The sequence below is a fragment of the Streptomyces sp. NPDC031426 genome (genome assembly GCF_055581585.1).
The window spans coordinates 55,183-102,407 of record NZ_JBVIJE010000022.1; the positions used below are offsets into that span (position 1 = coordinate 55,183).

Below are 47,225 nucleotides of genomic sequence, written 5' to 3' on the forward strand. Positions count from 1 at the left end.
GGTCCTCGCCCTTGGCCTCGCGCTGCTGCTTGATGAGGGTGGCCACGCGCGCCACGCCGACGGAGTTGCCCGCCTTGTCGGTGTAGGCGGCGTCCTTGTAGTAGTCCCAGTCGAAGACGTGACTGTGCAGGTCGGTCGTGCCGAGGATGGAGAACGACCAGGTGCGCGGCTTGCGTTCGGGCTTCTGCTCGGCCGCCTGGGCGGGGGCCGCCGCGACGGTACCGGCAGCGGCGACGGCCGCACCGGTGACGGCCGACTTCTTCACGAACTCCCGGCGGTTCATGGGACTGAGGGGCATTCAGGGCTCCTGGTTTGGCTGGAGTTGGCGACAAGCAGCGGCGGTGCAGTGCGGAGGCTACCCGCGTAGATGCTGCTCGCGCCCGCGGTTGCCGGAAAACCAGGGAAAGGTCATGTCCAGGTCAAAGATGGGTCAGTGCGCGCCCTGAGCGAACTCTGGGGAAACAGCCGGTGTCGGACAGGGCCGCGAGCGCCCGCCGATCACGCCCGGAGGCGGACCGGCGGACGCTCCGCCCGGTGCACGAAGTCGCCTACAGGAACGAGTTGATCTCGATCGTCTCGTCCCGGCCCGGGCCCACGCCGATCGCGGAGATCGGGGCGCCGGACATCTCCTCCAGCGCCTTGACGTAGTTCTGGGCGTTCTTCGGGAGGTCGGAGAAGGACTTGGCCTTGCTGATGTCCTCCGACCAGCCCGGGAGCATCTCGTAGACCGGCTTCGCGTGGTGGAAGTCGGTCTGCGAGTACGGCAGCTCCTCGACCCGCTGGCCGTCGATCTCGTACGCCACGCAGACCGGGATCTGCTCCCAGCCGGTGAGCACGTCCAGCTTGGTGAGGAAGAAGTCCGTGAGTCCGTTCACACGGGTCGCGTAGCGGGCGATGACGGCGTCGAACCAGCCACAGCGCCGGTCACGCCCCGTCGTCACACCCCGCTCGCCACCGATGCGGCGCAGCGCCTGGCCGTCCTCGTCGAACAGCTCGGTCGGGAAGGGGCCGGCGCCGACGCGGGTCGTGTAGGCCTTGAGGATGCCGATGACCCGGCTGATCTTCGTCGGGCCCACACCGGCGCCGGTGCAGGCACCGCCGGCGGTCGGGTTGCTGGAGGTCACGAAGGGGTACGTGCCGTGATCGATGTCCAGCAGCGTGCCCTGGCCGCCCTCGAAGAGCACGACCTTGTCCTGCTCCAGCGCCTGGTTGAGGACCAGGACCGTGTCGGCGACGTACGGCTTGATCTGCTCGGCGTAGCCCAGCAGCTCCTCGACCACCTGGTCGGCGGTGATGGCGCGCCGGTTGTACAGCTTGGTGAGGATCTGGTTCTTGACGTCGAGGGCCGCCTCGACCTTCTGGTGCAGGATCGACTCGTCGTAGAGGTCCTGGACCCGGATGCCCACGCGGTTGATCTTGTCCGCGTAGGTCGGCCCGATGCCGCGACCGGTGGTCCCGATCTTGCGCTTTCCGAGGAAGCGCTCCGTGACCTTGTCGACGGTCACGTTGTACGGCGTGATGATGTGCGCGTTACCGCTGATCAGGAGCTTGGACGTGTCGACGCCACGCTCGTTCAGACCGCTCAGCTCGGAGAGCAGGACCGACGGGTCGACGACGACGCCGTTTCCGATGACCGGCGTACAACCGGGAGACAGGATTCCGGAAGGGAGGAGGTGAAGCGCGTACTTCTGGTCACCGACGACGACCGTGTGGCCGGCGTTGTTGCCGCCCTGGTACCGCACTACATAGTCCACCGAGCCACCGAGCAGGTCGGTCGCCTTTCCCTTGCCTTCGTCACCCCACTGAGCACCGAGCAGCACAAGTGCGGGCACGCGCGTACACCCCTTCCGGGTGGGGCATGTCCAAGGTCGGGGGCTTGGGCGTAAGGTTCACCGCCGCGTACCACAGCGACCGTCATTGGTCGCCGACCGTCGGACCGGATGCCCCGGAATAGACGAAGCCCCTGGCGCAATAGCGCAAGGGGCTCTTGCACAAAGATGCTACCCGAGGAAGCGAGGCAGGACCGAGGTGGCGACCTTCGCGACGTCCGAACAGCTGCTGGTGATCATCGATCCGGCGGCACGGCAGACGGACGGGGAGTCCGTGAGGATCGCGAAAGACGTGCTCAGCGCGGGTGCGGCGGCCAAGGTGTGTCTGCCGGACGGGCCGGAGGAATTCGCCCGGGCGCTGGGCCGGCGGGGTTCGAGGCGGCCGGTCGTGGTGGGTGACGGTCACGCTCTGGTACGGGCCGTGACCCTGCTGCACCGGGCGCGGGAGCTGGCCGGATGTGCGCTGTCGGTGGTCCCGGTCGGTGACAGCGGGCTCGCGGAGGCGCTCGGGGTGCCGGGCGGGGCGGTGGCGGCGGCGCGGGCCGTGCTGGACGGGGCCGAGCGGCGGCTGGATCTGCTGGTCGACGACAGCGACGGGGTCGTGCTGAGCGGGCTGGGTATTCCGCCGGGGCCGGTGCGGTCGGCTGCCGCCGAGCCGGTCCCGGTCGGCTCCGGCCGCCCCTGGTACCGCTCGCTGGTCCGCACCATCGCCCCGCGCCCGCCCCGGCTCCCCGCCGTGCCTTCCCCCGGCCCCTCCCGGCTCCGGGTCGAGGTCGACGGCGAGACGGTGGTCGACCTGGGCCAGCCCGTGGAGGCGGTGTCGGTGACACCGGGCACGGGCGGGCTCGCGCGGGTGGAGGTCCGCCCGCTGTCGGTCGGCGCGGAGGCGACCCCGCTGCGGATGTCCGGGCGGACCGTGACGGTCGTCGGCGCGGATTTCCGCTATCGGGCCGACTCGGGGGTGACGGGTCCGGTACGGCGACGGACGTGGCGGGTGGCGGAGGGGGCTTGGGGGTTGGTACTGCCGTCAGCTTGAGGCGGGGGCTTCGAAGCCGGTGGTGTCGAGGGTGCAGTCGAAGGGGGCGGGGATGTGCAGCTTCTCGCCGAAGGGCCTCGTCTCACGCGACTCGTAGCCCTTGGGCGACGGGTCCCAGAACACAGTGGCCCGCTCCTCCTGCATGTCGAGGAGGAGGTACACCGGAACACCCGCCCTGCCGTAGACCACGGCCTTGTCCGTCAGGTCGTCGTCGCGCGTGGAGGAGGAGGTCAGCTCGGCAGCCAGGGTCAGGGACTCGCCGTCCAGGCGATTGCCGGTCGTCCTGGTAATGTGCCGCGGCGCCACGTGGATGTCGGGTCCGTAGGCGCGCTCCTCCGCGGGGAAGACGTAGAGGAACGGACTAGTGGTGATGCGGTGCCCGTCGGGGAGGTGCGGCCGGAGCCGATCACAGATCAGCTCCATGACGTCCTCGTAGTACCCCTTCGACCACGGCGACAAGACGATGCTCCCCCTGATGACCTCGGCTTTGAAGCCGAGAACGTCCAACTCGTCGAGGGCGTCGAGAAGCGCCCCGAAACTGCTGGGCTCGCTGCCGCTTATCGTCGGTCGCTCTGTCATCAGCGTCATGATGCGCCCTTACCCCCGGATGCAAACCAGTCACCACACAGAGCAGCCGAACGAACACGGGGCCGACACGGACTCTGCACCAATGGCCGCCCTAATGGTCTGGTGACAAATATTTAACCGCGTCGACCCCTTCCCGCGCCCCTCCCCCATGCACCATCCTGCTCCATCAGGACCCACCAGGACCCAGGGACCCGACACGGAAGGGGCCACCCGATGGCAGTGGACGAGGGCGTTGCCCCGGCGGCGGGCACGGCGGACGAGGAAACGGTTCATCGGCTGAAACCCAACGCAGTAGGGCTGCTCGGGGTGGTGTTCATGGCCGTCGCCACCGCCGCGCCGATCACCGCGATGACCGGCAACGTGCCCTTCATGGTGTCGTCCGGCAACGGCATCGGGGCACCCGCGAGCTATCTCGTGGCAATGGTCGTCCTGGCAATCTTTTCCGTGGGTTTCACGTCGATGGCGAAGCACATCACGTCGACCGGCGCCTTCTACGGGTTCATCTCCTACGGCCTCGGACGGACCGCCGGTCTCGCCTCCGGGCTGCTCGCGACCTTCGCGTACGTCGTCTTCGAACCGGCGCTGATCGGGATCTTCTCCACCTTCGCGACCACGACGTTGAAGGACCAGACGGGCGTGCACCTGCCCTGGTGGGCCTTCGCGATCCTGATGCTCGCGATCAACGCGACCGGCACCTGGTTCGGGGTCAGCGTCGCCGAGAAGCTCCTGGTGGTGCTGCTGGCGACCGAGGTGACCGTGCTGGCGGCGATGGCGGTGTCCGTGGCCTTCCACGGGGGCGGACCGCACGGGTTCAGCCTCGCGCCGGTCGACCCGGTCAACGCCTTCAAGGGCACGTCCGCCGGGCTCGGGCTGTTCTTCGCCTTCTGGTCCTGGGTCGGCTTCGAGTCCACCGCGATGTACGGCGAGGAGTCCCGCGACCCGAAGAAGATCATCCCGAAGGCCACGATGATCAGCGTCCTGGGCGTCGGGGTCTTCTACGTCCTCGTCTCCTGGATGGCCATCACGGGCAACGGCGAGGCCGAGGCCGTGAAGGCAGCCTCCTCCGCCAACCCGCTCGCCCTGTTCTTCAACCCCACCGAGCGCTACGTCGGCCACTGGGCCGTCGACGTCATGCAGTGGCTGATGATCACCGGCTCGCTGGCCTGCGGCATGGCCTTCCACAACTGCGCCGCCCGCTATCTGTACGCCCTCGGGCGGGAGGGCGTCCTGCCCTCACTGAAGAACACCGTCGGCCGCACCCACCCCCGGCACGGCTCCCCGCACATCGCGGGCCTGGTGCAGACGGTGGTGAGCGCCGTACTGATCGCCGCGTTCTGGATCGCCGGCAAGGACCCGTACAACGCGCTCTACGTCCTGCTGGCCATCCTCGGCACGATGGCCATCCTGGTGGTCCAGGCCGTGTGCTCCTTCGCGGTGCTCGTCTACTTCCGCAAGCACCACCCCGAGAGCCGCCACTGGTTCCGCACCTTCACCGCCCCGCTCATCGGCGGCATCGCGATGCTCGGCGTGGTCGTCCTGCTGGTGTCCAACATGGGGGTCGCGGCGGGCGCGGAGTCCGGCTCCCTGCTGCTGAAGGCGACGCCGTGGCTGGTGGCGCTGGTCGCGGCGACGGGGGTGGGCTATGCCCAGTACCTGAAGCGGCGGTCGCCCGAGCGGTACGCACTGCTGGGGCGGACGGTGCTGGAGGAGACCAAGGAGCGCTGAGAAGGCTCAGCGGCCGTACTTCCGCTCCCGGTACACCCGCCAGCGTTCCATCATCTCCGCCACGTCCCGCTCCACGAACTCGAAGAAGTCCAGCGTCTCGGCCAACCGGCGTCCCGCGGGGGTGTCGGCCCCGAGGCTCGACACCCCTTCCCGCAGGGCGTCCTCCCAGCGCTTGATGATCGCCTCGCGGTTGGTGAGCGCCTGGTACCACTGGTCGCTGTGCACCCGGTACCGCTCCCGGCGCGAGCCGGGCTCGCGTTCGCGGGAGACCAGGTGGACCTGGGCGAGATAGCGGACCGCGCCGGAGACGGCCGCCGGGCTGATCCGGAGCTGCTCGCCCAGCTCGGCGGAGGTCAGGGTGCCGTCGTCGGAGGCGAGCAGCGCGCCGAACACCCGCGACGGCATGCGCGGCATGCCCGCCTCGACCAGCTGTGCCGCGAAGTGCTCCACGAACCGCGAGACCGACTCCGGGTCCCGCTCCGGCGTTCCTGTCCTCGACTCCGTCATGCCCTCACCCTAACCGGTGTTCACGCGCTTCCTTAACTTCACAAATTTCTGAAAGAAGCGTACGTTCGGAAACCATGACGAAGGCAATCACGGTCTCCGGGCTCCACAAGTCCTTCGGCCGTACGCACGCGCTGGACGGCCTCGACCTGGACGTCGAGGCCGGTGAGGTGCACGGTTTCCTCGGCCCCAACGGCGCTGGCAAGTCGACCGCGATCCGGGTGCTGCTCGGGCTGCTGCGCGCCGACGCGGGCGCCGCACAGGTGCTGGGCCGCGACCCGTGGCGGGACGCGGTGGAGGTGCACCGCAGGATCGCCTATGTGCCCGGTGATGTGACCCTGTGGCGCAACCTCTCCGGCGGCGAGGTCATCGACCTCTACGGCCGCCTGCGCGGAGGGCTGGACCAGCGGCGGCGCGCCGAGCTGATCGACCGCTTCGAGCTGGACCCGACCAAGAAGGGCCGCACCTACTCCAAGGGCAACCGGCAGAAGGTCGCCCTGGTCGCCGCCTTCGCCTCGGACGTGGACCTGCTGATCCTGGACGAGCCGACCTCGGGCCTGGACCCGCTGATGGAGGAGGTCTTCCAGCGCTGTGTGGAGGAGGAGCGGGAGCGCGGCCGTACGGTCCTGCTGTCCTCGCACATCCTCAGCGAAGTCGAGGAGCTCTGCGACCGGGTCAGCATCATCCGCAAGGGGCGGACGGTGGAGAGCGGGTCGCTGGCCGACCTGCGGCATCTGACCCGGACGAGTGTGAGCGCCGAACTCGCCGGGCCGCCCAACGGGCTGGCCCACCTGCCCGGCGTCCACGACCTCGACGTCCAGGGCCACCGGGTCCGGCTCCAGGTCGACACCGACCGACTGGACGCCGTACTGCGCTCGTTGACCGCCTCCGGCGTGCGCTCGCTGACCTCGACGCCGCCGACCCTGGAGGAGCTGTTCCTGCGGCACTACCAGGACGAGCCGGACGAGGTGACGGCATGACGCGCCAACTGGCGGGGACGGGAATCCTGCTGAGGTTCGCCCTGCGCCGTGACCGCGTGCTGATCCCGGTCTGGGTCGCGGTGAACGCGCTGATGGTCCTGTCCATGCCGAACACCCTGAAGACCCTGTACGGCACCCCGGCCGCCCGCGCCGACCTGATGCACCAGATGGCGACCAACACCTCCCTGCGCGCCATGGTCGGACCCGTCTTCGACGACTCGTTCGGTGCGCTGACGGCCTGGCGGGTCGGGGTGTACGCGGGCGCCCTCGCCGCCGTGACGAGCCTGCTCGTCGTCGTACGGCACACCCGGGACGAGGAGGAGAGCGGGCGGCAGGAGCTGGTGTCCTCCGGGATGGTGGGGCGCCGGGCCCCGCTCACGTCGGCCCTGCTGACGGCGGCCGTCGCGAACGCGGCTCTGTGCGTCCTGCTCGTGGCGGGGCTGGCCGGGCAGGGCGCCTCGGGTGCGCTGGCCTTCGGGCTCGGGGTGGCGGGCGTGGGCATGGTGTTCGCCACGATGGCGGCGATCGTCGCCCAGCTGACGGAGAGCGCCCGGCTGGCCCGGGGGCTGACGGCGGCCGTGCTGGGCGGGGCGTTCGTGCTGCGCGCGGCGGGCGACTCGGCGTCGGATGGGGGTTCGTCGGTGCTGACCTGGCTGTCCCCGCTGGGCTGGCTGGAGGACCTGCGCGCCTTCGCGGCCGAACGCTGGTGGGTGCTGCTGCTGTTCGCGGCGGCCGTCGCCCTTCAGGGTTTGGTGGCCTACGAGTTGGCCGGGCGCCGGGACATCGGCATGAGCTTCCTGCCGACCCGCCCTGGACCGGCGGCCGGCCGCCTCGGCACGGCGGGCGCGCTCGCCTGGCGCTTGCAGCGCGGCAGCGTGCTCGGCTGGTCGACCGGCTTCTTCCTCGCCGGGGTCGTCTACGGCGGGATGACGGACGGCGCGGCCAGGCTCGTCGGCGACAACGCCAAGGCACGGGAGATCTTCCAGCGCATGGGCGGCCAGTCGGGGCTGACGGACGCGTTCCTCGCCGCGATGGTCGGCATGCTCGGTCTGGTCGCCGCGCTCTACGTCGTCTCCTCCGTGCTGCGGCTGAGCGGCGAGGAGACCTCCGGCCGGGCCGAACCGGTGCTGGCCGCGGCCGTGGGCCGGCTGCGCTGGGCCGCCGGCCATCTGATCATCGCCTTCGGCGGCTCGGCCCTGCTGATGCTCCTGGCCGGCCTGGGCTTCGCCGTCGGCTACGGCAAGCAGATCGGCCCGGTGCTGGGGGCGTGCCTGCTCCAGGTGGCCGCGGTATGGGTGATCGGCGGGGTCGCGGTCCTGCTGTTCGGCGTGCTGCCACGGGGCGCGGTCGCGGCGTGGGGTGTCGCCGGTGCGGTACTGCTGATCGGCTGGATCGGCCCCGCGCTGAACGCACCACGGGCGGTGCTGGACCTGTCCCCGTTCGGGCATCTGCCGAAGCTGCCGGGTGGGGGGATGGAGTGGGGGCCGGTGGGGGTGCTGCTGGGGGTGGCTGCGGTGCTGGTGGGGACGGGGCTGGCCGGATTGCGGCGGCGGGACATGGCCGCCTGAACGTCAGTCGACGTACTGCTTCAGCTTCTCGGTATCGAGCTCGATACCGAGGGGCTGAGGGACCAGCGGCTTGGCGCCGAAGGCCTCCTTGTGGGTGGTGCGATAGCCGACACCCCTGTCCGGATCGCTGAACAGAGTGACCGTGCAGTCGTCCCGGTCGACCAGGAGATAGAACGGGATACCCGCCGCACCATAGGCGACGGGCTTCTCCTGACGGTCACGCCGGTCGGTGTCCGAATCGTAGGAGGTGACCTCAAGGACGAGGAGCGCACCGCTGGGATCGGCCCACTCCCCGTGGCCGGCGAAATGCTCCTCGGGCACGAGGACGGCGTCCGGACGGACCCGGCCCTCGCGGTACTGCTCCACCCTCAGCCCCTGCCCCTGGTACAGATCCAGGTCGGGCCGGGCCTGCATGCACTGCCGCATCAGCCACAGCACGATGGTGTTGTGATCGCCGTCGGGGAACTTCTTGACCCCGATCCGTCCGTTGATGAACTCGAACCTGACGGCGTCGTCGGTCTCCTTGGCCGCGAATTCGGCGATCCTCTCGAACTCCTCCACGGACATCTGGGCCGTCTGCGACGTGCGCTCTGCCATAACCGTCATGGTGCACCCCCTGTCGGGTCAGGGCCAGTGTGGCGAGCCGTCGGCGAGCACGGACCAGGTCGCCTCTGCGATCAGCCGAACGGGTGATCATCTGATCTCGACGCTCAGCCCTTCCAGCCCCCGGATCACGAAGTTCGGCTTGCGCCGCGGCTCCGCCGCCAGAGTCAGCGTGGGGGCCTGCCGGAGGAGGGCCGTCATCGAGGCGGCCAGTTCGATGCGGGCCAGTGGGGCGCCGATGCAGTAGTGGATGCCGGCGCTGAAGGAGATGTGCGGGTTGTCGGTGCGGGTCAGGTCCAGGCGGTCGGGGTCGCTGAAGACGGCCGGGTCGTGGTTGGCGGAGCCGAAGAGCATGGCGATCTCCGAGCCCCTCGGGATCACCGTGCCGTCGATCTCGATGTCGTCCAGCACCCAGCGCTCGAAGAGCTGGAGCGGGGTGTCGTAGCGCATCAGCTCCTCGATCGCGGACGGGATCAGGGAGCGATCCGCGCGCAGGGCGGCCAGCTGGCCGGGGTTGCGGAACAGCGCCCACCAGCCGTTCACGGTGGCGTTGACCGTGGCCTCGTGACCGGCGTTGAGCAGCAGGACCGCCGTGGAGATCATCTCCTGCTCGGTCAGCCGGTCGTCGTCCTCGTCGTGGGCCGCGATCAGGCCGGAGACCAGATCCTCGCCCGGCTCCTTGCGGCGGGCCGCGATCAGCAACCGCAGATACTCCGAGAACTCCACCGAGGCCCGGACCGCCCTCGCCGCGGTCTCCTCCGACGGGTTCAGCTCGTACATCCCGCAGATGGCCGCCGACCAGGGGCGGAGCTGGGCGCGGTCCGCCTCGGGGATGCCCAGCATCTCCGCGATCACCGCCACCGGCAGCGGCTCGGCCACGTCGGTCAGCAGATCACCGCCGCCGTTGTGGACCAGCGCCGCCACCAGGTCGTTCGCCAGGCCGTGCACATACGGCTTCAGCCGCTCCACCGTGCGCGGTGTGAACGCCTTCGACACCAGGCGCCGGATCCGGGTGTGGTCCGGCGGCTCCAGGTCGAGCATGCCGTGGTCGTTGAGGGTGTGGAACGGCTCGTGCTCCGGCGCTGGCGGGGTCCGCCCGAACTCCTCGTGCGAGAACCGGTGCTGATACGTCCGCCCCAGCCGGCGGTCCCGCAGCAGCGCCGAGACATCCGCGTGGTGCGGGACCAGCCACTGGTCGGTCGGCTCGTACCGGATCACCCGGCCGCGTGCGCGCAGCTCGGCGTAGGCCGGATACGGGTCGGCGAGAAACGCCGGGTCCCAGGGATCGAAGCCGAGGTCGTCAGGGCCTGCCATGCGGGGACGCTAACCCGCCGGGCCGAGGTCTGACCAGGGGGCTCCCTGCACGGCCCCTCGCTGGGCCGTCACGTCCGCTCGCCGCGTACGCCCCGGTGCCTCTCCGTCAGCCCGGTGTCACCAGCCGCGCCTCGTAGGCGAACACCGCAGCCTGGGTGCGGTCTCTGAGGCCGAGTTTGACCAGGATGCGGCTCACATGGGTCTTGATCGTCGACTCCGCCACCACCAGGCGCTCGGCGATCTCCACGTTGGACAGGCCCTGGGCGATCAGGATCAGGACCTCCGTCTCGCGTTCGGTGAGGTCGCCGTAGGCCGCGTGGGCCGACGGGGCCAGGCGCGGGGAGTCCGAGAGGCGGGAGAACTCCGTGAGCAGTCGCTTGGTGACCGAGGGAGCCAGGAGGGCCTCGCCCGCAGCCACCACCCGCACTCCGTCGGCCAGTTGGCGGGCGGAGGCGTCCTTCAGGAGGAAGCCGGAGGCTCCCGCGCGCAGGGCCTGGTACACATACTCGTCCAGGTCGAAGGTCGTCAGGACCAGCACCTTCGCCGCCGCGTCCGCCGCCACGATCTCCCGGGTGGCCTCGATGCCGTTCAGCTCCGGCATGCGGATGTCCATCAGGACGACGTCCGGGGCGAGTTCGCGGACCCGGTCCACCGCCTCCCTTCCGTTGACGGCCTCGCCGACGACCTCGATGTCCGGCATCGCGTTCAGCAGGACGGAGAAGCCCTCGCGGACCATCATCTGGTCGTCCGCGATCAGTACGCGGATGGTCATGCGTCCCCTTCGCTCACGACGGCCGCCGGCACCGGCAGGAACACCGTCACCTCATAGCCCCCGTCCGGCGACGGGCCCGTCGTCATCTCGCCGTTCAGCATCGACACACGCTCCCGCATGCCCGTGATGCCGTGCCCCGCGCCCGGAGAGGGTTTCACGAGGTGTGGCACGGGCGGCGGGGCGTTGACTATGCGCAGGCCCAGGCCGCCGAGGACATAGCCGATCTCCACGCGGGCGCTCGCTCCCGGCGCGTGCCGCAGGGTGTTGCTGAGGGCCTCCTGGACGATCCGGTACGCCGACAGCTCCACGCCCTGCGGCAGTTCCCGCACCGCTCCGGTCACCGCCTTCTCCACCGTCAGGCCGGCCTCCCGCACATTGGCGAGCAGCCCGTCGAGGTCGGCCAGGGTGGGCTGGGGGGCGTCCGGCGCCTCGTAGTCCTCCGCGCGCACGACCCCGAGGACCCGGCGCAGCTCGGTCAGGGCCGCCACCGCGTTCTCCCGGATGGTGGCGAACGCCTTCTCCAGCTCCTCCGGCGGGTTCTCCACCCGGTAGGGCGCGGCCTCCGCCTGGATGGCGACCACCGACATGTGGTGGGCGACCACGTCGTGCAGCTCACGGGCGATCGTCGTGCGCTCCTCCAGCAGGGTGCGGCGGGAGCGCTCGTGCTCGGTCACCGTCTGCTGGGCGGTCACCTCCTGCTGGGCCTGGCGGCGGATGTGCCGGACCGAGACGGCCAGCAGGAGCAGGGCCGACACCAGCAGCATCGGGGTGACATTGGTGTCGTAGCGGTGCCAGCCGAAGAGGCCTCCTGTGACGAAGCCGTAGACCGCGGTCATCACCCACATCGAGGCCGCGGTGCGCGGGCGGGTGCGCAGCGCGACGACCGTGAGCACCACCAGGTGGGACAGGAAACTGCCCGGCAGCCAGGGCCAGTCGCTGAACTCACTCCGGCCGATCACGGCGGCGACCATGCTCGCGCCCAGCGAGAACCAGAACGCCCCCACCGGACGCGCCAGCGTCAGCAGCACCGGCCCCAGCGCCAGCAGCCCGCACAGCAGGGCGGCCGGCCCGGACTCGAAGGAGCCCGCCATGCTCAGGGTCATCGCCACCACGCCCAGCGCGGCCACCACCACATGCGGCAGCCAGCCCGCGCCGGACACACGGCGGCTGAGCGCGCCGTCGGCGCTCCGGCGAGGCAGCGGGTCGTAGGCGAAGGCGTCCTGGAACAGGTCCTGCCGCAGCCCTCGCAAAGCGTCCGCGGCCAGCCGGAACTCCGGGCTGCGCGGCCGGCCGGCCGGGCCCGGCGGTGTCGTCTGCGTGTGCGTCGTCTGGGTCACGTACGAAACGGTAGGCGGGCGGCGGGGCACGGTCGTCACCTTGGAGACTGGTTCTCGGGCGTCCGTCTCAGGTACTACGGGTCGCCCCTTGCGGGTGTCAGCGGCCGCCGGGGCGGACCACGCCCGACTCATAGGCGAAGACCGCCGCCTGGGTGCGGTCGCGCAGGCCCAGCTTCACCAGGATCCGGCTCACGTGCGTCTTCACGGTCTGCTCGGCGACGACCAGCCGCTCGGCGATCTCCGCGTTCGACAGGCCCTGCGCGATCAGGGCCAGCACCTCCGTCTCCCGCTCGGTGAGATCGCCGACGCGCTGCTTGAGCGGGGCCCGGGGGCTGCCGTCCAGACGGGAGAACTCGGCGATGAGACGGCGGGTGACAGCGGGCGCGAGGAGCGCGTCGCCCGCGGCCACCACCCGGACCGCCTCGGCCAGCTTGTCCGCGGAGGCGTCCTTGAGCAGAAAACCGGAGGCCCCGGCCCGCAGTGCCTCGTACACGTACTCGTCCAGGTCGAACGTGGTCAGCACCAGCACCTTGATGGCGGGATGCTCCGCGGTGATCCGGCGGGTCGCCTCGATGCCGCCGAGCTCGGGCATCCGGATGTCCATCAGCACCACGTCCGGGGCCAGTTCGGCGGTCCGCACGATCGCGTCCAGACCGTCCACCGCCTGCCCGACCACCTCGATGCCGGGCTGGGCGCTGAGCAGCACGCCGAAACCCTGCCGGACCATCTCCTGGTCGTCGGCGATGAGTACACGGATGGGACCGGCGCCGCTCGTCATGGGTGCTGTTCTCCTGTCGGGGGCTCGTGCGGGTACGGGTCAGAGGTGGAGCCGGGTGGCAGCTGCCGCCGGAACACGGCGGGCAGGGCGAGGCCGGTCGGCACCGGGGTGCCGTCACGCGGCAGGAACGCGGTCACCCGGAAGCCGCCCCCCTGCTCCCCCGTCGCGACGACGTGCCCGCCCAGCATGGCCGCCCGCTCCCGCATGCCGAGCAGACCGTGCCCGCTGCCCGGGGACGGCGGGGCCGGACGGCTGGGCCGGGAGTTGGTGATGTCCAGGCAGATCCCGTGGGCGTGGTGGACGACCACCACGTCGACCTTCGCGCCCGGGGCGTGCCGCAGGACGTTGCTCAGGGCCTCCTGGACGATCCGGTACGCCGACAGCTCCACGCCCGGCGGATAGCCGCGAGGCTCGCCCTCCACCGTCTTGACCACGTCCAGGCCGGCTGCCCTGGTGTTCTCCATCAGGGCGTCCAGGCGGGCGAGGTTCGGCTGCGGGGCGTCGGGGGCCGGGCCGGTGCCGGGGGCGGACAGCCGGTAGGTCTCCTCGACGGCCTCCGGGTCGTCCGGGCCCTCCGACCGCAGCACCCCGAGGACCCGGCGCAGCTCGGTCAGGGCCTCCAGGGCGTTGTTGCGGATGCCGGCGAGGTTCTCCTTGAGCTCCTCGGAGGGGTTCTCCACCAGGTGGGGGGCCACCTGGGCCTGGATCGAGATCACCGACATGTGGTGGGCGACCACGTCGTGCAGTTCGCGGGCTATACGGCTGCGCTCCTCCAGGAGTGTGCGCCGGGCCCGTTCCTCTGCGGTGATCGTCGTCTGCTCGACCAGTTCCTTACGGGCCTCGCTACGGCTGCGCAGGGCCGCGCCGATGACGGCGGCGATCGCGAACAGGCCGACGGCCACCGTGCCTGTCGGGGAGTAGCGCGTCGCTCCCAGGCCGCCCTCCACGACGGCGGTCACCAATGCGCTCGTCACGAGCGCGGCGACCGTCCCGCGGAACCGGACGCGCAGGGCGAGGAGCACCAGGACGGCCATGTGGGCCAGCAGGACGGGCGTGGCCCAGGGCCAGCCGGGGCTGGACAGCCGAAGCAGCGGCGCCGTCATCTGCTGGCGGGCCATCAGCGCGGTGGCGAGGGCGGCGGCCAGGGACAGGGCCCACGCGGGCACCGGCCGCCAGAGGGCCAGGACGACGGCGGCGGCCTGGAGGAACGTGCTGAAGAACGCCACGGCCGTGGTGAAGCCGTAGCTGTTGGTCAGCTCCTCGCCGCCGCCGAGGGCGATGCCCAGGGCGAGGTAGCCGACGAGCAGGTAGGTGAGCAGGCGGACCCAGCGGTGCCGGGAGAAGGGGGGTGAGTTCGGCGAGGGATTCTCGCCGAACCAGGTCCGAAGGCGGCGCGGAGTGGTCCTGGCGGTGGACGGGCTGTCGGTGGCGGGTCGGTTCTCGGGTGCGGGTGTCCCCTGGGGGTTGTCACCGTCGGCGGCCGCGGGCGTCACGAGGTCAACACTAGGCATTGCGTGGCTGCTTCGCTGGGGGCAGATGGCGGCGGACCACATGGGACCTGCGGTTCCGGGGTCGGCGGGGGCCCTGTTCGTGGTGGCGGAAGGCCGTCCAGCACAGGGCGAGGGTCAGGGCGAAGACCGGAAGCCAGGCGAGGCGGTACGGCACCCAGAGCACAGAGTCCGGCGAGGTGTGCAGGCCGGGCAGCCGGCCGGCCAGGAGGCCCGTGGCCGTCGTGGCCATCATGGCCGTCTGGTGCCACAGGTAGATCGTCATCGCGGAGAGGTTGACCAGGGCCACCGCCGCCCAGAGCAGCGGGCGGGTCATCGCGCGGCGCAGCCGGTCGCGCAGGAGGAGAGCGAGACCGCACTGGGCCAGGCCGAAGGTGACGGCCGCCAGGGTCGGGGGGTCGAGGTTGGAGATCCTCGCGCCGGGGACGCCGACCATGGACGCCGGGTAGCCGGCGCAGCCGACGAGGACGGCCGTGGCCGCAGTACCGCCGAGGAACAGGATCCGGGCCGCCCGGCGGCTGTCCAGCTCGCCCCGGGTCCAGGCCGCGCCCAGGGTGTAGGGGACCAGCCAGCCCGCCGGGAGGTTCAGCCAGCCGAGCCAGGACGGGCCGGTGTGCAGGCCGAAGCGGATCAGGTCCACGTGCAGGACGACAGCGAGGGGCCAGAGCGGGTTGAGGCGGGTGAGGAGCGGGGTGGCGGCCGTCAGGCCGGCGAAGACCAGCAGGAACCACAGCGGTGACAGGGCGAGCTTGAGCAGTGCCTCGATCGTGGCGAGCGGGGTGCCGGTGAGGAGGAGAGCCGTGGCGGCCACCGCCCACAGGCACAGGAGTGCGGCAACCGGGCGCAGGAGGCGGGTCAGGCGGGCGCGCAGCCAGGAGCCGTAGGTCTCGCCTCTGTCCCGGGCGGTGGCGAGGCTTCGGGTCGCCACATGGCCGCCGACCAGGAAGAACACGGCCAGGGTCTGGAACAGCCAGGAGATCGGGGCCAGCCAGGGCATGTGCTGCAGCGGGCTCGTGGTGTGCAGGCCGCCATCGCCGGCCACGAGTGCGGTCACCAGCCAGTGGCCGAGGACGACGCCGAGGATCGCGATGGCTCGCAGGGCGTCCACGGCACGGTCGCGGGAGGCGGGGGTGAGGGCTTCGAGGTTGCGGGCGGATCGGAGGAGGGTGAGGGGCGGCTTCGGCGGGATCGTGCGGAGGGCCGCAGTGAGCCGCGACGCGGGGGAAACCGTCCCGGAGGCCGTCGTGAGGTGGGGGATGCGGGACGTGTCTGCGTCAGGCATGGGGTGCCTCCGGGGGGTTGCCGAGGGTGATCCGGGCCAGGTTGGCGAGGGAGGCCGAGCCCGGGGTGAAGTAGCCGCTGTGGTCGGCGTCGCCCGCGTCGAAGACCCGGGCGCCGAAGGCGTGGGAGACCGGGTCGGTGCCGAAGCCGACGGTGGTGCCGAAGAAGGTGGCGCCGGCGTGCGGCACATCCGCGATCCAGTCCTCGCTGCCGCGGGCCGCCCAGACCCTTGCGCGGGTGTGCAGGGCCGCGACGGAGTCGGCGCCGGTGCCGGGGCTGCCGACCAGGACGATGTCGTCGGCGTCCAGGCCTCGGGCGACAAGGCCGCAGACGACCGTGCCGTAGGAGTGGCACAGCAGGGACAGGTGCGCCTGCGGTTCCGTCGCGGCGCGCAGCCGGCGTACGAAGGCGCGCAGGCGAGGGGCGGCTTCCTTGGCGCGGGTCGTCGTGGTCACCGTGGTGCTGACGGTGGCCGGTGTCTCGTAGCCGAGCCAGGCGACGACCGCGGTGCGGGTGCCTCGGGGCGTGCGGTGGGTGAGGTCGGCGTACAGGGCCGCGGCCGCCTTGTGGAAGCGGGCGTAGGTGTCCAGGGAGGTGTCCGAGCCGGGCACCAGAACGGCGATGTCGTCGGCGTGGGCCAGGTCGCCGAGCACCTCCGTGGCTTGGCCGGCGCCTCGGCCGTCGAAGCTGAGGAGGTGGCGGGACGGGGCGGCCAGGGTGCGGTCGGCGGCGGCGCGGTGGGTGTCGCCGTGCGCGGCGGCCATGTCGGCGGCGCGGGTGGCGTCGGCCCGGTTGGCGGCGTAGGTCGTCTGGAGGGTCGTCGCCGTGAGCGGGGGGAGGGTGGCGGGTGCCGGTGCGGGGACCTGGGGGCGGGCGGCGCCGGAGAGGGGGGCGGCTATGGCTGCGGTGAGGAGGGCGGTGAGGAGGGTGCGGCGCCACTTCCGGATGCAGGCGCGGGGCGCCTTCGGCGGGATTCGGGTTCCCACCGGCACCACCCGTGACAGTTTCGTCGTCGGGTGCGGGCGGCTCTCGTGGGGCGGAGGCGCCGTCGGCGGCTGCGGGGTCGTGGGCAGGGTGTCCGACCCCGTGGGCAGTTGCCAGTCCGCGGAGGGGGAGGCACCGTACGCCGGTTCCTGCGGGCGGCCCTCGTGGGGCGGAGGCGCCGTCGGCGGCTGTGGGTGTGTGGTCTCGTGGGTGTCCCCCATGGGCGGGCTTCCTTTCAGATTGCCCGGCCATCGGGCTTGTCTGACAAGGAAGTTATGGATCGGGGGGAGTCGTCGGCGTCCCGCCAGGGAGCTGTTCTGCGGGGTAGCTCTCAGGTACTACGGGTATGACCGGGGCCGACCCGCAGGGGTGGGCGGCGTACCGCCCCTGCTACCACGCCAGTTGCGCGATCTCCTCGGCCACCACCGCGCACGCGTCCGCCGCCGGGTCGATGAGCGGGAAGTGGCCGACGTCCTCCAGCAGGGTCAGGCCCACCACCTCGCCGGCCTTCGCCGCCGCGTCCGCGTACGACTCGGCCACCGCCTGCGGCACCACCAGGTCCGTACGGCCCTGGACGAGCGTCGTCGCGATACCCGTCGGGAGGAGCAGGACGGGGTCGGCGTAGGGGCGGCGCTCGCCGAAGGTGTCGTGTCCGCCGAGGAGTTGCAGGCTCGCGTTGCCGCAGACGTCCAGCTTCTCCGCCACCTCGAAGTCCGCGATCGGGGCGAGGGCCACGACACCCCGCAGGGAGGCCGGGCTGTCGGTGCGCCAACCGCTGTCCGGGGGCAGGAGGTGGCGGGCCGCCGCCCACAGGGCGAGGTGGCCGCCGGCCGAGTGGCCCGTCACCACCGTGCGGCGGAGGTCGGCCTGTGGGAGCGCCTCCCGGGCCAGAACGGGCAGCGCGTCCAGGGCGGCGGCGATGTCGTCGAAGGTGTCGGGCCAGCGGCCGGCCGGAGGAGCGGCGTCGCCGCCGTCACCCCTGTTCTGCCCGGGGATCAGCAGGTCACCGCCGCGCCGGTACTCGACGTTGGCCACGGCGAAGCCCCGGCGGGCCAGATAGTCCGCGAAGGGAGTTATGTGGCGGCGGTCGTAGCGGGCGCGCCAGGCGCCGCCGTGCAGGACCACGACCAGCGGGGCCGGGGAGTCCGCGGCGGTCCGGGGGGCGTAGAAGTCGATCACCTGGTCGGGATGGCTGCCGTACGCGGAGGTGACGTCGGGGTCGACCGGCGGGTGCGAGAAGGCCGACTCCTCTTCGGCGGCGGCGCGGGCTGCTGCGGCGTCGTCCGGCATGCTCCAACCTCTCAGCGATGGAACCTCTTTGGCGCCTGGTGGACCAGGTGGGGAATTTTCGTTCGCCGTTGGCGGGACCGTATCAGTCCGGTGACATGCGGGGACATGGGGATGTCACGCAGGGTGAGTAATAAACGGTTCTGTAGGGAAAGGCCTGGGAGGCCCGGGGGGCCTGGGGAGAAGGCGCCCCTCCCCGTACGCCCCCAGGCCCAGCCCGGCCCAGCCAAGCCCCAGGCCCCGCCCCTCTCCTACGCCAGTTCCTCGCCCAGGATCCGCGCCGCTCGCTCCGCCTCGCCGAAGCCGACGTACAGCGGGGTGAAGCCGAAGCGGAGGACGTCGGGGTGCCGGAAGTCGCCCACGACACCCCGGGCGATCAGGCGTTTCATCACCTCGCCCGCGTCACCGCAGCGCAGGGCGACCTGGCTGCCGCGTTCCTCGTGCCGTTCCGGGGTCACGGACTCCACCCGCCCCGGCTCGGTGTACGCCCGCACGCACCGCAGGAAGAAGTCCGTCAGCGCGAGGGACTTGGCGCGGACGGCGGAGACGGACACGTCGTCCCACACGTCCAAGGCCGCCTCCAGGGCCAGCATGGACAGGATGTCCGGGGTGCCCACACGGCCGCGCAGGGCACCTGGCGCCGCGGTGTACGACGGGCTCATGCCGAAGGGGTCCGTGTGCGAGTTCCAGCCGGGCAGCGGGGAGTCGAAGCGGGACTGGAGATCGCGACGGACGTACAGGTACGCCGGTGAACCCGGGCCGCCGTTCAGGTACTTGTAGGTGCAGCCGACCGCCAGGTCGACCCCGTGCGCGTCCAGGCCCACCTCCAGCGCGCCCGCGCTGTGGCACAGGTCCCAGACCGCGAGGGCGCCGGCGGCGTGGATCGCCGCCGTGAGGGACGGCAGGTCGTGCAGGCGGCCCGTGCGGTAGTCGACGTGGTTGAGCAGGACCGCCGCCGTACGGCCGCTCAACTCCCCCAGCACCTCGGCCGGCGTCACCGCCCGCAGGGTACGCCCGGTCAGGCGGGCCGCCGACTCGGCGATGTAACCGTCGGTGGGAAAGGTGGTGGCGTCCACCAGGATCTCGGTGCGGTCCTCGCCCGCCATCCGTACGGCGGCCACAAGTGCCTTGAATACATTGACACTTGTGGAGTCACCCACGACGATCTGCCCGGCCGCCGCGCCGACCAGCGGGGCGATCCGGTCGCCGATCCGCTCCGGCGCGGTCCACCAGCCGCTCTCCTCCCAGGAGCGGATGCGCAGTTCGCCCCACTGGCGGCGGACCACGTCGGCCACCCGGTCCGGGACGTTCGCGGGGAGCGCGCCGAGCGAGTTGCCGTCCAGGTAGATCACATCGTCCAGGACGAAACGGGAACGCAGCGGGGCGAGCTCGTCCGCCGCGTCCAGCTTCTCTGCCTCCAGAGCCAGTTCAGACATGGGACCTCGCCGTCCACAGCTCCGGGAACACGTTCTTGCGGGCGCGCTTCTCCAGCCAGGCCACGCCGGCCGAGCCGCCCGTGCCGGGCTTGGCGCCCATCGCGCGGCGGGTGGCCACCAGGTGGTCGTTGCGCCAGCGCCAGACCAGTTCGGCCACGTCGGTCAACGCCTCGCCCAGCCGGGCCAGTTCGGCGTCCTCGTCGCCGGAGTAGATCGCCGTCCAGGCCTGCTCGACCGCGTCGGAGGGCTCGTAGCGCTGCGAGACGTCCCGGTGCAGGACGGACCCGGGGACCGGATGCCCGCGCCGGGCCAGCAGCCGCAGCACCTCGTCGTACAGGCTCGGCTCGTGCAGCGCCTTCTCCAGCTCCGCGTGCGCGCGGGGGGCGCCACGGTGCGGTACGAGCATGGACGCGGACTTCTCGCCGAGCAGGAACTCCAGGCGCCGGTACATCGCCGACTGGAAGCCGGAGCCCTCGCCGAGGGCGGAGCGGTACGAGTTGAACTGCGCCGGGGTGAGCTGGCCGAGGGGCTTCCAGGAGGCGTTGAGGGCCTCCAGTTCCCGTACGGAACGCTTCAGCGCGGCGATCGCGGTCGGTACGTCGTCGCCGCGCAGGGCGGCCGCGGCCGTCTCCCACTCATGGACGATGACGGTGAACCACAGCTCCATGACCTGGGTCGTGACCAGGAAGACCATCTCTCCGGGATCGTCGGAGAGGGTGTGCTGGAGATGGGTGAGCACGTCCGCCCTGACGTAGTCCTCGTACGGCGTCGTGCCCGCGAAATCGAGATGCGGAGTCTCGGGCTCCTGAGTCTCCAAGGACTGCTGAGCCGGTTGGGACATCGCTGTCTCCTGTTATAGCTCCGGGTAGCGGTCCGCCCCTGCCGATGCCGGCACGGGGGCCCCGGTCCCCACCCGGCATCCTCCGCAATCGGCCCCCGGTACGGCAAGGCCCGTCCGTTGCCAGACAGGCCACACCGGTGATGCGCGGCTAGCCGAAGAGGGTCCCCCTCGGTCGGGTGCGTGCCGACTCTCAGCTGTGCTCACGACCGTCCCGGCGGACCGGGACCAGCAGGGTGAAGGTGGCCGGATCCCTGCTGGTCAGGGACAGCCGGCCGCCGAGGGAGGCGGCCAGGTCGAGGGCGAGGGCGAGGCCGATGCCCGTACCCTCCCCGCCGCCGGTGTGTCCGCGGTCGAACAGCCGGGGCGGCTCGCCCTCCACGGTCCCCTCGTCGCTCACGTCGATGGCGAGGGCGTCGTCCAGGTCCCGCACCACGACCCGCACGGTTCCGTGCCCGTGCACGCGCGCGTTGTCCAGCAGGACGCCGAGCACCTCGGACACCGGACCGCCCGCGACCCGGACCTCTTCGGGTCCATCACGTGTACCGCACTCCAGGCGTCTGCCGTCGTCGGCGAACAGTCCGTGCCAGCGCTCGTCCATGTCTCGGAGGAGTTGCGCCACCGGAGTGTCTCCGGCGGCGTGGCGGGGCCGGTCCGGGGAGCGGGACAACCGCAGCACTTCCTCCACCGTGTGGTGCAGGCGGTGGGTGGTGGACAGGGCCTCGGCCAGGAAAGGTCTCAGCCGGGCGTCGTCGTCCTGGGCGAGGGCCGCCTCCAGGGTGAGTTGCAGGCCAGTGAGGGGGGTGCGCAGCTGATGGGAGGCGTTGGCGGCGAAGTCGCGTTCGCGCCGGAGGAGTTCGGTCAGGCTGTGCAGCATCGCGTTGTGGGTGCGGGCCACCTGGTCGATCTCGGCGATGCTGCCGGCGGCTGCCCGGGCACTCAGGTCGCCGTCGGCGACGGCCCGGCAGTGGCGGGAGAGATCCTCCAGCGGAGCGGCCAGCACCCGCGCCTGACGACGGGCGACGAGTACCGCGACAACCAGCGCGAAAACGGTCACGCCCAGCAGTACGGCCCACACGACGAGGATCCGTTCACGTACGGCGTCCACGGGTGAGGACGCCCGCACCACGCCGATCACCCGCTCGGCATGGGAGACCGGCACGGCGGCGACCAGGTCGCCGCCCGACCGTCCCCGTTCCACCTCTCCGCCGAAGGCGCTGCGGACCGGCGCGTCCGCCGTCCGGGGTCCGCTGCCCTGCCGCAGTCGCTGCTGCGGGTCGTACAGACCGAGGTGCCCACCGGCGGGTGCTCTGGGCAGTTCCACCGGGTCGCCGGCCGCGTAGTCCGGGCTCACCCGTACGGCGCCGGCGAGGGCCGCGCGTTCCAGGGCGTCGCGCTGGCCGGCGTAGAGGTCGGACCTGACGGCCAGGGCCAGGGGGACAGCCAGGAGGACGACGGCGACCAGGGCGGCGGTGAGGGCCACTCGCACCACGCGCTGTCTCATGCCCCCATCATGCGGCGGCCCGGCCGGGTGTGCGGGACGCTGCCCTCGCTTTTGCCGTCGTCTAACCCTCGGCGAGCAGGGTGTTAACCGGCCGCTTCCTAGCGTGGGTGCCATGACCCCCCGTCGGGGACTGTTTGGAGGGCAGTGGCCATGGCAGCACACGCACGGACACGTGCGGTCGTCGGGCTGGCGCTCCTCGCGGCGGTGACCGCGGGCTGTGCCGGCTCCGGCTCGCACTCCGGTTCCGGCACGACGAAGGCGGCACCGCCGGCCTCCTCGGCACGCAGCGGCAACGGGCAGAGCAACCCGGCTCCCACCGAGTCCAACCCACCCGGCGACATCCCCGACAACCAGGTGTACGTCGCCTACCGGCCGACCAGCGGCACCTTCACCGGCTTCACCGTGAAGGTGCCCGAAGGCTGGGCCCGCACCGAGCAGGGCAACTCCACGGTGTTCACCGACAAGCTGAACACCGTGAGGATCACGGCGGCCTCCGCCGCCACCGCCCCCACGACCGGCTCGGTCACCCACACGGTCGTCCCGCGGTTGCGTTCCCAGGTGGCGAAGTTCGCCGCGCCGAAGGTGTCGGAGGTGAACCGGCACGCCGGCCGTGTCGTCCTGCTGACCTACCAGGGTGACTCGGCGAAGGATCCCGTCACCGGCAAGGTGGTGCGCGACGCGTTCGAGCGGTACGCCTTCTACCGGTCCGGCCACGAGGTGGACCTGACCCTGTCCGGCCCGGTCAACGCCGACAACGTCGACCCGTGGCGCATCGTGAGCGACTCCTTCACCTGGCGGTGAGACCGATGCCCGCCTCCCGGCCGGACGAGGACGTCCTCACCGCCCGCGAGCTGTACCGCTTCTACCGCGCCGGCGAGGAGGAGACCCTCGCGCTGCGCGGGGTGTCGCTGCGGGTGCGGCGGGGCGAGACGGTCGCGGTCGTGGGGCCCTCGGGTGCGGGCAAGTCGACTCTGCTGGCGTGTCTGGCAGGGATCGACGAGCCCTCCGGTGGCGAAGTCCGGCTGGGTGGTGTGCGGATCAGCCACCGGCCCGAGCCCGAGCGCGCCCGGTTGCGCGCCCGGCACATCGGCGTGCTGCTGCAGACCCGGAACCTGCTGCCTCACCTGAGCGTGCGGGACAACGTCCGCCTGCCCCAGCGGGCCGCAGGCCGTAAGCCCGACGTCTCGGCCAAGGAGCTTCTGACCCAGGTGGGGCTCGGCGACCGGATGCATTCCCTGCCCCTGCAGCTGTCCGGCGGAGAGCTGGCCAGGGCCGGGCTGGCCGTATCGCTGGCCAACTCGCCCGACGTGCTGCTGGCCGACGAGCCGACCGGAGAACTGGACGGTGACACGGAGCAGCTGGTGCTCAGCATGCTGCGGGACCGGGCCGCGCAGGGGTGCGCGGTGCTGATCGTGACGCACAGCGCCGAAGTCGTCCGGATCGCGGACCGAGTGATCACGCTGGACGACGGGAGGGTCGCCGACACCTCGGCCCCGGACCGGAGCCCCCTGCGACAGGAGGCTCACGATGTCACGTGACGAGGTGCTCGTCGCCTGCACGGACGCGGCGCTCACCTTCGGCCGGGGCACGCAGGCGGTCGTGGCCGTGCACGGAGCCAACCTGGAGATCGGGTCCGGCGACCGGCTCGCGGTCGTCGGCCCCTCCGGGTCCGGGAAGAGTTCGCTGCTGCACCTGCTGGCGGGGCTCGAACAGCCCACCAGCGGCACGGTGACCCGGGCCGCCTCGCTGGGCCCGTACGACATCGGTCTGGTCTTCCAGGGCGACAGCCTGATCCCGGCCCTGAACGTGGCCGAGAACACCGCCCTCCCTCTGGTCCTCGCCGACCGGCCGGAGGACGAGGCGCGGCAGGCCGCCCTGGCGGCGCTCGCCCTGGTCGATGCCGCCGACCTGGCCGACCGGCTGCCCGAGGAGATCTCCGGTGGTCAGGCGCAACGGGTGGCCGTCGCCCGGGTGCTGGCCCAGTCCCCGCGCCTCATCCTCGCCGACGAGCCCACCGGCCGCCTCGACCACACCACCGGCGCCCGTGTCCTGGACGCCCTGCTGACCGCGGCCGGGCACACCGGCGCGGGTCTCGTCGTCACCACCCACGATCCGGCCATCGCCGACCGGCTCACCACCCGGCGCACCATGCGGGACGGGCGGCTGCTCGCACCCGAGGGAGTGTCATGATCACCGCCTGGGCGGCCGGCCTGGCCCGTCACCGCACCGGACGCCTGCTCGCCGCAGTGGCCGGCATCGCGCTCGCGGTCGCCCTCGTCGCCGCCCTGGGGTCCTTCCTCACGGCGTCGAAGGCGACCATGACCCAGCGCGCCGTACGCTCGGTCGCGGTCGACTGGCAGGTCCAGGTGCAGCCCGGCGCCGAGCCCGGCACGGTGATGACCCTGGTCCGCAGGACGCCCGACACCCGCGCCGCGCTGCCGGTCGGCTACGCCCACACCACCGGATTCACCGCCCGTGTACAGGGCAGCACCCAGACCACCGGCCCCGGCATGGCCCTCGGCCTGCCCGACGGCTATCGCCGGCTGTTCCCCGACGCCATCCGCACGCTGTCGGGCTCCCCGACCGGCGTCCTGCTGGCCCAGCAGTCCGCCTCCAACCTGCACGCAGCCCCCGGCGACACCATCGGCGTCCGGTTCCCCGGCATCGGGCTGAGGCAGGTGAAAGTGGACGGCGTGGTCGACCTGCCCCAGGCCGACTCCCTCTTCCAGACCGTCGGCGCCCCCAGCCAGTCCCAGCCCACGGCACCCCCGGACAACGTCGTCCTCCTGCCCGCCACTCGGTTCGCGTCCCTCACCCGGGGCGCCACCGCGGTCACCACGCAGATCCACGTGGCCCGTGACGACGCCCGTCTGCCCTCCGACCCGGCCGCCGCCTTCACCACCGTCACCCGCGCCGCCCACAACCTGGAGGCCCGCTCGGCCGGCACCGCCCTGGTCGGCAACAACGTCGGCGCCGCCCTCGACTCCGCCCGCCAGGACGCCCTGTACGCCCAGATCCTCTTCCTCTTCCTCGGCGTCCCGGGCGCCGCCCTCGCCGCCGCACTGACCGCCGCGGTCGCCTCCGCCGGCGGTGAGCGCCGCCGTCAGGAGCAGGGCCTGCTGCGGATGCGCGGCCTGCGCCCCCGCCAGATCACCGCCCTCGCGGGGCTGGAAGCGGCCCTGATCGGTCTCGTGGGCGGCTTGTCGGGGCTGGGCATCGCCGCGCTGACCGGCCGTCTCGCCTTCGGTGCCGCCTCCTTCGGGGCGAGCGCGGGCACCTGGGCCGCCTGGTACGGCATCGCCTTCGCCCTCGGCGCCGCCGTCGCCGCCGGGGCGGTCCTGGTCCCCGCCCTGCGCGACCTGCGCACGGTGACCGTCGCCGAAACCCGCAAGGAGTCCGACGCCCGCAGCACCCGCAGCCCGTGGTGGATGCGCTACGGCCTGGACTTCGCCCTCCTGATCGGCTCCTGGCTCGTCTTCCGCGCCTCCTCCGGCAACCAGTACGCCCTCGTCCTCGCCCCCGAAGGCGTGCCCAGCATCTCCGTGTCGTACTGGGCCTTCCTCGGCCCGGCCCTGCTGTGGGTGGGCGCCACCCTGCTGGTCTGGCGGCTCACCCTCCTCGCCCTCACCCACGGCCGCCCCGCCCTGGCCCGGCTGGCCCGCCCGCTCACCGCGACCCTCGCCGGCACCACCGCCGCCACCCTCTCCAGGCGCCGACGCCCGCTCGCCCGCTCGATCGTCCTGCTCGCCCTCGCCGTGTCCTTCGCGATCTCCACCGCCGTCTTCAACGCCACCTACAAGCAGCAGGCCGAGGTCGACGCCCGACTGACCAACGGCTCGGACGTGACGGTCACCGAACCACCCGGCGCCCATGTCCCGCCCAGCGCTGGTGCCGCCCTGAAGATCTCCGGTGTACGGCACGTAGAACCACTCCAGCACCGCTTCGCGTACGTCGGCTCCGACCTGCAGGACCTCTACGGCGTCCGCCCCGGCACCATCGCGCGGGCCACGTCGCTCCAGGACGCCTACTTCGCCGGCGGCACCGCGCACCAGCTCATGCGGAAGCTGGCCGAGCGTCCGGACAACCTGCTGGTCAGCGTCGAGACCGTCAACGACTTCCAGCTCTCCCCCGGTGACACCGTCAACCTGCGCATCCAGGACGCCCGAACCAAGGCCCTGCGCACGGTCCCCTTCCACTACGCCGGCATCGCCAAGGAGTTCCCCACCGCCCCCAAGGACAGCTTCTTCGTCGCCAACGCCTCCTACATCGCCAAGGCGACCGGCAGCGACGCCATCGGCGCCTTCCTCCTCGACACCGGCGGTACCCACCAGAAGCAGATCGCCGCGCAACTGCGCGGACAGCTAGGCACCAGCGCCACGGTCACCGACCTCACCCAGACCCGCGGCACCGTCGGCACCAGCCTGACCTCCGTCGACCTGGCCGGGCTCACCCGTATCGAGCTCGCCTTCGCCGTCCTGCTGGCCGCCGGAGCGGGCGGACTCGTCCTCGCCCTCGGCCTCGCCGAACGCCGCCGCACCTTCGCCATCGCCACCGTCCTCGGCGCCCGGACCCGCCAGCTGCGCGGAATGGTGCTCACCGAGGCGCTCCTCCTGACCGCGGCCGGCCTGGCCGGAGGCGCGGCGATCGGCTGGGCGCTGTCCGAAATGCTGGTCAAGGTCCTGACGGGCGTCTTCGACCCACCGCCCGCAAGCCTGTCGGTCCCCGGCGCATACCTCGCGCTCACCGCGTCCGCCGCTCTGCTCGCCGTACTGGCCGCAGCCCTGAACGGCATCCGCCGCGCGCGACGCCCCGCCGTCGAGGAGTTGCGCGACCTGTGAACAGCCCGCAGGCACAAGAGCTCGTGCCGATCGCACAGACCCCTCCTACGCTGACCATCATGGGCACGCCCGCCGTACCGGACCGCAGCCGCTTCCGCGTCCTCGTCGTCGAGGACGACGACACCATCGGGCGCCACCTGGAAACCGGCCTGCGCAGCAACGGCTACGCCCCCACCTGGAGCCGCACCGGCGCCTCCGCCCTTGCCGAAGCCACCCAAACCGCCTACGACGCCCTGCTCCTGGACCTCGGCCTGCCCGACCTCGACGGCTTGGACCTCGCCCGCACCCTGCGCTCCCGCTTCCCCGACCTGCTGATCGTGATCCTCACCGCACGCACCGACGACATCGACGTCATCGCCGGCCTGGACGCGGGCGCGGACGACTACCTGGTCAAACCCTTCAGCCTCACCGTCCTTCTCGCCCGACTCCGCGCCCACCTGCGCCGCCAGACCGCCACCTCGCCGGCGGAGCAACCGGTACGGCTCGGCGACCTCGTCCTGGACACCGCGGCCCGCCGCTGCACCCTCCACGGCGCCGAAGTCTCCCTGCGCCCCAAGGAGTTCGACGTGCTGGCCCTGCTCGCCCGGCGCCCGGGCGCGGCCGTCTCACGGGAAAACCTGATGGCCCAGGTGTGGGACGAGAACTGGTTCGGCCCCACCAAGACCCTGGACGTCACCATGGCCGGCCTGCGCCGCCGCCTCGCCCAAGCCGCGGACGCCTCCGGCCGCCCCTGCCGGCTGCCCCGCATCACCACCCTCCGCGGACATGGCTACCGGCTGGAGCGCTGCAGCTAGTGCTGCCGGACCCGCTGCGAAGGTCGCGGCCTCGGCCCGGTGCAGGGCCCGCTCCCGGTGCAGTTCCGCGCTCTGCTTCTCCGGTCCTCGGTGAGCGCGATGTAGCGGGCAGCGGACATGCGCTGACCTCCCACCCCCGAACGGCACAGTGCGGTCGGCGGTCCTCCTCCTGCCGCGCGACGCCCAGCCCCTCCGCCTCGTCGTCCTTGCTGATCCGGGTGTAGACCCAAGTGGCAGACTGCTTCCATGACGACGCACAAGAACCTGCTCGGCGGCCCGGACCCGACCTACCTGCCGGAGAACGAAGAAGCGTACCGCCTGCTGGGCGAGGAGTCCCGGTCTCCGTCCGAGGTCGCGGCGAAGCACCCCACGTTCTCGCTCGCGTGGGCGATGCTCGCCGACGACGCCTTCGAGGCAGGGCGAACGGTCGAGTCGTACGCATACGCGCGCACCGGCTATCACCGCGGTCTGGACGCGCTACGCCGGGCGGGGTGGAAGGGGCACGGCCCCATCCCTTGGAGCCACCGGGCCAATCGCGGATTCCTGCGCTGCCTCGCCGCCCTCGCTCGCGCCGCCGGCGAGATCGATGAGAAGGACGAGACGGAGCGTTGCTGGCAGTTCCTCAAGGACAGCAGCGCCGAGGCGTACGCCGAGCTGAAGCGGTAGAGAAGGGTGCTACTGAGTGCCGCCGTCTCGCGCTGAGCGACGGCGGCACAGTCATGTCCGCCGCGGTGGCCCTAGCCACCCAGCCGCTCCCCCTCCAACGGCGGAGCCGTGACGCACCCGTGTACATGGCACTCGGGGTGTCGGCACTCCGGAGCCGGGCGGCGGACCAGGGCGAAGGCCACGAGCGAACCGGCCACCAGCACCCCCGCGCAGATCGGCATCGCGCGATCGAACGCCGCGTCGAACGCCGTGGGCGACCGGTACGCCTCCGGGCCCATCCCCGCGAGCAGCGGCAGCGCGGCGACCGCGATCAGGCCCGCCGCCCTGGCCGCCGCGTTGTTGATGCCGCTGGCCAGGCCGGCCCGGGCGGTGTCCACGGAGGCGAGGACCGTGGCCGTCAGGGGGGCTACGAGGGTCACCATGCCCGCGCCCATGACCAGCAGGGCCGGCAGCACGTCCGTCAGATAGTCGGCGCCCTTCCCCACCCGCAGCATCAGCAGCATCGCCGCCGCGCAGAGCAGCGGGCCGGCCGTCAGCGGCAGGCGCGGGCCCGTGCGGTCCGCCAGGGCGCCCGAGCGGGCGGAGAAGAGGAGCATCAGGGCCGTGGTCGGCAGCAGGGCCGTACCGGCTTGCAGGGGTGAGTAGCCCGAGACCACCTGCAGTTGGAGCGCGGTGAGGAAGAAGAAGCCGCCGAAGGCCGCGTACACGCACAGGGTGACCAGATTGACCGCCGTGAACTGGCGCGAGGCGAAGATGTCCGGCGGGAGCATCGGGTCCGGTCGGTGCCGCTCCACCTGCACGAAGGCCACCGCCGCGACCACACCGGCCACCCCGGTCAGCGTCACCAGCAGAGAGCCCGCCTTCGCCTCGATCAGCGCGTACGTCAGCAGGGCCAGGGCCAGGGCGCCCAGTGCCGCGCCGAGGACGTCGAAGCGGGCGTGCTTGCCGGCGTCCCTCGACTCGGGGACGTGCCGCAGGGCCACCGGCACGCACAGCAGGGCCAGCGGGACGTTCAGCAGGAACACCCAGCGCCAGCCGGGGCCGACCACCAGCCAGCCGCCGAGGAACGGGCCGACCGCCGCGCCGATCCCGCCGAAACCGGACCAGAGGCCGACGGCCCGGCTGCGGTCGTCGCGGTGGAAGGACGACTGGATGATCGCCAGGGAGCCCGGGGTCAGGAGCGCGCCGCCGATGCCCTGCAGGGCCCGCGCGGCGATCAGCATGACCGGGTTCGGCGCCAGGCCGCACAGCAGCGACGCCACCGCGAACCACACCACACCCAGCACGAAGATCTTCCGCCGGCCGTAGTGGTCGCCCAGCGAGCCGCCCAGCAGGATCAGCCCGGCCAGCGTGACCATGTACGCGTTGACCGTCCATTGCAGGGCGGCCAGGCTCGCGCCCAGGTCCTGGCCGATGCGCGGGAGCGCCACGTTGACGACGGTCGAGTCCAGCAGCGCCATGCTGGAACCGAGGACCGTGGTGAGCAGGATCCACTTGCCCTGGGGCGAGGCCAGCCGGACGTCGGGCATGCCCCAGGTATACAGCGGCCCGGCGGCCGGGAACAGCCGCCGGGCGCGCCGCGGGAGAACGGACGTACCGCTTACTTGATCTTGTTGCCCGCCGAGCGCAGGTTCTGCGTGGCCTCGACGACACGCGCGGCCATGCTCGCCTCGGCCAGCTTGCCCCAGGTGCGCGGGTCGTAGGCCTTCTTGTTGCCGACCTCGCCGTCGACCTTCAGGACGCCGTCGTAGTTCTGGAACATGTGCGCGGCGACCGGACGCGTGAAGGCGTACTGGGTGTCGGTGTCGAGGTTCATCTTCACGACGCCGTTGTCCAGCGCGGTCAGGATCTCCTGCTCGGTGGAGCCGGAGCCGCCGTGGAAGACGAAGTCGAAGGGGGACGCCTTGCCGAACTTGGCGGCGACGCCGTCGTTCAGCTCCTTCAGCAGGTCGGGGCGGAGCACGACGTTGCCCGGCTTGTACACGCCGTGGACGTTGCCGAAGGAGGCGGCCAGCAGGTAGCGGCCCTTCTCGCCCAGGCCGAGGGCCTCGGCGGTGCGGATCGCGTCCTCGACCGTGGTGTACAGGGAGTCGTTGATCTCGTGGGAGACGCCGTCCTCCTCGCCGCCGGTCGGGGTGATCTCGACCTCAAGGATGATCTTGGCGGCGCGGGTGCGCTCCAGCAGCTCCTGGGCGATCTCCAGGTTGTCGGCCAGGGTCTCGGCGGAGCCGTCCCACATGTGGGACTGGAACAGCGGGTTCCTGCCGGCCTTCACGCGCTCCTCGGAGACCGCGATCAGCGGACGTACGTACCCGTCGAGCTTGTCCTTCGGGCAGTGGTCGGTGTGCAGCGCGATGTTGACCGGGTACTTCTCGGCGAGGATGTGCGCGTACTCGGCGAGCGCGACCGCGCCGGTGACCATGTCCTTGCTGTACTGGCCGCCGAGGAACTCGGCACCACCGGTCGAGATCTGGACGATGCCGTCGCTCTCCGCCTCCGCGAAGCCGCGCAGCGCCGCGTTCAGGGTCTGGCTCGAGGTGACGTTGATGGCCGGGTAGGCGAACTTGCCTGCCTTCGCCCGGTCGAGCATCTCGTTGTAGACCTCGGGGGTTGCGATGGGCATCTGTCCGCTCCTTGTGTTGCGGGTTGGGGTTGTGCGTTACGGCCCTGACCTAGACCTGAGGGTTTCGACGCCGTCGTCGTCCCCATCTTTCCAGACATGGACCGATGGTCCATGCGCCGGTCAAGTCCAGGTCAATCCGCGTCGTCAGTCCAGACCCAGTTCATCCTTCGAGAAGGCGAACCGGTACGGAACGCCCGCGCCGGCCTCGATCTTCTCGGCGGCGCCGGTCGCGCGGTCCACGATGGTCGCGACGGCGACGACCTCGGCACCGGCCTCGCGCACGGCCTCGACGGCGGTGAGCGGGGAGCCGCCGGTGGTGGAGGTGTCCTCGACGACCAGCACCCGGCGGCCCTTGATCTCCGGGCCCTCGACGCGCCGCTGCAGCCCGTGCGCCTTCGCCGCCTTCCGTACGACGAACGCGTCCAGCCGCTGCCCGCGCGCGGCGGCGGCGTGCAGCATGGCGGCCGCCACCGGATCGGCGCCCATGGTCAGGCCACCGACCGCGTCGAACTCCAGGTCGGCCGTCAGGTCCAGGAGCACCTGGCCGACCAGCGGGGCGGCCTCGCCGTCGAGGGTGATGCGGCGCAGGTCGACGTAGTAGTCGGCCTCAAGACCCGAGGAGAGGGTCACCTTGCCGTGCACCACGGCCTTGTCCTTGATCTGCTGCAGCAGTGCGCCACGTACGTCCGTCATGCCGACCAGCTTAAAGGCGCCGCCAGCTCCAGGTCGTCGTCGCCTCCAGCGGCTCCAGCGGGGTGACCAGGCGCGGGAGGGTGTTCAGGCCGTTGGGCGGGCCGGTCTGCGGCTCCACGCACACGGCCTCGGCCTGCTCGTCGTAGACGACCACCCACTCCTCGCGGCTGGTCACCTTCAGCTCCAGCTGCCCCGGCCAGGTGAGGGTGACGTCGACGCCGCCGGGCATGCCGAAGCAGTCGTCCCAGGGACCGGGCCTGGGGTCGATCCGGTTGCCGGTGGGCAGATGGTCGTCCCCGCGCTCCTCCTGCCAGGCGGGCTTGAAGTCGACCGTCACGTCTTCGCGCCCGAGGTTCCGGTTGAACCAGGGGTGCCAGCCGATCTGCGCCGGGAAGGAGTCGTCCCGCGCCTCCACCGACATCGTCAGCGTCAGGCCGTCCTCGGCGAGCGTGACGACGTGGGTGACGCGGCCGGGGTGCGGCCAGGGGTCGACCAGGTCGTACGTGATCACCGCCTCGTTCTCCGCGACGCGCGCGGTGCGCCAGGCGCCGTCGCGGGTGGTGCCGTGGATGGCGTGGGGCGGGGAGTTGAGCGGCATCTGGCGGACGGTGCCGCCGTCCAGGAAGCGGCCGTCGCGGGTACGGCCGCACCAGGGCACCATGGGGAAGCAGCCGTAGCGGGGCCCTTGCCTCAGCAGTTCCAGGGCGTTGACCTTGAGGCTGCTGATACGGCCGCCGTTGGTGGGGCTGAGGCGTACTTCCGCGTTGCCTGCGGTCAGCGTGATGTCTTCGTTACTCACGGGAAGACAGTACTTGGGGGAGATCGGGGTGCATCGCGCTCAACGGCGTTTGCGCAGTGCCCTGCTCACGACGATCGCCGACGCCACCACCAGGGCCGCCGCCGGTGCCGCCCAGCGCAGTGCCGATGTCGCCGTGACCGTCTGGGGTGCCGGAACCGGTGCATAACGGCCCCGTGGCGGCGCGTGGTCGACCTCCTCCGCGCTGCGGCCGATCATCGTGCGGCGGGCATGGGCGGCCTCGGCGGGGGGCTCGCCGGTGTCGGCGAAGTCCTCGGCGAGGCGGTCGGCCGCCGGGTCCAGGGACGGTGGCGGGACCTCGGTGTCGAAGACCGAGGTGCGCCCGGCCCCGGGCTCCGGCGCCTGTTCCTCCCCCTCCTCCGAGGCCGCCGGGGGCTCCACCGTCGCCAGGTTCTCCACGAAACGGTTCAGCAGGCGGGTCGCCGCCGCGTGCACCGCGTCCGGTGGCAGCTCCGCGATACGGCCGTCCGCGTTCGCCGCGCCCTCGACCGTGACCGTCGTACCGCCCTCGTCCTCCGCGAGGCGCAGGGTGAGGGCGAGTTTCACCGCGCCGGTGCCGCGGGCCTCGGTGGCGTCGGCCTCGACGGCGTACGTACCGTCGTCGTGGGCGACCACCCGGGCCGTACCCCGGTAGGTGACGGAGTGTCCCTGGACGCGGAGCTTCAGGCGTCCGGTGACCGGTTCGGCACCGGCGTCCTGTTGCAGGCCGGGGATCGCGCGGGCGATGCGCGCGGGGTCGGCGAGGGCGGCTCTGAGCGGTTCGAGCCCGACCGGGACGAAGACCTGGTGCTCCATGTCCGGTGAGCCTACCCAGCTGTGACCGGAATTCACCCTCACCTGACCAGCTCGTCAGTACCGCGGATGCACCAGCGTCGACGCGGGCAGCCCGCCGATCCGGGTCCGTTCGGCCGCCCGCGCGTCCGCCGTGAGGTCCGTCTGCGTCAGGGTGTGCGACGGCCCGGCGGTCAGTCGCAGCGGTGGTGGCGTGGACGCCGGGCTCGCCAGCAGGAACCCCCAGTCGTGCGGGGCGCCGGACGCGCCCGCCGAGCGGTCGGGGCCGGCCGGGAAGCCGGGGTCGTGGCCGAGGACGCGGTAGGAGGAGACGGCGAAGCGGGCGGCGCGCAGGGTCGCGGCGACCGTCCAGAAGACACGGGGGCGGGTGGTGACGGACCCGGCGTGGACGACGAGCCGGCCGCCGGGGGCGAGGACGCGGTGGGCCAGGCCGTAGAACTCCTGGGAGTACAGCTTGGTGCTGGCGGTGATGCAGGGGTCGGGGAGGTCGGCGATCACCACGTCGTACCGGGAGGGGGGCGCGCCGCGCAGCCAGCCGAGGGCGTCGGCGGTGGTGGTGTGGACGCGGGGGTCGGCGTAGACGTGCTGGTTGGCGGTGGCGAGGCCGGGGTCGTGGCGGGCCAGGCGGAGCAGGCCCGCGTCGAGTTCCACGACGTCGACGCGGCGCACTCCGCCGTGGCGCAGCGCCTCGCGGGCGGCCAGGCCGTCGCCGCCGCCGAGGATCAGCACGCGCGCGTGCGGGCCGCCGGACAGCGCCGGGTGGACGAGGGCCTCGTGGTAGCGGCGTTCGTCCCGGCCGCCGACGCGGAGCCGGCCGTCCAGGAAGAGGTCGAGGGGCTTGCCGTCGGTGCCTCCGGCGAGGACGACCTCCTGGACGTCGGTCTGTTCGGCGACCCGGACGTCCGTGCCGTAGACGGCGTGCCGGGCGGCGCGTTCGAACTCGTCGGCGAGGGCCGCCGCGGAGGCGAGGACGCCGAGGACGGCGAGGCCGACGAGGAGCAGGGTCCAGCGGGCCCGGCGGGTCAGGTCGCGGCGGAAGAGGCCGAGGACCAGGGCGCCGCCGGCGACGACGTTGACCGTGCCGGTGAGCAGCGCGCCCGTCAACTGGCCCAGGACGGGCAGGAGAAGGAAGGGGAAGGCGAGGCCGCCGACCAGCGCGCCGACGTAGTCCGCCGCGAACAGGTCGGCCACCGCGCCGCCCGCGTCCTGGTGCCGGATGCGCTGGATCAGCTCCATCAGCAGCGGGACCTCGGCGCCGATGAGCAGGCCGATGGCGAGGGAGAAGGCGACCAGCAGGCAGCGCGGGCCCTCGGCCCACATCCCGCCCCAGCCGCCGGTCCAGGCGAAGACGGCGTACAGCGCCATCGCACTGCACCCGCCGACCAGCGCGAGGACGGTCTCGATCGCGCCGAACCCGACTGCCGCGTGCCAGCGCAGCCGCTTGGCGCCGAGGGAGCCGACGCCCATCGCGAACACCATCACGGACAGCACGACGGAGGCCTGGGTGACCGAGTCGCCCATCAAGTACGAGGCGAACGCGACGAGTTCCAGCTCGTACACGAGTCCGCAGGCCGCGCAGACGAAGACGCACACGAGGACCAGGAACCGCCCGGTGCCGGGCCGGACGGGCAGCCGGGCGGGGGCTGTCCAGGGCGGCGGGCAACCCGGGGGCGCGGGGGCGTGCGGTTCGATCACTCTGCGACGTTACGTCACACGCGCGGCACGCTTCGTCACCCACACGTGTGGATCTGGGGGCAGTTGAGGTCCTGGGCGTTTATCTCCGCGCGGGCGTGCTCAGCTCAGGTGTGCGGTCGGCACCCGCACACCGACCCGGGTCCGGGTGGCCACCAACTGCCCGTCCTGCGGGTAGGCGTGCCAGGTGCGCCAGTGCACCTGGCCCTCGTGGCGCTGGGCCAGCATGGCGGTGAAGGCGTGCGGGCTGCCCGGGAAGACGCCGGCGAGGCCGTGCGGATGGTCGGAGACCAGGGCCAGCAACTCCTGGGCGCGGCCCGCGAACGAGCCGGGGGTGAGCACCTCGACGCGCGCGGCGAACTCGTACTCCCAGTCGCCGACGCGCTTGGCGACGCCGAGCGGCAGCGGGGTGCTGGAGCCCGGGATGCAGGCGACAGTCTCCGAACAGCGGCCGCGCTCCTCGTCCAGCAGCACCTGGTGGGACGCGCCGAGCAGTCTCAACTGGAGCTTGGCTCCGGCGAGTTCGAGGTCAAGGGTGGCCAGGGCCGGCAGCGGCTCGCGTCCCAGGGCCCAGGCTAGGTCGGCAGCGCGCGTATCGGTGTAGGAGGTGTTCAGGGTCGTGAGCATGGATCGGCTCCGCTAGCACGCGATGAGGGGGAGATCGGCCATGTCAGCCCAGCCGGCTCGGCCGGGTTGGGGAGTCTCAGGGACGTCCGAGGGGCTGCGTTGGCGTTTTAGAGGGAATCATGAACAGAGGCGCCCCCACAGCGTTTTTACCCAACTTCGCCGGGTTTCCATCCATCAGAGGGCTCCTTTGCTCAACTGTTCAACCATGGCGCACGCCTGGCGCGGCAAACGAACGGCGAGCGCGGAGACGTCAACGACGGACGCCGGGCGCGGGACACGTTCACGGCGAGCGCGGAGACGTCAACGACGGACGCCGGGCGCGGGACACGTGTGCCGTGGGCGCTGGGCGGCTGGTTTCGCCCGGCGGGCGACTGGCGTGGGAGACGTCAACGGCTGGCGCCGGACGCGGAGACGTGCACCGCGGGCGCCGGGCGGGCTGGTTCGCCCGGCGGGCGACTGATGCGGGAGACGTCAACAGCGGACACCGGACGCACGACACCTCAACGACGGATGCCGGACGCCGAGACCTCAACGGCGAATGCCGGACGCGGAGACGTGCACCGCGGGCGCCGAGCAGCTGGTTCGCCCGGCGGGCGCCTGGCGCGGGAGACGTCCACAGCCAACACCGGACGCACGACACGTCAACGACGGATGCCGGACGCGGAGACGTCAACGGCGGGCGCCGAACGCAGGACACGTCAACGGCGGATGCCGGGCGCGGAGACACGCGCCACGGGCGCCGGGCGGGCTGGTTTCGCCCGGCGGGCGCCTGGCGCGGGAGACGTCAACGGCTGGCGCCCGTCGGCTGTTTCGGTCGGCGGGCGCTCGGGGGCGGGCCGGATGCGGTTCCCCCGGGAGTCGGCCGCCCCGTGTCAGCTGCCTCCCCCGCATCCGCCGCCGCACGACGAGCCCCCGCCGCAGGACGAGCCGCCGCAGGAGGAGTGGCCCCCGCAGGAGTGACCGCCACCGCAGGAGTGACCGCCGTGGTGGCCCCCGTGGTGCCCGCCCGACGAGCCGGAGTCGGCGCTGCCCGCCCACCAGCTACGGCTGTCGTCGTATGCCGAGGACGAGGACGATGAGCGGTACGACCGCGACCTGCCACGGCCACTCTTGCCGAGCGACACCTTGCGCTGCCGGTTCCTGGTCCGCGCGCCCGCCAGCGCCGTGACGGTCACGAACGCGGCCACGACCAGGATGAAGATGATGCCCACGACCATGGCGTCACCCTCCTTCCGTTCCCCCGATGCGGCCCCCCGTGGACCGCGGTGCCCGGCAGATGCCCGGCCGTCCCCGGGCGCAAAGCAGAGTTGAGGAACTTCTGAGGGTCAACGCACGGAAAAGGCCCCTGACCTGCGCAGACGGGCAGGTCAGGGGCCTTCGAGGTCTCGCTGGGCCGTCTGTGGGCCGTGATCTTCCTCTCGGGCACGCTGCAAGGCGGCGAGGTTCATCGACCGCCGCGGGTCTCGATATGGACCCTCGTCAGCGCGAACAGGATCAGGAGGTCGAGTGTCATCACGGGGATGGCCCACAACGGGTAGTACGGAACGAACATGAACTGGGTGATCAGGCTGATCGCTGCCACTGATGCACCGGCCCCGCGACCCCAGCTCCGGCCTGCCAGGACTCCCAGGCCGGCAATGACGAGGGCCACTCCCATCACGAGGTGGATCCAGCCCCAGGACGTCAGGTCGAACCGGTAGGCGTACCGGGACGCGGCGAACAGGGTGTCGTGCGCGATTCCGGCTGCGCCCATCAGGATGCTGAGGGGCCCGCTGACCATCATCATGATCCCGGCAAACCTGGAGGCGTCGTCGATCGTTTCGCCGAGCCCCCCAAGCCCTTGCTGTCTCCTGTTCGGCACCGTTGTCATGCCAGCAGCCTTCCTGTGCAGCGCGGTCACCAAAGCACACCGCCCACGCGAAGCCAGCCACGCACCTCTAACAGGATGGCCGCAATCCTCCGGCACCGCGACTGCAACCCGCGTCGCCAACAGGGGATTGCCGCAGGTGTCGCGAAGGGCACACAGCAGTTCAGGGGCCGCGGCCGGCGGAGCGGTGTCCGGGCCGTCCGGGCCGTCGAGCCGCACCACGGCGTGGAAGTGGACCGAGCCGCGCTTCTGGAACTCGGCGACCTTGCCGAAGGAGACTCGGCACACCCCCCGTAAGGCCGTCTGCGTCAGGCCCGCACGGGCGGCGATCTCGCGGCGTAGGCAGATCGTGAAACGTCGCCACAGGTCCCCGGCGTGGTTGTTCCACAGGACCGCGCCCGCGTAGTCGTAGCGCTCCGGATCCAGGGCTGTGCCCAGGGCAGGGTCATCCTCGGCGTGGGAGCTCCCGCAGCGGCAGCGGCCCGAGTCAGGCCGGTTGTGCACGGGACCGAAGGACGGGGCGGTCAGAGTGGCGAAGACGCGGGGGTGATCCCGCACGGTGGCGGGGACGTCCTTGTGTTCGTCGGCGGTGATCCCGGCCCGGATGAGGTGGTACGTCTCTCCGGCGTAGGTCCAGGCGCAGGCGCAGGCGGGGCAACGGGACGCACGGCGATTGCCGCAGGCGACCCGAAGCATGCCGCCCGGCTCGTTCGCGGTGCTGTACGAGTAGAGGACGTCACCGGTCGTGCGGTCGCCGGTGACGGTCTCGCCCTGGAGACGGATGGGGTGGGCGCAGCCGCCGGTACGGCGGATCTGTTCCTGCCAGCGGTCGGAGCCGGGAGAGTTCGCCACCCGCAGCAGGTCGGCGAGGGTGATCGGGTCAGTGCCCAAAGAGGCCGCAGCACCGGCCACGGCCTCAGGGGCGACGGGGAAGCCGTCACGCAGCCACCTCCACGGCGACCACGGGCGAGGCGACGGGGAGCTCCCTCACCGCCGACGAGCCGAAGGTAGGGTCGGCCGGGCAGATCCGGTCGCCGTCGTGGGTGAGCACGCTCAGTCCGTCCACCGACACGCGGATCCAGCTGGGCGCGTGAGCACGGCAGCCGGGGCACCTAGTCGGACGGTCCAGCAGGTCGAGGCAGGAAGGGAACAGGCTCATGCGGTCACCTGCCCAGAGCGCATCGAACCGTTGGGGTTGTGGCCGGGGCAGTTACGCGCCGTGCATGTGGTCGGGTCGTCCGGGTCGAGGCACTCGGTGATCCAGCCGGAACCACCGCAGCGGCAGGCGCCCGCGGGCGGCCTGCTCGATCCTTGGCGGCCTGTGTCATGCGGCAGGGCCCCCAGACCGTGAAGGCGGAGGCGAGCCGTTCGGCCCGGTCCCAGCGCCGCCCGCTAGGGAACCGGCTCTGGTGGGCCTGGTCCAGCTCCCGCGTGGTCAGGTCGGCCAGCCGGAGCAGCCGGTAGCCGTAGACGTACGCGCGCCGAGCGGTGCACTTCGGCGAGGCCGAGTCGGGCAGCACCCTGGAGGATCCAGGCGATGACCGCCGCGTAGCTCTTGCCGGTCGCCTTGTAGGCGGTCGGCATGTCCGAGGGCGAGCGCCGAGAAGATCCGGGACAACGCGGCCCTGCCGACATCGCCGTTGTCCGCCCCTGGGGCACGGTCGGCCGGATCGCCGCGAACCGTGACGGGTCGCCCGAACGGAGGCCCTGCATTGTTACAGAACCCATTGGGCCGTTCGAAGGAGTCGAGGCCGCGAGACGGCCAAGAGCGTCGCGAGCCGACAACCGCACTTTTCCCTGCTCCCGGCGTGCTTCCGAACCAGGACGGGGCCGGCACCCGAACCCCTCCCCGGCATGAATGGCCCATACAAGCGAGAGCAACAGATATATCTGCGCCTTGTAACGCGGAACCGTTCCCTCGTCCGGTGTCGCGGCGAAGGTCCACAGTGTGGGTCCTCGGCACAGAGCCGGGAATTTCCGGATTTGCACACCCATCCCCGCCAGGGATGGTGTGCACGAACGTGAGGTGACAGATTCATGTCTGTTTCTCGTACGACGGCCCGCCTGCTCGCCACGTGTGTGGCTACGGGCGCCCTCGTCGGCGCGGCCGCCATGCCGGCCCTGGCCGCCAGCGGCGCCCAGGACCGTGACTACGGAAGGAGCTACTCGCTCGGCCACAGGATCGACCACGACCACGACGGCCGCTTCGGCGACTGGGACCACGACCGGGGCTGGGGCTGGGGCTGGGACCGGGATCAGGATCGGGACTGGCGCTGGGGCCGGGACCACGACCGGGACCACGACCGCGGCTGGCACCACCACTGGGGCTGGCACCACGACCGGGACTGGCGCCACGACCACGGCTGGCACCAGGACCGGGACTGGGACCGCTAGCCCGTCCTGGAGGCCGTGTCGTGACGCGGAGGCCCACACCCACTGCCTCCCGTCGCCGTAGCCGGCACGACCGCTAGACCCAACCGGAGGGCCGAAGCTCCTTGCGGTCTTCGGCCCTCCGACCACGCCCGTCTGACGTGCCATGAGTTCTTCGCCTACTGAGCACCCTCCAGGGCAGCTAGACGCCGCTCACACCGCCAAACTTCGTGAGTGTTGCCGTTCTCGATGCCGCCACAGGGACCAAAACCGCCGTCGGCTACCTCCGTGTAGAGGCGGCGGAGCAGCGGCGGGAGTGGGTAACCGATGATGCGCTCTGCCTCCGCCAGTGCCTCCGCAGATGCGGGTGCCGGCGTGAGCAGACTGTCGCGCCATTCCGTTGGGCGCCCCGCCTGAACGCGGGCCTTGACGGCCGCCAGCACCTCGTCATCGGTCACGCTGATGATGATCGCAGATGCCTGTGCGGTGCAGCAGCGAAGTACAGCAACCATGCCGACCGGGACCAACCGCACACGCCCCCAGTAGCCAGTCTGACCAGCCCACCAGACCTCAGCGGCCTCCGTGCCCATAGTTCGCATCGAGGGGGCCAGGCAACGCGAACCACTAGCGGCCCCGGGGTATCTCTGGGGCCGTCTGTGGGCCGTCCGGGGGCGGCCGACGACGACAGACGACGACAGCCGAGGACATCCCCTCCCCTGGTGAGCGATGGCGGGTTGGGTATCGGCGCAGGCGCCCATCAGCGAAGCAGTGTTGAGGAACTCCAGAGCTTGGGCGCAGGATGGCCGCCATGACCTCCAGCGCACGCCCCCACCTCAATCGCCGGCTCGCCGAGTTCGGTACGACGATCTTCGCCGAGATGTCCGCGCTCGCCGTGGCGACCGGGTCGATCAATCTGGGCCAGGGTTTTCCCGACACCGACGGCCCGGAGGAGGTCAGGGAGGCTGCCGTACGGGCGCTGCGCGACGGCCGGGGCAACCAGTACCCGCCGGGGCCGGGCATCCCGGAGCTGCGCACCGCGATCGCCGCGCACCAGCTGCGCCGCTACGGGCTGAGCTACGACCCGGACACCGAGGTGCTGGTCACGGCGGGCGCGACGGAGGCGATCGCGGCCGCGCTGCTGGCGCTGGTGGAGCCCGGTGACGAGGTCGTGGCCCTGGAGCCGTACTACGACTCCTACGCGGCGAGCATCGCCATGGCGGGCGGCACGCGCGTACCGGTGACGCTGCGGCCACACGTCGAGCAGGGGGCGTCCTTCCGCCTGGACCTGGACGAACTGCGCGCCGCCGTCACCGACCGCACCCGGCTGCTGCTGATCAACACCCCGCACAATCCGACCGGTACGGTCCTCACCCGCACGGAGCTGGCCGCGATCGCCGAGCTGGCGGTCGAGCGGGACCTGCTGGTGGTCACGGACGAGGTGTACGAGCACCTGGTGTTCGACGACACCGGGCATCTGCCGCTGGCGTCCTTCCCCGGGATGCGCGAGCGCACGGTCACGATCGGCTCGGCCGGCAAGACGTTCTCCTTCACCGGCTGGAAGGTCGGCTGGGTGACGGCCGCGCCGGAGCTGGTGAGCGCGGTCCGCGCGGTGAAGCAGTTCCTGACGTACGTCTCCTCGGGCCCCTTCCAGTACGCGGTCGCCGAGGCGCTGGCCCTGCCCGACTCCTACTTCGCGGAGTTCCGCCGGTCCATGCTGGCCCGCCGCGACATCCTCGCGCAGGGCCTGACGGAGGCGGGCTTCGAGGTCTTCGTCCCGGCCGGCACGTACTTCATCACCACCGACATCCGCCCCCTCGGCGAGAAGGACGGCTTCGCCTTCTGCCGCGCCCTGCCGGAGCGGGCCGGCGTCGTGGCCATCCCCAACGCCGTCTTCTACGACGACCGGGAGGCGGGGGCGCCGTTCGTGCGGTTCGCGTTCTGCAAGCGGGAGGAGGTGTTGCGGGAGGCGGCACAGCGGCTGACCACGATGCGGCGAGCCTGAGGCGTGTCATGGCCGCCGTGACGCCGCGGTCCCGCGTCAAGTGCGGCCTCCATGACCTGCAACGGGGGCCGAGCCGGCGCCGGTGACGTGCTCGGCCTGGGGCTCGTGTCGGTGGTGTTCTTCGGCGAGATCGGGACCGGCCGGCCACGGCCCAGGTCGGCCCCCTGGTGCACTCCAGCACGCGCTGTGGTGGGTCACCGGGATCAGGGGCCGGCACCTTCCCCTCGGTGTGCCGGCGTACTCGACACAGGTGAACCCACCCCGCACTCGGCGGCCACCTGCTCGCTTCGGCGGCCAAGCCCTTGCAGGGTGCTCAGATGTGACTCGCGCCAGCACCACCCTCGCCCCGCCCGTAGCCGCGCCGAAGCCGGCGCAGCGCGACCGCACCCGGCCGTCCCGCGTACGAGCGAGCGGGATCGCCGTGGGCCTCTTCATCGGCGTCCGACTCACCGGGGTGGCCGTGCTCGCCCTCGTCGCGCACATCGCCGGGCGGCATCCCCTGGCCGTGCTCGGGCGGTCCTGGGACTCCGTCTGGTACCTGGGCATCGCCGCCCACGGCTACGGTCACGACCTGCCCTCCCACGACCCCGGCCCGCACAGCGACCTCGCGTTCTTCCCGCTGTACCCGGCGCTGCTGCGGGCGGTGACCGCGCTGGCCCCGGTCGGCGGCGGCACCGCCGGGCTGCTGATCTCGTGGAGCGCGGCCGCCGTGGCCGCCGCCGGGATGCACGCGGTCGGCTCCCGGCTGCACGGGCCGGCCACCGGTGTCGCGCTGGTGCTGCTGTGGGGGCTGCTGCCGCACGCGGTGGTGCTGTCGATGGCGTACACCGAGCCGGTGCTGACCGCGTTCGCGGCCTGGTCGCTGTACGCCCTGCTGGCCGGGGACTGGCTGTGGGCGGGCGCACTGGCCGCCGGCGCGGGGCTGGCCCGGCCGAACGGGTCCGCGGTGGCCGCCGCGGTGCTGGCCACGGCCGGGGCCGAGGTGTGGCGGCGCCGCGGCAAGGTTTCCCACAGGCTGTGGACGGGCGCGGCGCTCGCCCCGCTGGGCTGGACCGCGTATGTGCTGTGGGTCGGGCGGCGCAAGGGTGATCTGCTCGGCGGCTACTTCGAGGTGCAGCGGCGCTGGGGGTCGACGTTCGACTTCGGACGCGGCGCGCTGCGGTTCCTGCGCGCAATGCTGCTGCACGGCAGCCAGTTCGTGTTCCCGATGGCGCTGGTCCTGGTCGCGGCGGCGACGGTGCTGTACGCGCTGCTGCTCCTCGACCGCGCTCCGCTGCCGCTGCTGGTGTTCAGCGGGATGCTGCTGCTGATCGCGCTCGGCGGGTCGGGCTTCTTCGAGTCCAAGCCGCGGTTCCTGCTGCCGGCGTTCCCGCTGCTGCTGCCGCTGGCCCAGCCACTGGCGCGGACGGCGAGAGCCCGGCCCTGGCACGCGACCGTAGTGATCGCGACCCTGGCCGGGCTCAGCTATGTCTACGGCGCGTACCTCGTGGTGTACGCGCAGGCACCGCTGTAGGCGGCGGGACGGGGCCTACTCGCCGTCGTCCTCGGGGTTCTCGGGCTCGTCCGCCTCGTTGACCTCCTGCTCCAGACCGAGCTGCTCGACGAGCCACCGGTCGAACTCGATCGCGGCCCGCACCCAGCTGACGGTCGAGGAGACGAAGTGGTTGATGTCGACGCCCGTGCCGATCAGCATCTGGGCCTCGCCGATCAGCCGGACGGTGCCGTCGTCGTGGGTGTGGGTGTACACCTTGGGCCACAGGGTGCGGCGGTTCCAGTCGTCGACGGACTCCAGCAGCTGCGGCTTCTCGTCGATCTTGTGGGGGCGGTCGTAGAACGTCCGCACCGAGAAGACGGCCTGCTCGGCCTCTCCGCGGAACATGAAGTAGGTGCGGAACTGCTCCCACGGCGCCGCGAGGTCACCCTCCTCGTCGACGACGTACTTCAGCTCCATCTGGTCGAGGAGCTGCTTCACAAGATCCTGATCCGGGACGACGGGGCCCGCCGGTCCTTGGGGCTGCGGTTCGGGCTGGCCCCCGAAGTTCGGAATCGAGGACGGGTCGATGCTCACCGTGTATTTCCCTTCGTGCGGATTCCGCCATCCTCCCCCACGGGGGGAGGGGGGAGGCAAGCCCCGACGCCCGCCTGTCCGCCGTGGGCTGACATGATCCGGCTGGTCGGGTGGACGGCCGGTGAATGACGGGCCCCCGGCCGGCGCCGGACGCCGTCACGGTGGACGTGCCGTACGAGGACCCGGGGCGGGCCCTCGTACGGTTCACCCCGGTCACCGGGTGGGCGTCACAGCGTCTTCCCGGTCGCCGGCCCCACCAGCAGGCCCTCGCCGAAGCGGTCGACGCGGACCGTGTCGCCGTCCTTGATCTCGCCGGCGAGGATCTCCTTGGCGAGGCGGTCGCCGATGGCGGTCTGCACGAGGCGGCGCAGCGGGCGGGCGCCGTAGGCCGGGTCCAGGCCCTCCTCCGCGAGCCAGGCCAGCGCCTCGGGGGTGACTTCCAGGGCGAGCCGGCGTTCGGCCAGCCGCCTGCCCAGGCGGTCGATCTGCAGCCGTGCGATCTGCTCCAGCTCGGGCTTGGTCAGCGCCGAGAAGACCACCAGGTCGTCCAGCCGGTTGAGGAACTCCGGCTTGAAGGAGGCCCGGACGACCTCCAGTACCTGCTGCTTCTTCTCCTCCTCACCGGTGACCGGGTCGACCAGGAACTGGCTGCCCAGGTTGGAGGTGAGCACCAGGATGGTGTTGCGGAAGTCGACCGTGCGACCCTGACCGTCCGTCAGGCGGCCGTCGTCCAGCACCTGGAGCAGGATGTCGAAGACCTCGGGGTGGGCCTTCTCCACCTCGTCCAGGAGCACGACGGAGTACGGGCGGCGGCGGACGGCCTCGGTGAGCTGGCCGCCCTCCTCGTAGCCGATGTACCCGGGAGGCGCGCCGACCAGGCGGGCCACGCTGTGCTTCTCGCCGTACTCCGACATGTCGATGCGGACCATGGCCCGCTCGTCGTCGAAGAGGAAGTCCGCGAGCGCCTTGGCGAGTTCGGTCTTGCCGACGCCGGTCGGGCCGAGGAAGAGGAAGGAGCCGGTGGGGCGGTCGGGGTCGGCGATGCCCGCGCGCGAGCGCCGTACGGCGTCGCTGACCGCGCATACGGCCTCGCTCTGGCCGATGAGCCGCTTGCCCAGCTCGTCCTCCATGCGGAGCAGCTTCTGCGTCTCGCCCTCCAGCAGGCGGCCGGCCGGGATGCCGGTCCAGGCGGCGACGACGTCGGCGATGTCGTCGGAGCCGACCTCCTCCTTGACCATCGTGTCCTTGGCGGCCTCCTCCTCGGCCTCGGAGGCGGCCTCCAGCTCCTTCTCCAGCTGCGGGATCTCGCCGTACAGCAGCTTGGCGGCGGTGTCGAAGTCGCCGTCGCGCTGGGCGCGTTCGGCCTGGCCGCGCAGGTCGTCCAGGCGCTCCTTCAGCTCACCGACCCGGTTGAGGGACTGCTTCTCCTTCTCCCAGCGGGCGGTCAGGCCGCGCAGCTCCTCCTCCTTGTCGGCGAGGTCGCGGCGCAGCTTCTCCAGGCGGGCGACGGAGGCCGGGTCGGTCTCCTTGGCGATCGCCAGCTCCTCCATCTTCAGCCGGTCCACGGCGCGCTGGAGTTCGTCGATCTCCACAGGGGACGAGTCGATCTCCATGCGCAGGCGCGAGGCGGCCTCGTCGACGAGGTCGATGGCCTTGTCGGGGAGGAAGCGGGAGGTGATGTAGCGGTCGGAGAGGGTGGCGGCGGCCACCAGCGCGCTGTCGGCGATCTGCACCTTGTGGTGGGCCTCGTACCGGCCCTTCAGACCGCGCAGGATCGCGATGGTGTCCTCGACGGTCGGCTCGGCGACCAGCACCTGCTGGAAGCGCCGCTCCAGCGCCGGGTCCTTCTCGATCCGCTCCCGGTACTCGTCCAGGGTGGTGGCGCCGACCATGCGCAGCTCGCCGCGGGCCAGCATGGGCTTGAGCATGTTGCCCGCGTCCATGGCAGAGTCGCCGCCGGCACCGGCGCCGACGACGGTGTGCAGCTCGTCGATGAAGGTGATGATCTGCCCGTCGGAGTCCTTGATCTCGGCGAGGACGGCCTTCAGCCGCTCCTCGAACTCACCGCGGTACTTGGCGCCGGCCACCATCGCCCCGAGGTCGAGCGCGACCAGCCGCTTGTCCTTCAGCGACGAGGGCACGTCACCCTTGACGATCCGCTGGGCGAGCCCCTCGACCACGGCGGTCTTGCCGACGCCCGGCTCACCGATGAGCACGGGGTTGTTCTTCGTACGGCGGCTCAGCACCTGCACGACCCGCCGGATCTCCTGGTCCCGCCCGATGACCGGGTCGAGCCGGCCCTCGCGGGCGGCGGCGGTGAAGTCGGTGCCGAACTTCTCCAGGGCCTTGTACTGGCCCTCGGGGTCGGCGGTGGTCACGCGGCGTCCTCCCCTGGCCTTCTTGAAGGCCTCCAGCAGCTTCTTCGCGTCCGCACCCTGCTGCTCCAGCAGTTCGCCGGCCCGGCCGCCCTTGGCGGCGATCCCGATCAGCAGATGCTCGGTCGAGAGGTACTCGTCGCCGAGTTCCTTGGCGCGCTCACCGGCGTCGGCGAGCACGGCCAGCAGCTCTCGGTTGGGCTGCGGCGGCGCGACGGTGGACCCGGCCACGCTGGGCAGCGTGGCCAGCAGCTTCTCCGCACCGGCGCGTACGGCGGCCTGGTCCGCCTCGACGGCGGCGAGCAGGTCGGTGATGTTCTCGTTGTCCTGCCCGGCGAGCAGCGCCAGCAGCAGGTGGGCAGGCGTGAGGTCCGGGTGCCCCTCCGTCACGGCCCGGTTGCTGGCCGTGTTGATCGCGTCCCGGCTCCTGTTGGTCAGCTCGGCGTCCACTTCGTCCGTTCTCCTCCTCGGCCACACTCTCCACTGCTGACTTAACCAGCGTACACAAAGTTGAGTCTATTCCGCTCAAGTAGGACCGGAAGGCCCTGCGCGGGCTAGGTTGCGGGCATGGCGAAGCACTCTGAGCAGTACCTGGAGTTCTGGCGGGAACGTCATCTGTGCACGTTGACGACGCTCCGCCCCGACGGCAGTCCGCACGTGGTGCCGGTGGGGGTGACGTTCGACGCGGAGACCGGCCTGGCCAGGGTGATCACCAACGGGACCAGCGCGAAGGTACGGCATGTGCGCGCGGCCGGAGCCGAGGGCGCCCGGGTCGCGGTGTGCCAGGTGGACGGCCGGCGCTGGGCCACGCTGGAGGGGCGGGCGAGGGTGCGGACGGAGCCGGAACGGGTCGCGGAGGCGGTACGGCGCTATGCCGAGCGCTACGAGCGGACACCGGGGCCGAATCCGGCGCGCGTGGTGATCGAGATCGAGGTGGAGCGGGCCCTGGGGAACGCCTGAGGCGACCGAAAACTTTCAGCCACCCTGGGCGCGCGCGCATACCGCGAAATTCCACAGAATATCCCCAGAAAACTGCAGCGGGGGGGGCGGGGGTGGGGGGGGGGGGGGGGGGGGGGGGGGGGGGGAAAGGGGGGGGGCTTTTTTTGGGGGGGGGGTGGGTAAGGAACGC

43 protein-coding genes (1 of these 43 running past the window's edge) are annotated in these 47,225 nt (G+C 71.8%); 14 read left to right on the plus strand and 29 right to left on the minus strand.

Features of this window, described 5'->3' with window-relative positions; genetic code table 11:
* Together ACZ5NH_RS33520 and ACZ5NH_RS33525 are read right to left on the minus strand one after the other, a co-directional pair.
* Positions 1-298 carry the 5' end (the start) of a bifunctional metallophosphatase/5'-nucleotidase gene (locus tag ACZ5NH_RS33520; protein ID WP_468780648.1) on the minus strand. It extends 1,520 nt beyond the left edge of the window, so only the first 298 of its 1,818 coding nucleotides appear in the window; its start codon is at positions 296-298; the stop codon falls past the left edge of the window.
* Positions 299-548: 250 nt separating this feature from the next.
* Positions 549-1,832, minus strand: coding sequence for an adenylosuccinate synthase (locus tag ACZ5NH_RS33525; RefSeq protein WP_468780650.1), 1,284 nt, complete (start codon positions 1,830-1,832; stop codon positions 549-551).
* 196 nt (positions 1,833-2,028) lie between these two features.
* On the opposite strand from ACZ5NH_RS33525, the gene ACZ5NH_RS33530 reads away from it, so the two are divergent.
* A complete protein-coding gene (locus ACZ5NH_RS33530) occupies positions 2,029-2,865 on the plus strand; it encodes a diacylglycerol kinase family protein (RefSeq protein WP_468780652.1) in 837 nt (278 codons plus the stop codon).
* Here ACZ5NH_RS33530 and ACZ5NH_RS33535 read toward each other — a convergent pair.
* Positions 2,857-3,453, minus strand: a complete 597-nt coding sequence (locus tag ACZ5NH_RS33535) for a Uma2 family endonuclease (protein WP_388623431.1) — start codon at positions 3,451-3,453, stop codon at positions 2,857-2,859. The genes ACZ5NH_RS33530 and ACZ5NH_RS33535 overlap by 9 nt on opposite strands.
* Before the next feature lie 213 nt (positions 3,454-3,666).
* Between ACZ5NH_RS33535 and ACZ5NH_RS33540 the strand changes: the two genes are divergently transcribed.
* Positions 3,667-5,178 carry an APC family permease gene (locus tag ACZ5NH_RS33540; protein WP_468780655.1) on the plus strand — a complete coding sequence of 504 codons (1,512 nt, stop codon included), beginning with the start codon at positions 3,667-3,669 and terminating at the stop codon, positions 5,176-5,178.
* Between the two features lie 6 nt (positions 5,179-5,184).
* Here ACZ5NH_RS33540 and ACZ5NH_RS33545 read toward each other — a convergent pair whose 3' ends face one another.
* Complete coding sequence (locus tag ACZ5NH_RS33545) at positions 5,185-5,685, minus strand: GbsR/MarR family transcriptional regulator (RefSeq protein WP_468780657.1); 501 nt, start codon at positions 5,683-5,685, stop codon at positions 5,185-5,187.
* A 74-nt stretch (positions 5,686-5,759) separates the two neighbouring features.
* Between ACZ5NH_RS33545 and ACZ5NH_RS33550 the strand changes: the two genes are divergently transcribed.
* Together ACZ5NH_RS33550 and ACZ5NH_RS33555 are read left to right on the plus strand one after the other, a co-directional pair.
* Positions 5,760-6,662, plus strand: coding sequence for an ABC transporter ATP-binding protein (locus tag ACZ5NH_RS33550; RefSeq protein ID WP_451555096.1), 903 nt, complete (start codon positions 5,760-5,762; stop codon positions 6,660-6,662).
* Positions 6,659-8,230: an ABC transporter permease gene (locus ACZ5NH_RS33555; protein ID WP_468780660.1), complete on the plus strand. Its 1,572-nt coding sequence runs from the start codon at positions 6,659-6,661 to the stop codon at positions 8,228-8,230. Before ACZ5NH_RS33550 ends, ACZ5NH_RS33555 begins: the two co-directional genes overlap by 4 nt.
* A gap of 3 nt (positions 8,231-8,233) precedes the next feature.
* Here the strand turns inward: ACZ5NH_RS33555 and ACZ5NH_RS33560 are convergent, their stop codons facing one another.
* The 12 genes from ACZ5NH_RS33560 to ACZ5NH_RS33615 form a co-directional block, all read right to left on the minus strand.
* A complete protein-coding gene (locus tag ACZ5NH_RS33560) occupies positions 8,234-8,836 on the minus strand; it encodes a Uma2 family endonuclease (RefSeq protein WP_468780662.1) in 603 nt (200 codons plus the stop codon).
* Positions 8,837-8,923: 87 nt separating this feature from the next.
* Positions 8,924-10,147, minus strand: a complete 1,224-nt coding sequence (locus ACZ5NH_RS33565) for a cytochrome P450 (protein WP_468780663.1) — start codon at positions 10,145-10,147, stop codon at positions 8,924-8,926.
* A 106-nt stretch (positions 10,148-10,253) separates the two neighbouring features.
* Entirely contained in the window at positions 10,254-10,919 is a 666-nt protein-coding gene (locus ACZ5NH_RS33570; RefSeq protein ID WP_468780665.1) for a response regulator, read from the minus strand.
* The gene (locus tag ACZ5NH_RS33575; protein ID WP_388623412.1) at positions 10,916-12,256 is read right to left on the minus strand and encodes a sensor histidine kinase; all 1,341 of its coding nucleotides are present in this window, start codon (positions 12,254-12,256) and stop codon (positions 10,916-10,918) included. Before ACZ5NH_RS33575 ends, ACZ5NH_RS33570 begins: the two co-directional genes overlap by 4 nt.
* A 97-nt stretch (positions 12,257-12,353) precedes the next feature.
* Positions 12,354-13,034 carry a response regulator gene (locus ACZ5NH_RS33580; protein WP_388623409.1) on the minus strand — a complete coding sequence of 227 codons (681 nt, stop codon included), beginning with the start codon at positions 13,032-13,034 and terminating at the stop codon, positions 12,354-12,356.
* The gene (locus tag ACZ5NH_RS33585) at positions 13,031-14,545 is read right to left on the minus strand and encodes a sensor histidine kinase (protein ID WP_468780668.1); all 1,515 of its coding nucleotides are present in this window, start codon (positions 14,543-14,545) and stop codon (positions 13,031-13,033) included. The genes ACZ5NH_RS33580 and ACZ5NH_RS33585 overlap by 4 nt, the downstream gene beginning before the upstream one ends.
* Positions 14,538-15,824 carry an acyltransferase family protein gene (locus ACZ5NH_RS33590; RefSeq protein WP_468780670.1) on the minus strand — a complete coding sequence of 429 codons (1,287 nt, stop codon included), beginning with the start codon at positions 15,822-15,824 and terminating at the stop codon, positions 14,538-14,540. The genes ACZ5NH_RS33585 and ACZ5NH_RS33590 overlap by 8 nt, the downstream gene beginning before the upstream one ends.
* The gene (locus tag ACZ5NH_RS33595; protein WP_468780671.1) at positions 15,817-17,028 is read right to left on the minus strand and encodes an alpha/beta hydrolase; all 1,212 of its coding nucleotides are present in this window, start codon (positions 17,026-17,028) and stop codon (positions 15,817-15,819) included. The genes ACZ5NH_RS33590 and ACZ5NH_RS33595 overlap by 8 nt, the downstream gene beginning before the upstream one ends.
* Positions 17,029-17,197: 169 nt before the next feature.
* A complete protein-coding gene (locus ACZ5NH_RS33600; protein ID WP_468780673.1) occupies positions 17,198-18,097 on the minus strand; it encodes an alpha/beta hydrolase in 900 nt (299 codons plus the stop codon).
* 248 nt (positions 18,098-18,345) lie between these two features.
* Positions 18,346-19,530 (minus strand): kynureninase, encoded by a 1,185-nt coding sequence (kynU, locus tag ACZ5NH_RS33605; protein WP_468780675.1) that lies wholly within the window; start codon positions 19,528-19,530, stop codon positions 18,346-18,348.
* Positions 19,523-20,371: a tryptophan 2,3-dioxygenase family protein gene (locus tag ACZ5NH_RS33610; protein ID WP_388623392.1), complete on the minus strand. Its 849-nt coding sequence runs from the start codon at positions 20,369-20,371 to the stop codon at positions 19,523-19,525. The genes kynU and ACZ5NH_RS33610 overlap by 8 nt, the downstream gene beginning before the upstream one ends.
* A 190-nt stretch (positions 20,372-20,561) precedes the next feature.
* Positions 20,562-21,872: a histidine kinase dimerization/phospho-acceptor domain-containing protein gene (locus ACZ5NH_RS33615; protein ID WP_468780677.1), complete on the minus strand. Its 1,311-nt coding sequence runs from the start codon at positions 21,870-21,872 to the stop codon at positions 20,562-20,564.
* 150 nt (positions 21,873-22,022) lie between these two features.
* On the opposite strand from ACZ5NH_RS33615, the gene ACZ5NH_RS33620 reads away from it, so the two are divergent.
* The 6 genes from ACZ5NH_RS33620 to ACZ5NH_RS33645 all read left to right on the plus strand — a co-directional run bounded on the left by ACZ5NH_RS33620 (position 22,023) and on the right by ACZ5NH_RS33645 (position 28,170).
* On the plus strand, positions 22,023-22,673 hold the full coding sequence (locus tag ACZ5NH_RS33620; protein WP_468780679.1) for a hypothetical protein: 651 nt from the start codon (positions 22,023-22,025) through the stop codon (positions 22,671-22,673).
* A 5-nt stretch (positions 22,674-22,678) separates the two neighbouring features.
* Positions 22,679-23,410, plus strand: a complete 732-nt coding sequence (locus ACZ5NH_RS33625; RefSeq protein ID WP_468780681.1) for an ABC transporter ATP-binding protein — start codon at positions 22,679-22,681, stop codon at positions 23,408-23,410.
* The gene (locus tag ACZ5NH_RS33630; RefSeq protein WP_468780683.1) at positions 23,400-24,062 is read left to right on the plus strand and encodes an ABC transporter ATP-binding protein; all 663 of its coding nucleotides are present in this window, start codon (positions 23,400-23,402) and stop codon (positions 24,060-24,062) included. The genes ACZ5NH_RS33625 and ACZ5NH_RS33630 overlap by 11 nt, the downstream gene beginning before the upstream one ends.
* Positions 24,059-26,710, plus strand: a complete 2,652-nt coding sequence (locus ACZ5NH_RS33635; protein ID WP_468780685.1) for an FtsX-like permease family protein — start codon at positions 24,059-24,061, stop codon at positions 26,708-26,710. The genes ACZ5NH_RS33630 and ACZ5NH_RS33635 overlap by 4 nt, the downstream gene beginning before the upstream one ends.
* Positions 26,711-26,769: 59 nt before the next feature.
* On the plus strand, positions 26,770-27,504 hold the full coding sequence (locus ACZ5NH_RS33640) for a response regulator transcription factor (RefSeq protein WP_468780687.1): 735 nt from the start codon (positions 26,770-26,772) through the stop codon (positions 27,502-27,504).
* A 246-nt stretch (positions 27,505-27,750) separates the two neighbouring features.
* Positions 27,751-28,170, plus strand: a complete 420-nt coding sequence (locus tag ACZ5NH_RS33645; protein WP_388623372.1) for a DUF3151 domain-containing protein — start codon at positions 27,751-27,753, stop codon at positions 28,168-28,170.
* 71 nt (positions 28,171-28,241) lie between these two features.
* Here ACZ5NH_RS33645 and ACZ5NH_RS33650 read toward each other — a convergent pair whose 3' ends face one another.
* The 10 genes from ACZ5NH_RS33650 to ACZ5NH_RS33695 form a co-directional block, all read right to left on the minus strand.
* Positions 28,242-29,699 (minus strand): MFS transporter, encoded by a 1,458-nt coding sequence (locus tag ACZ5NH_RS33650; protein WP_468780690.1) that lies wholly within the window; start codon positions 29,697-29,699, stop codon positions 28,242-28,244.
* 71 nt (positions 29,700-29,770) lie between these two features.
* Positions 29,771-30,793, minus strand: a complete 1,023-nt coding sequence (fbaA, locus tag ACZ5NH_RS33655; RefSeq protein ID WP_388623367.1) for a class II fructose-bisphosphate aldolase — start codon at positions 30,791-30,793, stop codon at positions 29,771-29,773.
* A gap of 144 nt (positions 30,794-30,937) precedes the next feature.
* The gene (pyrE, locus tag ACZ5NH_RS33660) at positions 30,938-31,486 is read right to left on the minus strand and encodes an orotate phosphoribosyltransferase (RefSeq protein ID WP_388623364.1); all 549 of its coding nucleotides are present in this window, start codon (positions 31,484-31,486) and stop codon (positions 30,938-30,940) included.
* Between the two features lie 10 nt (positions 31,487-31,496).
* On the minus strand, positions 31,497-32,285 hold the full coding sequence (locus ACZ5NH_RS33665) for an aldose epimerase family protein (protein WP_468780692.1): 789 nt from the start codon (positions 32,283-32,285) through the stop codon (positions 31,497-31,499).
* A 39-nt stretch (positions 32,286-32,324) separates the two neighbouring features.
* Positions 32,325-33,098: an SRPBCC domain-containing protein gene (locus ACZ5NH_RS33670; RefSeq protein WP_468780694.1), complete on the minus strand. Its 774-nt coding sequence runs from the start codon at positions 33,096-33,098 to the stop codon at positions 32,325-32,327.
* Between the two features lie 54 nt (positions 33,099-33,152).
* Entirely contained in the window at positions 33,153-34,790 is a 1,638-nt protein-coding gene (locus ACZ5NH_RS33675; protein WP_468780696.1) for a polyamine aminopropyltransferase, read from the minus strand.
* A gap of 99 nt (positions 34,791-34,889) precedes the next feature.
* A complete protein-coding gene (locus tag ACZ5NH_RS33680; RefSeq protein WP_388623354.1) occupies positions 34,890-35,414 on the minus strand; it encodes a DUF2617 family protein in 525 nt (174 codons plus the stop codon).
* 872 nt (positions 35,415-36,286) lie between these two features.
* Positions 36,287-36,631, minus strand: a complete 345-nt coding sequence (locus ACZ5NH_RS33685) for a hypothetical protein (protein ID WP_388623349.1) — start codon at positions 36,629-36,631, stop codon at positions 36,287-36,289.
* Between the two features lie 227 nt (positions 36,632-36,858).
* Complete coding sequence (locus ACZ5NH_RS33690) at positions 36,859-38,193, minus strand: replication initiator (protein WP_468780699.1); 1,335 nt, start codon at positions 38,191-38,193, stop codon at positions 36,859-36,861.
* A 25-nt stretch (positions 38,194-38,218) separates the two neighbouring features.
* Entirely contained in the window at positions 38,219-38,440 is a 222-nt protein-coding gene (locus tag ACZ5NH_RS33695; protein WP_468780701.1) for a hypothetical protein, read from the minus strand.
* A gap of 878 nt (positions 38,441-39,318) precedes the next feature.
* Between ACZ5NH_RS33695 and ACZ5NH_RS33700 the strand changes: the two genes are divergently transcribed.
* Positions 39,319-39,675, plus strand: coding sequence for a hypothetical protein (locus ACZ5NH_RS33700; protein ID WP_468780703.1), 357 nt, complete (start codon positions 39,319-39,321; stop codon positions 39,673-39,675).
* 155 nt (positions 39,676-39,830) lie between these two features.
* Here the strand turns inward: ACZ5NH_RS33700 and ACZ5NH_RS33705 are convergent, their stop codons facing one another.
* On the minus strand, positions 39,831-40,109 hold the full coding sequence (locus ACZ5NH_RS33705; protein WP_468780705.1) for a hypothetical protein: 279 nt from the start codon (positions 40,107-40,109) through the stop codon (positions 39,831-39,833).
* Between the two features lie 341 nt (positions 40,110-40,450).
* On the opposite strand from ACZ5NH_RS33705, the gene ACZ5NH_RS33710 reads away from it, so the two are divergent.
* Complete coding sequence (locus ACZ5NH_RS33710; RefSeq protein WP_468780707.1) at positions 40,451-41,653, plus strand: pyridoxal phosphate-dependent aminotransferase; 1,203 nt, start codon at positions 40,451-40,453, stop codon at positions 41,651-41,653.
* A gap of 319 nt (positions 41,654-41,972) precedes the next feature.
* Positions 41,973-43,166, plus strand: a complete 1,194-nt coding sequence (locus ACZ5NH_RS33715) for a hypothetical protein (protein WP_468780709.1) — start codon at positions 41,973-41,975, stop codon at positions 43,164-43,166.
* A 15-nt stretch (positions 43,167-43,181) separates the two neighbouring features.
* Here the strand turns inward: ACZ5NH_RS33715 and ACZ5NH_RS33720 are convergent, their stop codons facing one another.
* Positions 43,182-43,721: a type III secretion system chaperone family protein gene (locus ACZ5NH_RS33720; RefSeq protein WP_365723782.1), complete on the minus strand. Its 540-nt coding sequence runs from the start codon at positions 43,719-43,721 to the stop codon at positions 43,182-43,184.
* Positions 43,722-43,948: 227 nt separating this feature from the next.
* Positions 43,949-46,546, minus strand: coding sequence for an ATP-dependent chaperone ClpB (gene clpB / locus ACZ5NH_RS33725; protein WP_468780711.1), 2,598 nt, complete (start codon positions 46,544-46,546; stop codon positions 43,949-43,951).
* 117 nt (positions 46,547-46,663) lie between these two features.
* On the opposite strand from clpB, the gene ACZ5NH_RS33730 reads away from it, so the two are divergent.
* Positions 46,664-47,056 carry a pyridoxamine 5'-phosphate oxidase family protein gene (locus ACZ5NH_RS33730; protein WP_388623324.1) on the plus strand — a complete coding sequence of 131 codons (393 nt, stop codon included), beginning with the start codon at positions 46,664-46,666 and terminating at the stop codon, positions 47,054-47,056.
* Positions 47,057-47,225 lie beyond the last annotated feature (169 nt).

Bases quoted from the DNA above. Each gene is read 5' to 3' on its own strand.
- ACZ5NH_RS33535 (WP_388623431.1), bottom strand. From the start codon at position 3,453: ATGACGCTGATGACAGAGCGACCGACGATAAGCGGCAGCGAGCCCAGC.
- ACZ5NH_RS33540 (WP_468780655.1), top strand. From the start codon at position 3,667: ATGGCAGTGGACGAGGGCGTTGCCCCGGCGGCGGGCACGGCGGACGAG.
- ACZ5NH_RS33545 (WP_468780657.1), bottom strand. From the start codon at position 5,685: ATGACGGAGTCGAGGACAGGAACGCCGGAGCGGGACCCGGAGTCGGTC.
- ACZ5NH_RS33550 (WP_451555096.1), top strand. From the start codon at position 5,760: ATGACGAAGGCAATCACGGTCTCCGGGCTCCACAAGTCCTTCGGCCGT.
- ACZ5NH_RS33555 (WP_468780660.1), top strand. From the start codon at position 6,659: ATGACGCGCCAACTGGCGGGGACGGGAATCCTGCTGAGGTTCGCCCTG.
- ACZ5NH_RS33560 (WP_468780662.1), bottom strand. From the start codon at position 8,836: ATGACGGTTATGGCAGAGCGCACGTCGCAGACGGCCCAGATGTCCGTG.
- ACZ5NH_RS33565 (WP_468780663.1), bottom strand. From the start codon at position 10,147: ATGGCAGGCCCTGACGACCTCGGCTTCGATCCCTGGGACCCGGCGTTT.
- ACZ5NH_RS33570 (WP_468780665.1), bottom strand. From the start codon at position 10,919: ATGACCATCCGCGTACTGATCGCGGACGACCAGATGATGGTCCGCGAG.
- ACZ5NH_RS33580 (WP_388623409.1), bottom strand. From the start codon at position 13,034: ATGACGAGCGGCGCCGGTCCCATCCGTGTACTCATCGCCGACGACCAG.
- ACZ5NH_RS33585 (WP_468780668.1), bottom strand. From the start codon at position 14,545: ATGCCTAGTGTTGACCTCGTGACGCCCGCGGCCGCCGACGGTGACAAC.
- ACZ5NH_RS33590 (WP_468780670.1), bottom strand. From the start codon at position 15,824: ATGCCTGACGCAGACACGTCCCGCATCCCCCACCTCACGACGGCCTCC.
- ACZ5NH_RS33595 (WP_468780671.1), bottom strand. From the start codon at position 17,028: ATGGGGGACACCCACGAGACCACACACCCACAGCCGCCGACGGCGCCT.
- ACZ5NH_RS33600 (WP_468780673.1), bottom strand. From the start codon at position 18,097: ATGCCGGACGACGCCGCAGCAGCCCGCGCCGCCGCCGAAGAGGAGTCG.
- kynU (WP_468780675.1), bottom strand. From the start codon at position 19,530: ATGTCTGAACTGGCTCTGGAGGCAGAGAAGCTGGACGCGGCGGACGAG.
- ACZ5NH_RS33610 (WP_388623392.1), bottom strand. From the start codon at position 20,371: ATGTCCCAACCGGCTCAGCAGTCCTTGGAGACTCAGGAGCCCGAGACT.
- ACZ5NH_RS33615 (WP_468780677.1), bottom strand. From the start codon at position 21,872: ATGAGACAGCGCGTGGTGCGAGTGGCCCTCACCGCCGCCCTGGTCGCC.
- ACZ5NH_RS33620 (WP_468780679.1), top strand. From the start codon at position 22,023: ATGGCAGCACACGCACGGACACGTGCGGTCGTCGGGCTGGCGCTCCTC.
- ACZ5NH_RS33625 (WP_468780681.1), top strand. From the start codon at position 22,679: ATGCCCGCCTCCCGGCCGGACGAGGACGTCCTCACCGCCCGCGAGCTG.
- ACZ5NH_RS33630 (WP_468780683.1), top strand. From the start codon at position 23,400: ATGTCACGTGACGAGGTGCTCGTCGCCTGCACGGACGCGGCGCTCACC.
- ACZ5NH_RS33635 (WP_468780685.1), top strand. From the start codon at position 24,059: ATGATCACCGCCTGGGCGGCCGGCCTGGCCCGTCACCGCACCGGACGC.
- ACZ5NH_RS33640 (WP_468780687.1), top strand. From the start codon at position 26,770: ATGGGCACGCCCGCCGTACCGGACCGCAGCCGCTTCCGCGTCCTCGTC.
- ACZ5NH_RS33645 (WP_388623372.1), top strand. From the start codon at position 27,751: ATGACGACGCACAAGAACCTGCTCGGCGGCCCGGACCCGACCTACCTG.
- ACZ5NH_RS33650 (WP_468780690.1), bottom strand. From the start codon at position 29,699: ATGCCCGACGTCCGGCTGGCCTCGCCCCAGGGCAAGTGGATCCTGCTC.
- fbaA (WP_388623367.1), bottom strand. From the start codon at position 30,793: ATGCCCATCGCAACCCCCGAGGTCTACAACGAGATGCTCGACCGGGCG.
- pyrE (WP_388623364.1), bottom strand. From the start codon at position 31,486: ATGACGGACGTACGTGGCGCACTGCTGCAGCAGATCAAGGACAAGGCC.
- ACZ5NH_RS33670 (WP_468780694.1), bottom strand. From the start codon at position 33,098: ATGGAGCACCAGGTCTTCGTCCCGGTCGGGCTCGAACCGCTCAGAGCC.
- ACZ5NH_RS33680 (WP_388623354.1), bottom strand. From the start codon at position 35,414: ATGCTCACGACCCTGAACACCTCCTACACCGATACGCGCGCTGCCGAC.
- ACZ5NH_RS33685 (WP_388623349.1), bottom strand. From the start codon at position 36,631: ATGGTCGTGGGCATCATCTTCATCCTGGTCGTGGCCGCGTTCGTGACC.
- ACZ5NH_RS33695 (WP_468780701.1), bottom strand. From the start codon at position 38,440: ATGAGCCTGTTCCCTTCCTGCCTCGACCTGCTGGACCGTCCGACTAGG.
- ACZ5NH_RS33700 (WP_468780703.1), top strand. From the start codon at position 39,319: ATGTCTGTTTCTCGTACGACGGCCCGCCTGCTCGCCACGTGTGTGGCT.
- ACZ5NH_RS33710 (WP_468780707.1), top strand. From the start codon at position 40,451: ATGGCCGCCATGACCTCCAGCGCACGCCCCCACCTCAATCGCCGGCTC.
- ACZ5NH_RS33730 (WP_388623324.1), top strand. From the start codon at position 46,664: ATGGCGAAGCACTCTGAGCAGTACCTGGAGTTCTGGCGGGAACGTCAT.